Source organism: Paenibacillus filicis, assembly GCF_038070315.1.
Classification (GTDB): Bacteria; Bacillota; Bacilli; order Paenibacillales; family NBRC-103111; genus Paenibacillus_G; species Paenibacillus_G filicis.
In genome coordinates this window covers 1-42,828 of sequence record NZ_JBBPCC010000037.1, presented here as the reverse complement: position 1 = coordinate 42,828, position 42,828 = coordinate 1, and the positions used below count along the sequence as shown (strand labels likewise).

Sequence of the window (42,828 nt, the reverse complement as noted above, 5' to 3'; positions counted from 1 at the left end):
GCACGGATATCTCTTTTGGTCCAAAACTTTTCGGTCATCTTGGTTTCCTCCGAATCGAGTTTTCTATGATGTCAGTATGCCCAACTTTTCTCGATTTCAAAGGTTCCACGTTCTATTTTACAGACCCTTTCACTATTCATAAAGAGCAATAGATCTATAACCCGACTACTTCCTTTTCATAGAAATAAAAAGGTTTTGATTTATCAGGATAAACCAGTTCACCTCTCTTCACATAACCAAGTCGGGTGAACAGGGCCTGTGCTTTGTGGTTCAGGGAGTAGGTATCGATTCGCATCCATCGGATGCCTTGAGCGAAGGCGACACTTTCTGCAAAGTGAATCAGTTCCTTAGCTAGCCCGCCTTGACGAGCGTAAGGACTGACGGCAAGCCGATGGAATGTCGCAGCAGGTGCATCCGGTTCTGACCAAGGAATACCAAGGTATGAAGGCGCGAGCTTTTGGTCTATGGTGATACAAGCTATGACACCTTGTTCCGCTTCTTTTACATACAGCGATTGATGCTCCATATCTTGTTCAAAGTGAAGAATTGTGGGGTAAGAAGCATTCCATTGGTCGCTTCCTTCTTCATGCATAACCTCAACGGTCTGTGCAATCATGTCTTGTATGACAATCAAGTCTCCTGTAACGGCTTTGCGGATCATCATAAAACTCCTCCTGCTTATTGCTATATATTTCAGTATACTGTTGTTTTTTCAGAAAGAAAATACTTGTCTGGATGTGTTTGATTCATGATCAATGCGGTCTTCAAAGCCATTGGATATAGTAAACCGCAACAACAGCCATGACAAGGATCGTAATTCCTCGTCCCCCAACCTAGGCCTTTACTCCTGTTCAGTTCTCGTTCAGAACCTGATGCTATGATCAGGAACGATGATAGAACCGTTAGGAGAGAGAGGTTACCGGGCAATGAGGCTTCGTAGAAAGTCTAAAGGAATCAACAGAGTCTCCATCCTGCTGATGTGGGCCCTGCTGCTGCAGATGGTGCTCCAGCCGCTTGCCTTGCATGGCTTTGCGGCTGCGCCGACGTTTACCTTCACGAAATCCGCCAGCAAGGCGGCGGTAGCGGTCGGTGAGACGTTCACGTACAATCTGCAGTTTGCCGTCGCCAGCGCAACGGCGGTCGGTGTGGAGAGCATTAAGATCACGGATATGGTGCCTTCGCAGTTCGTGATTCTGGAGAATGAGGACAGCGACTGGGATATCATCCAGGGCCAGAAGCTGATCCGCGAGGTGACGAATCCGAACCTGCTGAAGGCAGGCAGCTCGTTATCGTTCTCGATTAAGGTGAAGGCGGATCACACCTGGGTGAACCAGCCGGTCAGCACGACCAACACGGCGACGGTCGAAGTGACCGATTCGGAAGGTCATACAACGACGACTAACGCGCCGGCGGTCGTCACGATCAATGCCGATCCGGATGCTCCGCCGACGAACCCGGGCGGCGGGGGTGACGGAGGCACGGTGATCGAGGCCACCTATGACAAGTGGGAGGCTTACAAGACGCAGTCTCTGAGCGACAGCTCGGTACCGATCACGGGTGGTCCGGTTACGTATAAGGTTGGCATCAAGCGTACCTTTGCCGGCAATACGGCCCATGGCACGCTGAACGTACCGTTTTTCTATGATAATTTGCCGGTAGGGGTCTCTCCGAGCTGGGTCACCTTCACGAAGGGCTCTGCGCAGAACGTGAGCCTAGATGCGGGGAACCACCGAATCGTCTGGGAGAACGTGTTAATCCCGCAAGGGCAGTCTTTCGAGGCGGAGGTCAAGATCACGTACCCGGACGGCTACGGCCATACGTTTACGACGGCTGCTCCGCAGAGCTTCACGAACACGGTCACGATCGATACCTATTCGGTGGATGGCGGCCAGGGCACAGTGCCGAAGATTACGGATTCGGTCGTTACGCTGCTGGGGCCTCCTGTATCCGGCGACCCGGGATTGAAGAAAGACCGGCAGTACGCATACCGATTCCCAGGTCAGAAGCAGCAATTTACCATCGGCGGTGTGGACAACAAGCGGACCTCGTCCAATCCGAAGGTGAACAGCCCGCTGTACGACCTGGTTCTGACGGACCCGCTACCGACCGGAATGAATTACGAATCGATTCAGATGCCTTCGCTGGCATGGAAAGAATTCTGGTACGAGTTAAACAGTAGCGGCACCTTGGTCAAATACACAGGGAATGCAACCGCAGGCAGCACGATCAAGATCGGACAAGCTGGCAGCGGATTGAGCGCAGCGCGGGATCTTATTCTGGGCAGCGGTCAGTATGTGACGAAGCTGCAGTGGAAGTATGACACGCTTCCGGTAGGCAAGAGCATTGACGGCATCGTCGTATCGGGTACCGTAAGAGAAACGCTGAATGGAACCGGCACTCCTCTCCTTCATGGGGATACGGTGACGAACAACGTTTATCTGGATTACAAGGCTTTGCAGGAAACATCGCCTGGCACATGGACCCAGGAGTCTCAGCCTCAGAAGGCAGCATCGGCCAGCTTCCGCATCAATAACGAGAAGCCATGGCTGATTGCGGAGAAATCTGTGTCGGGCAGCTATCGTCCTCTGGATGCGGTGCCGTTCGTTTTAACGGTCAAAAATGACATCAAGGCGACCGGACCTTACGTGAATCCGGTGCTGTATGATCTGCTGCCGCAGAGGTTCAATTACTTTGTAGCGGCGAACAAAACGCTTGCAGACTCCTTCGATCTGGTGAATGCGCCGAACGGCACAAATCGACCGAAGATCGAGATCGTCACGACTAACTTTAACGGCACAGGTAGAACACTTGTAAAATGGTCATGGGATGCCGCCAATCCGGCCAGCTTCGCGCCGAACACGAGCTTCCAGATCAAGTATAAGGGCGAGGTGCAGGCGGGAACGCCTAAGAGTACGGACGGGCCCGTATACACCAATGATTTGTACATCACCACGGCCGACCCGGCGGCGCAGTTCTGGCATAACGGCGATCAGGTGCATCATGACCCGAACACGTTCGTCGAATGGAAGACGCATAATAACCCGATCAAGGATACGGCATACGGATTCGATCCGACACCGGGCGTGGATGAATATTTCGTGCATGCATCGGCCGTCGTGCCGGTGAAGAAGGCGACAGTCGTTCAATCCACCAAGTGGAATCGTGGGGACTTGGCTCCGATCAAGATCGACGAGCAGGACGGTAGCTTCACAGGGGCTCCAGCCGTGTCCGACCAGCCGTTCGATACGAGCGATCAGCCGCAGTATACGGAATTTCCTTATTACAGCGTGACGTATGAAGGCGGCACGGCGGATTACAAGCTGGTCATCCGCAATAGCGGGAATACCAAGCTGGGGAAAATTAGCGTGCTGGACATTCTTCCTCATGTAGGGGATAAGGCGGTAAGAACAGATTGGGGAGCAGGGTCTGATTATGAGCTGAGAGGCTCGCAGTGGCGGCCGAACTTGGCGGAGGTGCTGGGTTCAGGTGCCCATAGCTACTCTTACACGACGACGGAAACCGGCGCCAAGACGGTGACGTTCAATCTCGAAACGTACTACAGCAAGTCCGTGGACCAGACCCAGACGGTCCGGTTCGATCAATTGGATAACGGCAGCACGGTCAAGCCGGGATGGATCTCTCAGAGGCATTTCAATAGCGATGATCTGACCGACATCCACTCCTTGTATTTCGAGATTACGAATATCAATGGAGGAACGGGACTGGCGGCAGGCGAGTACATCGTGCTGGATTGGAAAATGGACGCTCCGGTTGGCGCTCCGACCGATGCGATTGCCTGGAATTCCTTCGCCATTCAGGCGACGGAGGTTGGAACGAACGGTAACGACGAAGGCAGCAAGATGCTCCCGACCGCGCCGAATAAGGTGGGCTTTATCATCGACCCGGCTAGGACGAACGTGCCGCTCGGGGAGATCGGGGACTTCGTCTGGTTCGATAGCGACCGCGACGGTACGCAGAACGAGGAATATCCGAACGACAACGGACAGAAGGCAGGCATCAATGGCATTACGGTCAATCTGTACCGAGCTGGCGACACAGCCCCTTACCGCTCGAGTAAAACAGGTTATGATGTGAATGGTAATCCCGGATACTATTTGTTTCAGGGACTGGATGCAGGCGATTATTATGTAGAGTTTGTATTGCCGGCGCATTATGAGCCGACAGTTGCCAATGCGCTGGGTGCAGACCCAACCCATGTCCAGAATAAGGATTCGAACTATGTGGTGAAGGGCACTTCTGTAGGCGGGTATACGCCTTACCGTACGGACAAGATTACCTTGCCTGTGGCAGGTAAGAACCGTACCATCGATCTCGGTCTGGTCGAGGGAGGAGCCGGAGCCGGGTATCCGAAGGCGACGGTGAGCAAGAAGCTCGAGAGTGTGGAGCAAGGCAGTGCAGTCGCTGCTCCGACGCAGGATTATGTCGTAACAGGCAACAAGGTGCGTTACAGCATAAGCTTCACCAACAACTCATCGGTGATCTTGCATAATATCAGGTTGACGGATGAGCTGGACCGCGGTCAGTCGGGCTTTGCTTTTACGAAGCTAACTTACGACGGTCTGGATATCCCGCTTAACGGCAACAGCCATAGCCGGCCGGATATCATCACCGGACTCGACAATTCAGGTACGAAACCGTCGGTTATAGTCAAAAGTCTGGAGCCCGGCAAGACGATCCGGCTCGCCGGCGAATATATGGTAACCGGTGCGGATATCGATCTGACCGACCTGAAGAACAAGGCGACCGTGTACTACAATGAATCGCCTGAACCATGGACGGACGAGGCGAAGATCCCGACGGCCGGACTCGATGTCAAGAAAAAGAGCAGTGCACTGTCGGTGTGGCAAGCTGGTACTTGGATCGACTATATCGTGACGATTACCAACACGGGAAGCCGCGATCTGCACAATCTGGTGATCACGGACTCCAAAGTAACGGGACTGGCTCCAATTGCACTGCTGAAGTCCGGGGAATCCAAGGAAATCACGTATACGTATCAGGTGAAGGCTGCAGATCTAAGTAGCTCCAGGCTGATCAATACGGTAACGGTGAAGCCGGACGAGACGCCTGTCGGCACGACCTCGCATGAGTTGCCGGTCATTACGGCTCCGCGAGGCTCCATCGGAGACTACGTATGGCTGGACCGCAATGAGGATGGCGTTCAGGATGCAGGAGAGACGGGCATCAACGGCATTACCGTCAAGCTGTACGACTCTCTAACCGGCTCGTCGCTGGCACAGACGGTAACGCGAGACAAGGATGGCAAGCCCGGCTACTACCTGTTCCAGGGATTGCCGGCTGGAACGTACTACGTGCAATTTGTCATCCCCGCCGATTATAGCGTGACGAAGACGAATGCGACGGGCGAAGCGCAGGATTCCAATAAGACCGATGCTTCTGGCTTCACCGAAGCGATCGTGATTGGACCGTCCAAGTGGGACGATCTTACGATTGATCTGGGTCTGGTGCCTCGTGGAGAAATCGGCAATTACGTCTGGCTGGACCACAACCGGGACGGCATTCAGAATGACGGGGATTCCCGCGGTGTGAACGGCGTTGAAGTTCGGCTGTACAAAGACAGCACCTCCGGCACTCCGGTGGCGGTCACGACTACGGCCAATGACGCTCAGGGCCGTCCGGGCTACTACCTCTTCGACGATCTGCTCGCAGGGGACTACTATGTGCAATTTGTCATCCCGGCCGATTATACGAAGACTCGCGAAGCGCAAGGTACGGACAAGGGCCTTGATTCGAATGTGACGGATATCGATGGCTTTACCGGCAAAATCTCGATCGGCGAGACGGCCGGCTGGGTCGATCATAGCATCGATCTGGGCTTGGTAGCGAAGGGAGCCATCGGCAACTACGTATGGCTGGATGCGAACGGCAACGGAGCGCAGGACGAAGCGGCTGCTCTGGGCAGAAACGGCGTCACGGTGAAGCTGTATGACAAGGATAAGCAGTTGATCACGCAAACCGTAACGGCCAATGACAGCGCTGGCCGTCCAGGTTATTACCTGTTCGATCAGTTGCTAGGCGGTGACTACTACGTCCAGTTCATACTTCCGGGAGGCTACATCGCTACCCGCGAGGAAGCGCCTGGCGTGCCACGAGATCTGGATTCCAATAAACGGATCGGCGGCTACACCGAGAAGATTACGATCGGCGATGCTACCGTATGGGAAGATCTGACCATCGATCTCGGGCTGGTCGAAGAGCCTTCCAGCGGTGGACCTTCCGGTCCTGTGAACCCTGGGACGCCTGTCACTCCGGAGAAGCCTGCCACCCCGGATAAGCCTGTGACTCCAGGTAAGCCAGAAACACCAGGCAATCCAGGAACTCCTGGTTCACCTGGAACGCCTGTAACTCCGGGGACACCTGAGCCTCCGGCGAAGCCGGGGCCTGTCCAGGAGATCGTGACCGATGAAGGCACGCCGACAGGTGGAGCCGTCAAGGTACCGCCAGGTGGCAAGCCGTCGGTAGGCCAACCGCCGGGGCATGGACAAGTCACGATCGACGAGGATGGCAAATGGGTGTATACGCCTGAGCCGGGATATACCGGCAAGGACGAATTCAGCATTGTCGTTACGGATGAGAACGGCAACGAAGAAGAAGTATTCTTCGACATCGATGTCGAGAAAATTCCTTTGGACGGCTTAGGGAAAGAAGCGGGTCAAGGACAACTGCCTGATGTAGCGGCGTTGCCTAAGACCGGGGAAGACAGTCATCTGCTGCTGCAGCTGACAGGTCTTGGTTTGTTTATGCTGGGAGCGGCGCTGAGGAAACGGCGCTCCTCCAAGCGGGTATAGGAGAACACAGGGCTGTCGGTACAACGGCAGCCTTGGCTTTCTCTGAACAAACGAAAGCGTAAGGAGCCGAATGATGAAGGGATTGGCTTATGTACTGATGGTTGCGGGGATTGTTGTCGTCCTGCTGCCCAAGGCGATGGAATGGCATGCTGATTACCTGGAAAGACAGCTGCTGAAGTCCACGGAGCAAAGCTTTGCGGCAGCAGGTGGCAAGTCTGCATACACAGACGCCGATTCGGACAGACGGACGGTTGAGGAATATGCGCGCCTGTCAGGCTTGTTCAGCCAAGGGACGGAGGATGAAACCAATCTCTCCGAGTTGCATACGCCTGAAGCGGGCGTGCAGCCCTCAGAGGCTTCGGATACCGTATCGAATACAGCATCTCTGACTGCCGAGACGGCCATTGCTGTGCTGTCAATCGAGAAGATCAAGCTGAGGCTTCCCGTGCTGGAAGGAGCTACACAGGACAACATGAAGTTCGCTGCGGCTCATATGAAGGAGACCTCGCCGCTTGGCGAGCCAGGCAATGCGGCGATCGCCGCCCACCGGGTCCGTACCAAGGGACGTCTGTTCAACCGGCTCGACGAGCTGAAGATCGGCGATGAAATCATCGTGGAGACGAAGGACCGCAAGCTGACCTATACCGTATACAAGACGCTGATTGTGAAGCCTACGGATACGTCGGTACTGAGGAGAAGCGACAAGGAAAGTGTGCTTACACTGATTACCTGCGAGCCGATTGTCGATCCTACACACCGGCTTATTGTGCAGGCTAGACGAAGCTAATACGAAGGGCCTGGGGAAATAGGTATTTTTCACTAAGATTGGGCTTGTATTTTACGGAAAATATGATACTCTCAAATTAAGCAATACACGATAAACGGCAAACCTGTCGAAAGATAGGGACGCAAAGCTAAAGGGCCTACCCTCCGTTAGGAGCACGGCAGCCAGTTACCGAATGGATTGTTTTTTTGTATTCATAGAGCTTAGCACCGATAAATGGCAAACCTGCCCGAAAGGCAGGGACGCAAAGCTAAAGGGCCTACCCTTCGTGAGAAGTATGGCAGCCAGCTACCGAAGGGAGTTATATGTATGCGTAAGTGGACGGCATTGTTCATTGCTGTATGTATGTTTGTGCTCTACCTGCCGGCCGCAGCACTAGCCGCCAAGCCGGATTCGAGCTCGTGGCTGGATCTGAAGAACCTGAATCAGGGTGTCATTGGGATTGCCTATGAATCGGGAACCAAAGCGACAAAGCTGATGGTCACCAAAGACGGAGTGAACTACACGTACAACCTGGCTGCTGCAGGGAAGGAAGAGTTTTTCCCGCTTCAGTTGGGTAACGGGGCGTACACACTCTCCATTCTAGAGCGGGTAACAGACAACCGCTACAAATCGGTATACAACGATTCGGTAGACCTTCAAGTGAAGGATGCAGCTGGCGTGTACCTGAACTCTATTCAAAATATCAATTATAATGAAGCGGAAGCTGTGGTTGAAAAAGCCCGTGAGCTGACTCAGAATAAGAAGACCGATCAAGAAAAGGTAAAGGCCATCTACGATTATATCGTGAACACGGTCACCTACGATTTCAATCTCGCTGCTAATGTACAGACCGGTTACATCCCCGACCTTGACAGCGTGCTGACTTCAGGCAAAGGTATCTGTTACGATTACGCTTCCTTGTTCGCAGCCATGAATCGCAGCGTGGGCGTGCCGACTAAGCTGCTGATGGGATCGTCGGAGCATGTGAAGGAATATCATGCGTGGAATGAAGTGTACCTGGACGGGAAGTGGCAGACGGTCGATACGACTGTGGATGCAGGGACCGGCAGCCAAACGCTCGTGAAAAACGCAGCCGAGTATAAGGCGGCTAAGGTGTATTAGCCTCTCTTGCTGTTCGTTATAATGAACGAAAGTCCAGGCCCAGTGCTCTTGTTGAGCATTGGGCTTTTTTCCGGCTGATGCACAGTCTGATAGATATGGAGGAAATGGCGGTAGAAGCAGCGAAAGTAAGTAAAGTATCTTCATTCAGAGAAGCGGAATCAGGAGGGAGTTAACAGCATGGAACCTATCCGCACAGGAATTGGCGCGACGAATGAGCACGCGCTTCGGGTGATTGACAGCTACCGGCATTGGACCGGCCGCAGGCTGGTGGAGGAGGGAGAAGCAGGAACCGCAGCAGACCGCTTATTCCAGGCTCCGCTCTACATCCTGTCCCATGGCATGGAAGAAGATCCGGTATTGAACTTCGGCAGCAGGCTGGCCTTGGAGTTGTGGGAGATGGACTGGCAGACGTTCATCCGGATGCCCTCCCGGCTGACGGCAGAGCCCATGGAGCGGGATGCCCGGGAGGCGTTCATGCGCGCGGTGAGGGAGCAGGGCTTCGTTAGCGACTACACCGGCGTACGCATATCCGGCAGTGGTCGTCGCTTTATGATCGCCGAGGCAACGGTTTGGAACGTCTTGGATGAAGCAGGCATCCGCTGCGGCCAGGCTGCCATGTTCTCCCGCTATCTGGATCTCGGATAAACACGTTACCGTCATACAAAAAAAGCGCACGGTCCAGCTTCCTCACGGTCGCTGGATCATGCGCTTTTTCTCTCAGAAGAGATCTTGCTTAGCTTTTCGGCTTGCTGACCGGGACGCCCTTACTGAAATACTCCTCCAGCGTCACGCCTTGCTTGACGATGTCCTTGGCCAGGTCTACGCCGACATAACGCAGATGCCAGGGCTCATACTGGTAACCGGTAATGTCTTCTTTGCCCTTGAGGTAACGGATGATGAACCCGTATTCGTGGGCATGCTCAGCCAGCCACTTGGCTTCCTTCGTTGCACCGAAGCAGTCTTGCGCCGGACATTTGCCGTTCGCGCCGGCCACATCGATGGCAAGTCCGGTTTCATGCTCGCTTTGACCGGGCTTGGCACTGAACTTATTGGCTTCTTGCTCACCATGCTGCTTGACATAGCTATTGTATAAGGTGGTTTGAGTCGCATTGGAACGGAAAGCCGATACCCCGGCGAGCGGGAGTTTATCATCCTTGGCAGCCTTGAAAAGCTTCTCCAGTGCTGCCGCCGCTTCTTTGCGCATCTTGCGCTTTTCTATTTTTTCCTTGAACGTAAAGGGCACATCGGGATCAACGAGATCATCAGGCTTATAGTTATCTGGCAGCTTGTTGGATTTATTGACGATCACCGCGATATCTGCAGGCTTGGCGATGACTTGAACCGATCCGTCTTTGGGCTTGTCTGCGCCTTCTGAAGCGGGCTTGCGGGTTGTATCGCCTGGCTTGGCTGCAGAGTCCCCAGATTTTTTACCCGGGTCTGCTGTTCCGCCGGAGTTCGCAGAAGGCTTGGACGTATTAGTAGCTCCGAGATTAACGGTTCCCCCTCCGGAAGCAGGCTGCTGAGGAGGAGAATCCGTTGTCTTGGTATTTGAATCTGCCTGCTTCTGGCCAGAGTCTGTATTGCTGCTTGGTGTCTCACTCTGAGATGCAGGGGGCGCTGCAGAGTCCACGGGGGTCTTGGAGGTGCAGGCGGTTGCCAAGACCAACGCGCAGGCGAGCACGGCAAGGCTCAGCGGGGCTTTGTATGAATTCCACATGAAGTTTGTTCCTTTCTGCTATAGAAAATATAACTGCACCCTAATAGACGCTCCCCAGCTTCCTAAAGTTCCAAGTTTGGTTCAGAAACCTTTTATACGAGATAGGCGGCCTGTTCCCTTGCTCGCTGATATAAGATTATTCCAGTTTAAAGCCGCGGGCTTCCAGAAAGGTTTTCACATGGGCCCGGACCGGCTTCTGATACTTATCGGCAATTCCACGCGACCAGGTCGTTACCGTTTGTCCTTGGGTACGCTCGAGGTAATATTGGTGGATAGTACGATCATATTCATCGATGCCTTGCTGCATCGTTGTTTCCTCATACGCATTCCAGTGAAGAATGCCGGCCTGAGGCAGACGAGGGCGGTAGGAAGGCTCCTGGTCCGGCGTGCCGATGCACATGCCGAAGACCGGGTAGACGAGCTGCGGGAGCTTCAGGAGCTGGCTCACCTCTTCCGGATTATTGCGGATGGCTCCAATATAGCAGATGCCGAGACCGAGCGATTCGGCGGCAACGGCAGCATTTTGCGCGGCCAGCGCGGCATCGATGGTAGCGACGAGAAAGCTCTCGGTGTTGGTATGGAAAGTGTCTTGATGACGCTTGGAGGCTTCCTCTATCCGGTGAAGGTCGGCGCAGAACACGATGAACAAACCGCTATCCGCGACATAAGCCTGATTGCCGGCCAGTCTGGCCAATTCGCGCTTGGTAGCCTCATCGCTGATGGCGATCAAGCTGTAGGCCTGGACGTTGCTGGAGGTAGAGGCCATCTGAGCGGAGCCAACGATGGCCTGGATCTGCTCTGGAGTGAGCGGGACCGGCTGGAACTTGCGGATAGAGCGGTGACGTTGAAGCAATTCAATGACGGCGTTCATAGACATATCTAACCTCCAGTAAGTAGTGGCTATTTTCTTAATAGTAACTGAGTTTCTATTCCCGAGTCAATTACACGGAATTTTATCTGGCAGACACTCGTAGGAGAGGGGTCTCTGTCAGCGATGCGCCGTTTTTTTACCCGGACTGCGGAAGGCTGAGGACGGTTCACTGGGCGTCAACGTCCGCCAGGAGTATAATGAGGTCAATGCCAAGTAACGCGAGAAGGGAATGAGGACACTGAACAACCACAAGCTGAAGCTAGGCATCCTGGACCAATCCGCATTGATGCCCGGCGATACACCGACCGATGCGTTCCGCCGCACGATTGAGCTGGCCAAGCTGGGTGAGCGCTGGGGCTATTCGCGCTTCTGGGTGTCGGAGCATCATGATACGCCTCGCCTCGCCGGCTCGTCGCCTGAGGTGCTGCTGGGAGCGCTGGGCGCACATACGTCCCGCATCCGCATCGGCTCTGCCGGAGTGCTGCTGCCGCATTACAGTCCATTCAAGATTGCAGAGAATTTCCGCGTGCTCGAGGCGCTGTACCCTGGCCGTATCGATCTCGGTATCGGCCGGGCGCCGGGCGGGATGCCGATCGCCTCGCAGGCGCTGCGCTACGGGCGGACCAAGCCTAGCGATGAGCAGCTTCCCGATGTGCTGCGCGATCTGGGTGGGTTCCTGGCGGACAGCCTGGAGCCCGGACACCGGTTCGAGGGCGTAAGAGCCGCTCCGTTCGTGGAGACGAAGCCGGATATCTGGCTGCTCGGCTCCAGCTCCTTCAGCGCCGAGCGGGCCTCGGAGCTGGGTGCGGCCTTCTCGTTCGCCCACTTCATCAATGGAGATGGCGGTCATGAAGCGGTGAAGGGCTACTTCGACAGCTACCGTCCCGGACCGCTCGGCAGTGAACCGCGTGCGAATGTCTGCGTGATTGCGATCTGTGCCGATACGGATGAGGAAGCCGAAAGGCTCGCTCTTCCGGTGGAATTGGCGCTTCTGCTGCTGGAACAGGGGCAATTTCAGCGGCCTTTCCCTACGTATGAGGAAGCGCTGGCTTATCCGTATACGGAGTGGGACCGGATGCGTATTCAGGTAAACCGCAGCCGGATGCTGGTCGGCGGACCGGTGTCGATCCGCGAGCAGATGCTGAATTTCGCCGGTGATTATGGCGTGGAGGAACTGATCGTGGTCACCTTTGGGGCAGACCCGGCAGCTAGGCTTCGCTCGTACGAGCTGCTGGCCCAGACTTTCGAGCTGGCTTAGTCGGGGCTATTGCTGGGGAGGCATGGCAGTTCCAGCGCGCTAGCCGTTTGTCACAATTCAAATAAGCCTTCCATGCCTTTGCAAGCATGAGGCTGGAAGGCTTATTTGTTATGGTAAGCGCCTCGCACCTCGGCCGTCTACCTCTTGTATTCGGTACATATACATGTAGGGACAGCGGGCCGGTGTACGTAAGCCGGACATTGGCATAAGGAGGAGGAAGTTTGAAGGGAAGTGCAGAGATTTCGGTGTGGGAGGAGCATTTGTTCTGGCTGGAGGTGCTGCAGGATCACGCCGTATTCGTCAGGGATCATCTCCCGGCGGGTCAGGCTTGGTTCGTCGGGGAGGCCGAGCGGTATGTGCAGGCCTTTGCTGCTCTGATCGGGGAGCTGGGACGGCTTGACCCCTCAGCTGGAGTCAGGGACGAGCAGATGACAGCATTTGCGAGGCAGGCTTGGCCAGTTGCTTACGGTTATTTTCGGTTTGAAGGCGACGTCCAGCGCAGACGGGTGGAGAACGAGCTGATGATTTCCCTCTCCCCGACTTATTTCAACGGGACGTTGAATGAAAACGAAGAATATTTGCGTCTGTTGTCCGCCTACGGCAAAGGCGAGGACCCGGCGCCGCTGCCGCTGTGGTCGCTGCTCGATCTGTGGCTGGAGGATCAGCTAGGCCATGTGGTCCTGTTGCGCAATGTGCTGGACCCTATCGAGGTGGGGATCATGTTCAAGACTGATCAATTTATCGAGCAGTTCCGGGGCTTTATTCTGCAAAATCACCATATCCGCGGGTATCTGCGCTTTGCGCCGCCAGGCATTCCCCGCCAGAGGAAGCTTGCCGCCGATGTAGGGCATGCGACCCTGGAGATGAATGCCTTCGTACTGCGGGTGATCGATTTATATAAGGCTACGGAAGTGATGAACCGCACCACGCTCCGCTTCCTCCAGCATCATGTGCCGGAAACCTGCTATTTCGTCCGCAAGCTAAGCAGGTATGACCCGTCGCTGGCCCAGGCGGCTGCCACTTGCTCGCTCCGGCGCCTTCCTCCCTACGGGGACGTGTGACGCTGGGTACGAAGCTGAATCGACTTGTCCAGATATTCGGGCTCGATACCGGGATGGCCGGCGTTAATGCGCGGGATGGCCATCGGATCGCTGTTCCGTGTAGCGATGCCGCTAACGATGGTGAACGCGTAGCGGAACCCGGCTTCCTGGATATAAGCCTGCGCGGTGGCGTCATAGATGCCATAGGGATAAGCATAGGTTTGCGCGGCCTTGGGATCGTGATACAGCTCCTGCAGCTTGTTCGCGCAGGAATTGCTGTCCTGACGGATGCGGGCTGCGTATTCCTCGTCGTTCTCCAATGTGCCGGCTGCAGTCGGCAGGCGGCCGGTCAGGGCACTTTCGTGCCCGACTTTATAGTGAAGCGCGTTGGTATGACACTGCACGTTGAACATGCCGGGACGGTAGGCGAGCATCTCGCCGATCTGCTCCGGCTTGAGTGCCGGAATGTCCGGGCGGTCCGGATCGTTCAGATCGTTGGTGATGGCGAAGTTAACCGCAGGGATATCCAATTCCTTCAGAATCGGGAAGGCGTCGGTGTAGAAGCTGCGGTAGCCGTCGTCGAATGTCACGAGCACCGCTTTGTCCGGCACGCTGGCTCCCTCGTAATAATGAATCAAATCTCCCATCGTGATGAAATGATAGCCTTTGGCTTTCAAATACGATAGCTGCCTGCGGAACAGATCCGTGCTGACGGTAGCCGCGCTTTCCGCTTCGTCCGATACGTGGTGATACATCAGCACCGCGATCTGATCGCGATACGTCTCCTGAGCATGGGAAGGCCATAGCTGTAAAGTGCTTGCGAGGATCAAGCCGACAAGCAGGCTGAAGATGAGCGGTCGGGTCATGGTAAGGTCTCCTTTGCGCCAGGTTGGCGCCTATAGTCAGTTATACCGATTCCACGGGATGATTTCAAGCCAAGTCTATTCATCTTGCTCTGCGTCATGTTAGAATATGGAAAAATATAAAAAGGAATTAAAAAGGCAGAGGAGACGCCACGATGATTGGACAACGAATCGGGAAAGGCAAGACGGCGGAAGTATTCGAATGGCTGCAGGAGGAGGCGGGCAGCACAGAGCGTGTTATCAAGCTGTTCTTCCCCTCCATGGAGCATATGCGTGATGGGGAATGGGAGATCAGTCAATGGATAGAAGGGCAGGGATTGCCTGTCCCTCGGACCTATGGGCGTGAAGAGGTGTCTGGACGGAGCGGCATTATCTATGAACGCATTAACGGTCCGACGCTGACGGAGGCGGTAGCTTCCCGGCTATGGAACCCTGGTGCCGCCGGGTCATTGCTGGCTTCACTTCATGAGCTGGTGCATAGGGTAACGGCTGCTGCAGAGGAATCGGCTTCCTCTCAGGCCTCGACAGCTCTGTCCCTTCCGCGGCAGAAGGAGATGCTGGAGCGGTATATTCGCCACACCCCGTTGCTAGAGGCTGCCTGGAGGCAGCGGGTGCTGGAGCGGCTGGCATCACTGCCGGCAGGTGATCGTCTGTGCCACGGGGATCTGCACTCGGATAATGTGATCATCTCGCTGCGCGGACCTATCATCCTGGACTGGATGACCTCGGTATCCGGACATCCTGCCTGTGACGCGGCACGCACCTGGATGGTGCTGCAGGACGCTTCCCTTCCGCCCGGTATACCAGCTGAGCTGGTTCCCTGGATCGAGCAGTTCCGGGAAGACATGGCCGCAGCCTACAAAGAGGCATATACAAGGGGAACTGGGGTCACCGAGGAGGAAATCCGGGATTGGCTTCCTGTCGTGGCGGCCGCCCGGCTGGTCGAGAATGTAGACCAGGAGGAGCAGTCCAGGCTGCTGGAGCGTGTTCGCGCAGGTCTGGCTTGATCGGCCGGCAGGCCGCATTTTCGATTCGGGACACGATTGGACACGGGACGAACGATAGACGAACAATAAACAAACGACATACGAACAATAAACAAACGACATACGAAGACCCTCTCGCTCAGCATAGGCTGGCGAAGAGGGTCTTTTGTCTGTCGATAACAACTTTCCTACTAATCGCGGATCTCGACGATAATCTCGATCTCGACTGGCGTATGGAACGGCAGATCGCTTGTTCCGATAGCGGAGCGCGCGTGACGCCCGTTTTCTCCGAATACATCCACCAGCAGGTTGGATGCGCCGTTCATAACATACGGCTGATCGCCGAAGCCAGGAGCGCTGTTCACGAAGCCGAGCAGCTTGACAATTTTGACGACGCGGTCCAGGTCACCGAGGTAGCCCTTCAGTACAGCCAGGCAGTTGATGATAACCTGACGAGCCGCTTCTTGACCTTGCTCGATGGTCAGGTCGCTGCCGACCTTGCCTTCATAGATTAGCACGCCATTAGCATCGCGCGCATCCTGGCCGGACAGATAAAGCAGATTGCCTGTACGGTTAGCCGGAATATAAGTGAAACGCGGCTCCGGGGATGGGGGAAGGACGATTCCGAGTTCTTCCAGACGTTTTTCGATGATAGCCATTGTAATATAACCTCCGATAAATGAAATGTAGTTGTGGGTGATGCAGACCTACGCTTAGTGGTGATGGCAGCAGGTTGTGGCGCGGATCAGACTGCCCTCACGAGCATGAGTATGCGCAGTGTCGCTGAGCGTTTCTTTCCCCGCGACCCAGACGTGGGAGATGCCTTCCGGATATTGGCGCGGCTCCTCGAAGGTCGCCTTGTCCTCGATCGTATTCGGGTCAAAGACGGTAATGTCTGCGATATAGCCGGGAACGAGCAGTCCCCGCTTGCCCAGCTTGAAGCGCTGGACCGGGAAGGACGTGACCTTGCGGACGGCTTGCTCCAGCGAGAGTACGCGCTGCTCGCGCACATAGCGGGCGAAGACGCGCGGGAACGTACCGTACAGCCGCGGGTGAGGCTTACCGGTCTCGCAGGTCAGGCTGTCTGAGGCGATCAGCGACTTCTCGTAGCCGACGACTTGCCGGACATCCTCATCAGACATGTGGAAGTAGACGATCGAGATGCGGCCGTCCTCCTCAAGCAGCAGGTCCATCATGCAATCCACAGGATGCTGTCCGCGCAGCTCGGCGATCTCGGCGATCGAGCGGCCTTCCAGGTGACGATTGGTCTCGGTATGCATCGCCGCGACAATGACGCTCTGCCAGCCGGTGGAGCAGACGAGGTTGTCCCAGGTTGTTTGCTCCTGGCCGAGCTCTTCCTTGATCCGCTTGCGCTGGGACGGGTCCCGGAATAGAGCAAGCGTCCCCTCGATACCGCCCTCCAGCGTCCACGGAGGAAGAACCGTGGTTAGGGTGGTGGACCCAGCGTGATACGGATAAACGTCGCAGGTGACATCCATGCCGCGGGCACGCGCATCCTCGATCAGCTCGATCGCTTCCAACACCTTGCCCCAGTTCGCTTTCCCCGCAGCCTTCAGATGGCTGATGTGCAGCGAAATGCCGGCTTGCTCGGCGATCCAGATCACTTCCTTGACCGAAGGAATGAGGTTATTGCCCTCGCCCCGGATGTGGGTGGAGAGCAGGCCGTTGTACTTGGGCAGCACAGAGCAGAGATCGGCGATCTCATCGCGGGCTGTATAGCTGCCCGGCGCATACAGCAGGCCGATCGACAAGCCGATGGCCCCAGCGCGCATGCCTTCGTCCAGGATCTGCTTCATCTTCTCCCGCTCAGCTGGGGTCGCCGGACGGTTCTCGAAGCCCATCACGGAGATGCGGAGGGCGCCATGCGCCACATAGGTGGCCAGGTTTTCGGAAGGTCCGCTGGCTGCGAGCTTCTCCATATACTGCTCGACGGTCTCCCAAGGCCATTCCCACTCTGTACGGCCGAGAACCGGCTGCACGTAGCTCTTGAGCATCTCGGCGCGGTCCTTCACATAAGGGGCCGGAGCGAGCCCGCAGTTGCCCACGACCTCGGTCGTGACGCCCTGGCGCAGCTTGATCTCGCTATGCGGATGATCGAAGATCATCAGGTCAGAGTGGCAGTGGCCGTCGATAAATCCGGGTGCGATGACTTTGCCATGCACATTGACGATTTTAGCCGCTTCTTGATCGATGCGACCTACGGCGGCGATCCGCCCGTCCTTGACACCTACATCGCCGAAAAACCAAGGATTTCCGGTTCCGTCCACAACGCGGCCGTTTTGAATAATGAGATCCAGCATCTGAATAGCCCTCCCGAGGCAATCTAGTGTGTCGGTGCAGATTCGGTAAGTGATGCTCTAGTAACGCCTTCCCGTGCGGGGGAAGCGGTAGAATTGCGTCAACGCAGCCCCGGGTTCAACGGAGCGCTGATAACACGGGACCGATGCCGGACAACTGGCAGGTAGCCCGTTGTCCCGGTGAAGTCAAAGGCTACTCCAGCTTGCCACGGCCGAGCACGGTCTCGGCTTCATACTTCCCATTCCGCAGGAAGTACACCTGATTATGCAAATTCACCGTGCTGCATATATGATTGGGTATAATATGAAGCACATCGCCTACGGCAAGCGTCGAGGCTTGCGCCTCGGGACCGAGCCGCAGCATGCCGTGCTCCTCGGATAGCCGCTCGAGCACCGCGTCCGGCAGCTCTATGACATGGCCGAAGCCGCGCAGCTGCAGCGGATCGGTATTCGGCTGCACGTCGGTAGCGAAGGTTTTACTGCCGCCGTCCACGACGACCAGATCGGCGGTAGGCCGGCTGACGACGGTAACGCGTACGGCTCCTGCACAGTCTGTCAGCGCGCAGACACCGAGCCGGGCCTGCATTCGGTCCTGGAATACATAGGTGCCGGGCCGTACCTCGGTCACGCCAGGCACCGTAGCAGCGTAAGCGGCCGTCGGTGTGGAGCCTACACTGACATCATCGATGGCGAGACCCGCGTCACGCAGACGCTGAGCGAGCTCCGCCATCAAGCGTCCTTCTTCTTCTCCAGCAGCCTGCAGGTCCAGCGTCGCCTTACCGTTCATCAGCGCGCCGCGGAATGTATAGATGCCTGTGAGCTGCAAGCCGGATAGGCTGCCGATGAAGCGGCCGAGCTCCAGCGCTTCCTCGTAGAGGACGCCTGTACGCCGCAGGCCGGTATCGATTTCTAGCCGGACTTCCAGCGTTCGGCCTGCCGAGGTGGCAGCTTCGGCCAGACGCAGTGCGCCCTCCCGGCTGTCCACGCCGACGATGAGCCGGATCCGGGAAGCAAGCTCCAGCGCACGCGCGATTTTATCAGGCGTGACCAGCGGATAGGCGATGAAGATATCCGGGACGCCATGCGCAGCCATCACCTCAGCCTCGGATACTTTGGCTACCGTAATGCCCACGGCGCCAGCCTCAATCTGCCGCAGAGCAATCCAAGGCATTTTGTGAGTTTTGGCGTGGGGGCGCAGCCGGACTCCCGTCTTGCGGATGGTCTCGGCCATAGACGCAATGTTGCTTTCCATCACAGCGGTATCGATCACTACGCTGGGGGTGGGGAGAAATTGACTCATGCTTCCTACTTCCTTCCGCTCCAAATCTTGAACCCGTCCAAGCAGCAGAACCGGTCTCTCGGCCCGTGCAGCTTGTCTCAGGATTAACCTATACAGTTGCTTCTCTTTACATGCCGACCGCATTTTATTGCAAGTTATAGGGGAAAACGCATATTGCGATTTTAAAAGGGTTACGAGAAAATGGTATCACATTCTGAAAGTAAATCAAACAAAAAGTTTGATTGAATGAAAAATAGTGTGATCTTAAATCGGCAAATATGCTACTATGAGAGCATTCCCTGAAAAGGTTTTTGAGAGTAAAGAAAGTCCGGCTTCATTAAAGCCTATATTCGTCCCACCCATATCTACGACCCAGGGAGGCGTTCCATGAGACGCTGGCTTGATAAATCATTGAAGCGCAAGCTGTCCCTTCTGCTGCTTGTCGCCGTCGTGCTGCCGCTGCTCGCCACGGGAGTCGTGTCGTACCGGATCGCGCTATCGCTGACGGAGGAGAAAGAGAAGCAGTCCGGGATGAACACGCTCCGCCAAGTGGCGGACAAGCTGGATTTTATGATCCGCGACGTGGAGAATATGTCGGTGTTTATTATCGGACAGCGGGATATCCAGCAGTATCTGGATAACGAACAAGCGGATATTTCGCTGTTCACACAGAATATCGGTTTTTTGACGAATCTGGTTTTTTCCAAGAAATATATATCCAACATCTCGGTCACCTCGACGAACGATTACCCGCCTCTGTCGAACACGACGCTGCTGCATTCCGGATTGTCCGAGCAGATCGCGGGCAAGGAAGATTACATGCGCAACAATATCAAGTGGTGGACCTCGCTGTATGAAAATCAGACGACGTCCGACGGGCTCAAGCGGGTGGTGTCCCTCGTTCGTCCGATCCGCAATACAAGCAAGTTCCAGACGGTCGGCGCCCTGTCGATCAGTCTGGACGAGGCGGAGATCCGCAAAATTCTGGACGCTGCCGGCTGGGAGAAGAAAGGCTTCGTCCTGCTCGTTGACCAGGAGGGACATATTGTGTCTGGCGAATCGCCGGAATGGCTAAACCGGCCGTTGTCCGCACGTCTGCCGAATCTGGGCGAGCTGGACGGCAAGGACGGAGTCTTCCCCTATAGCGACGGGGAAAAGGAAAATAACACTGTGCTGTACCACACGCTGTCGAGCTTGAACTGGAAGCTGGTCGGCGTCATTCCGACTCAGGTCTACACGGCGCAGAACCAGTACGTCCTAACCGTCACGGCTTATGCGATCGGGATCGCGCTGCTGTTCGCCATTGCACTTGTGCTTTCGTTCATTCAGTGGGTGACGCGTCCGCTGACTGGGCTCGCCAGCACGATGAAGGACATCAATCCTGACGAGCCGATCCCGACCTATGCGGTGAAGAGCACGGATGAGGTCGGCCTGCTGGTGCACAGCTACAATAAGCTCAGCGACCGTATACAGCGGCTCAAGGAGCAGGTGCAGATGAATGAGGCTAAGAAGAAGGAAGCCGATATTATGGCGCTTCAGGCGCAGATCAACCCGCACTTCCTGTACAACACCTTGTCGTCGATTCACTGGATCGCCCTGATGAACAAGGACAAGAAAAGTGCGGAGATGGTCGGAGCGCTCAGCGATTTTCTGCGCTTCAGCCTGAACAAGGGCGAGGAATTTTGTCCGGTGCAGCAGGAGGTTGCCCATGCACAGAATTATACGTATATCATGTCCATCCGCTTTCAAGACAAGTTCGATACGGCGTTCTACGTCGACCAGGAGCTGAATGCGCTGCCGATGCTGAAGCTGCTGCTCCAGCCCTTGATCGAGAATAGCATCATGCACGGCCTGCAGAAGAAGAAGGGCAAGGGCCAGCTCTATGTGCATGGGGAGCGGCACGGCGGGGTGATGACGTTCGTCGTCGAGGACACGGGCATCGGCATGGACGAGGACAAGCTGCGTGAAATCCGTAGAGGGCTCGGAGGAAGCCTGGGCCAGCCGGAGCCGGGACGGTCGGGCTATGGGCTGCGCAATGTGCATCAGCGTCTGCAGCTTCATTACGGCCTGGACACCGGCCTGCGCATCGAGAGCCAGGCTGGAGAGGGCACGCGGATTTCGTTTACGATACCGATATTGGAGGATTCCCCATGAGGCTGATGATCATTGACGATGAAGTCATTATCCGCACTGGTTTATGTACGGTGATCGATTGGAAGGAGCTGGGCCTTACGCTGCTGCCTCCTGCCGAGTCGGCGGAGGAGGCGATGGAGCGTATTCCCCAGGAGAAGCCGCATATCGTTCTGACGGATATCCGGATGCCGGGTATGGACGGGATCGAGCTGGCGAAGGAAATCAAGAAAATGCTGCCGGATACGGAGATCGTGATCCTGACCGGCTATGATGATTTTGCCTACGCCCAGCAGGCGCTTCGCGAAGGCGTCACCGATTACCTGCTGAAGACAAGCGGCCCGGAGGAAATTATCAAGGCGGCGATGAAAGCCAAGCAGAACCTCATGTCCAAGTGGGAGGCGCTTCGCCAGGAGCAGGTGCAGAGTGCGGCACTGCGCAGTCAGCAGCTTGAGAAGCTGCTGCTGGGCCGTCAGGAGGATGAGGCCAGTCTGCAGCCTGTGCTGCGCTGGATGGAGGATACCGAGGTGCTGGCCGGAGAGCGGGCAGGAGAAGTGGCGAAGCTGCATGTGCTGATCGTGCAAGCCTCCGGCTGGGGCGAAGGACGGTTCGCCCGTCTGCTGCTGGGCGCCGCCCAGAACATGCTGGATGAGCTGCTGCCGTGTGTGTCGCTGCTGAGGTCGGATAAGCTGGTGCTTGTCACGCCCGGCGGATCAGGCTTTGCCTGGCGCAGCCGATTGGAGAAGTCGCTCCAGCGGCTGCGCGATACGCTCAAGTGCACCGTATTCGGGGCGCTGGGCGGAGCTGTCGCGTCACCGCATGAGCTGCACCGCTCCTATCGGGAGGCGGAGGAGGTATTCGCCTATCGGCTGCTGCTCGGTGAGCAGGGGCTGTTCGATGCTGAGGACACGAGACGCCGCAGCGGCGGACGGACGGTCTGCTCCCAGAAGGAAGAAAGCGAGCTGGCTGCGATCCTGATGAGCAATAACCCGACGCAGCTGCGCCACTTTACCAACCAGATCGTGCGGGAACAGATGGAGGATGAGGCGGCTACGCCTGCTTCGCTGCTCGCATTCCTGCAGTCCGTCGTCATTGCCGGACACCGCTGGCTGGAGCGTGCCAAGGGAAGCGGACAGGCAGGAGGCCAGCCTCCAGCGACGGTGTATGCGCTTGACTCGGACCCTCGGCCGGAGGATGAACTGTTCAAGCTGCTGGCGGCGCTCATGACAACCTTCCATGAGACGATGAGCGATTCCCGCTATTCCTACGTCCAGCGGGCCGTAGCTTATATAAGGGAGCGTCTGGACCACAATCTATCGCTGCAGGAAGTCGCCCGCTTCGTGCACCTCAATCCGAACCATTTCAGCGAGGTGTTCAAGAAGGAAACCGGGCAGAGCTACATCGAGTTCGTGACCCAGGAGCGTATCCGCAAGGCGGCCAGCATCCTCCAGACCACCCAGCTTAAGGTCAGTGAAGTGGCGGGAATGGTCGGTTACGAGGATTTCAAATATTTTAGCCAGCAGTTCAAACGTCATACCGGATTGACTCCGTCGGAGTACCGGCAGTCTAACATGACTGAATAATTTCAACCCCAAGGCTGAATTCTGTCCCGTTGGAAAACGCCCCGGATTCCTGTAAGCTGAGGCTGCAGCTTCGCAAATTGAGATATAAACAGGGCAAATAAGCGTATTATCAACGTCTGGATGGTTGTGATACGATTCAACTTGGAGGAGGGATTCATCTATGAGTACATTGAAAATTGCTGTGATTGGTGCGGGTTCCATATCGTCCGCCCATTTGAACTCGTATGCGAAAAATCCTGACGTTGAACTGGTTGCCATCTGCGACCTGGTCGAAGAACGCGCGCGACGCGCGGCTGATCAATACGGTGCGCGCAAGGTATACACCGATTACCGTGAATTATTGGCTGACTCGGAGATCGAAGCCGTTAGCATCTGTACGTGGAACAACACCCATGTCGAGATCAGCATCGCAGCGCTGGACGCGGGCAAGCATGTGCTGGTAGAGAAGCCGATGAGTACCGATATCGGCAAAGCTCTGGAGCTGCAGGAAGCGGTCAAGCGCTCCGGCAAGAAGCTGCAGGTCGGCTTCGTCCGCCGTTACAGCGGCAGCGCGAAGGTGCTCAAGCAGTTCATCGACGCAGGAGATCTGGGCGATATTTACTATGCAAAGGCTTCCATCCTCAGACGTCTCGGCAATCCGGGCGGCTGGTTCTCGGACCGCGACCGTTCCGGCGGCGGACCACTGATGGACATCGGCGTTCATATCATCGACCTGTGCTGGTACATGATGGGCCGTCCGAAAGTCAAGTCGGTATCCGGCAATACGTACCACAAGCTGGGCAATCGCTCGAACATCCAGAATCTGAGCTTTTACCAGGCGGCTGATTACGACGCCTCCAAGAATACAGTCGAGGATCTGGCGAATGCTCTGATCCGCTTCGAGAATGGCGCTTCGCTGTTCGTCGACGTGAGCTTTACCCTGCATCAGAAAAATACGGTTTCGTCCGTGAACATCTACGGCGACAAGGGCGGCGCCGAAATCGAGCCTGATTTCGTCATCGCGACCGAGAAGCATAATACGATTCTGAATATCCAGCCGCAGATCGACTATACCGGCTTCCACTTTGAAGAAGGCTTCCAGAACGAAATCAACCACTTCGTGAACTGCTGTCTCGGACGGGCCGAGCTAATCAGTCCGGTCGAGGATGGCCTCGAGATTACGAAGATTCTGTGCGGCATTTACGAGTCGAGCGTGAAGGGCGAGGAAGTTCATTTCTAACAAGCGTTTATCTAAAGCAGGACGATGAGCTCTTATCCCGTCTCACCTTGAAGCAGGGGAACGGCTTTATTTTAAATATTCCAGTGGAGGATTGAACGCATGAAACTCACGAATAAAATCGGTGTGATCGTGGACAGCTTCCAAATCGGTGTTCGCGAAGGCTTGAAGAAAGCGAAGGAAGTAGGCGCGGACGGCGTTCAGATCTACGCAGTCAGCGGAGAGATGGACCCGGCTAATCTGTCGGCAGATGCCCGCAAAGAATTGCGCGCGTATATTGCAGACCTTGGTCTGGAAATTTCGGCGCTGTGCGGCGACCTGGGCGGCCATGGCTTCCAGGATAAGCTGGCGAACCCTGAGAAAGTGGAGAAGTCCAAGCGCATTCTCGATCTGGCGCTGGACCTCGGCACGAATATCGTGACGACCCACATCGGCATCGTGCCGGACGACCGCAGCGGCGAGGTGTATCATTCCCTGCAGACAGCCTGCGAGGAGCTGGGGCAGTATGCCAAGAGCGTTGGCGCATACTTCGCCATCGAGACTGGCCCCGAGCGCGCTGCGCATCTGAAGAGTTTCCTGGACACGCTCAGCACCAACGGCGTCTCCGTCAACTTTGACCCGGCCAACATGGTGATGGTGACCGGCGACGATCCGGTCGAAGGCGTGTGCATCCTTAAGGACTACATCGTCCACACCCATGTGAAGGACGGCATACGCTACCGTGAGGTCGACCCTCGCGAAGTCTACGGCGCCCTCGGCTTCGAGCCGATGGACCACGGCAAGATCGCCCAGATGGTGACCTCCGGCGAGATTTTCAAGGAAGTCCCGCTCGGCGAAGGGAAAGTCGCGTTCGACGCGTACTTCGCCGCGCTGCAGGAGATCGGCTACACCGGCTACCTGACGATCGAACGCGAAGTCGGCCAGCAGCCTGAGGTAGATATCCGCAAGGCGGTTGAATTTATTAAGCGGTATAAGTAGAGAGAGCAAGCTGCATGAAACAGCGTCAGGGCGAAAGAGAGCCCTGACGCTGTTGTTGTATTTGATTAACTACTCCGCAAACCGGTCCGCGACCGAACTCGCCCCAAAGCTCTCGGGCTTGATGCGCGTCTCGTAGCCGACGGAGGTGACCCAGCCGCAGATTTCCTGGATGAGGGCTTTGGTCTCTCCTTGTTGTCCGATATCGATATGAATTTCAAGCGGCCATTCTGCGAGCAGGTCGTCCATGCCCTTGCGGTTCAGCAGGTCGACCAGCTCCAGACTGAGCTCGGTTTCTTTGTAGATGCGGGTGCGAAGGTCGAATAACGGACGGCTGCTTTTTTTACGGTAAAAGAAACGGGCGCCTCGGCCGATACGGTGGATGATTAATGCGGTAACGAGCGTAGTGGTGCGACGGGTGGTGTGAGAATCGGTGCCGATGACGATCTTGTAGGCGGAAGCCGGATCAGCGCGGACGTAGTCGTGCAGATCCTGAACCATAGCTTCCAACGTGACATGACCTTTACTGGGGCTTACGAACATGAGTGAATCCACTCCTTCCGGCAGATGATAAGCCACACCATCTATTTTACTCCAAAAGAAGTAAAAATAGTGTAAAGCTGCAGATTTTACTTCGACTCAGCCGGAAAAAGCAAAGGACCAGACGGGGAAGTGCACCGATTGGTCCTTGATCTACGGGTAAGCAGCCTGCGAGGCAGCTATCCGGTCCTCATACAAGCCTCCGCCTCTACAACGTGCGCCGTCGCATTGGTTTCAGCTTGCGCAACCAGAGCTCGGGCTCCGGGTCAATCACGCTATGCGTGAGAGCCTTCACCTGCGGGTGGGATAGCAGCAGCGTCAGCGTAATGGCTGTAACAATCACCAGCCCGATCAGCAGGAGATCATTGTTGGTCAACTGGTATAAGCCCGCGGCCGCCAGCAGCTTCAGGCATAAGCCGTGCAGCAGAAAGACATAAAGCGTGCGTCCACCCATCTCGGCCCATTTGCCTTCTCTTACAGGCTGCAGCATTAGGAAAGCGGTGGCGGTGACCGCCTGCACCCCATAAAGCCCGAGACGGTAGACAGCCGCATACCACTCCGTATGCTGGAGGCTGCTGTACGTGCGCGCCGACATCAGCCAATCGAGCGGCAGGCTTAGGATGCCTGAGCCGGTCAGCGCGCAAGCCGCTGCAAGCATCGCGGCCGCGAGCAGTCTGACGCTGTGCCGGCTTCTCACTTGAAGCAGCAGATCAGGGCGAATGTAATAGCCAGCCAGGAAGAAAGGAAAGAACACCAGCGTGCGACTGAAGCTCAGCCAGATCCCGTCTACCGGCAGATAGCCTGCCGCGAGACCGAGCAAAAGCGCCGCGGCCAGCGGATGCTTCAGGCGGGAGAATAGCAGAAGCAGCACCTTCCAGCACAGGTGACTGAAGAGGAACCAGAGCATCCAGTAGGGAGCCCAGAAGGAATAAATGACACCCTCTGTCCGGAAGAAGGCATAGTCTAATGTGGAGTATATACTTTGGAATAGCACGTACTGGCAGACGATTTTCAGCAGCACAGCTCCGACTCTTGGATGCTGCGGGAAGCCTTTGGAGAAATAGCCCGTGACCAGTACGAACACAGGCATATGGAACATAAAGATCGCGGTGACGATGGCCTGGGCTTCCGTGTGGGTCGTGAACAATGGAACCAGCATGTTCCCAATCACGACGAGTACAATGAGAGAAAAACGGGTATTAAGAAAATAAGTGTCGGCTTTCGTCAACTGCTCGTTCATCGCGAATCCCAGCTTTCTTGGATGTCTGTACACGGTCAGTATACGCCACGCTTCGGAGCCTGCGAAGTGATTATTTTCACAAAGTAGATATTCAAATAATTCTGAAAAATAAAGTGCAATATATAGCGCTTTCATCATATAATAGAAAGACGAAGCATCCATCCCATCGTCCGTTTTCTTCGTGGGCCGCAAGGTTGATCCGCATTCACCTGGATAGCTTTAATGGAGAAAAAACGCAGGAAAGAGGAGGCATGAAACCATGGAAGGAAGATTATCTGTCGGTTTGTTTTTTGGAGTCATGCTAAGCATTCCCCTTTGGCTAGCCATGATTGGTTGGATGCGGTTGGTGGAGTCGGCTTTCGATTATTTGAATCGGCTGCAATTGCTTTAACTTTCAATTTAAGCTCTTGGAGAGCGTTTACAATGGCCCTGCCCCGATATCGGGCGACCAGCGATAGAATGACCGGAGGACTGCGGTTCCTGGGCTGCTCATAGCGGCTGGGATCGCAGTTTTTTCACTTTTCTCCCGTTTCTTGCCAGAAGGAAGAGTTTCATTTTGGCTGGATAGCTTGTACAATAAAAGGAAGACATCACACAGGCGTCCGGCACTACGGCAATTCGCCCAAGGGAGGACTGGCATGCGCGCATGGAGAAAACAACCGCAGACGAGTTGGGCACGAACGGGTGGCCGTATGGGCTGGATTTGTCTGGCGCTGCTGCTAGTTCTGCCCGCGAACGCTGCTGAAGCAGGAGTCATCGACCGTATTAAGGATATATATAGCCTGCCGGAACAAGTCGGTCAGCTGCAGAATCAATATGAGGATGCCGTACAGCAGCTCGAGCAAAGCCGGCGGCAGATGGAAGACGCGTTGGCCCGGTCCGAGGAAGCGGCCAGACGATTCCAGGACACGCAAAACAAGCTGCTCCGTGAGAACGAAGAGCTGAGAGGGCGCAATGAGCAGCTGGAGCATGCGCTCGGCCAGTTGGAGGATGCCCGCCAGGCCCAGATGGTGCGTAACCGGCAGATTGCCTGGACGGCGCTGACAGCCGGAGCGCTGGCGCTGCTGTATTTCGCCTTGACCCGCCTATTTCGCTTCGTATTATGGCGGAGGGGGCGCCGTGGCGTACCCGGAGGGCCCGAATGAACGCCCGGGTCGAGGGCTCCGCTGCTGACGGTCAAGCGGCTGCCATCACGCTGGAGCAGGGGGAAGCCGCCCATGTGCTGCATCCGCAGCGAATTATTGCCTTTGAGGGACCGTCCCAGGGGCGGGAGGACCGGCTGCTGAATCTGTCCGGTATATACCGGAAGAAGCGCTGGATCGAATCGCGAATCACGGGGCCTGCGACCTTTATACTTGGAGTACCGGCAGGCTTCCAATTCAAGGCGGTTGAGCTGCCTGTACATAGCGATCTGCTGTTCGATATCCGGCACGTCTTGCTGTATGACGGGCAGATGAAGCTGGAGAGCCGCTTCCAGCGGGTGAAGCAGGCGCTCGTCACCCAGGATTGGGTGAGAATGAGATTTTCCGGAGGCGGCTTGCTCGGTCTCGTCTCCACTGGGACGCTCTGCGAGCTGAACCTGCATCCAGAGCGCCCGGTGTATGTGGATACGGGCTGTCTGGTCGCCTTCCCGGAACGCGCCGAGATGCGGCTCGCCGTCTACGGCAATCCGCTCGCCAGCCAGCAGATGAATTACCATTGGGAAATGAAAGGCACCGGCAAGGTTCTGATTCAGCCGGCTGCCAGGGACCGCAACTTCGAAGCGGGTTTGCGACAGGATACCCTGCTTCGCCGCGTGCTGAGGGAAGCGCTGCCGTTCGGCGGCGTCTTCATCAAGTGAAATCGAGGTGAACGAATGGAACACCTGCATGAAACCTATAGCCTGCCGCTGGTTGCCTTATCCTTACTCGTTGCTTTCGTTGCTTCGTATGCGTCATTAGCACTGGCCGAACGTGTTTGGTCCTTTCAGGGCCGAGGCAGGGCATCCTGGATTGTACTGGGGGCTGTGACCCTGGGGATGGGCATCTGGTCCACGCATTTGATCGGGATGCTCGCCTTCCAGCTCCCGGTTTCCGTTCACTATGATCCTCTCTATATGGCCTTATCCTTATTATTTGCTGTGGGGGCATCCGGAGCGGCGATGACCGTCACCGCAGGAAAGGCCCCGTCCGGCGCGAAGTTTCTGGGCGGGGGCGCGCTGATCGGCTCGGCGATCGCCGGAATGCACTATGTCGGGATGGCTGGGATGCGGACAGCAGCGCAGCTATCCTATACCCCTTATCTCGTCGTGCTGTCGGTGGCTATCGCATGCGGCTTATCGTTCGCGGTATTGTACGCCTCCGCCCGATACCGGCGATCAGGGCGTCAGGCGACACCCTCCAAGCGGCTGGCCGGAGCGCTGGCACTCGGGGCGGCGATCGCGGGCATGCATTATACGGGCATGCTGGCTGCCCACTTCTCGTTCGCCGGCGAGCTGAACCAGACGGAGCTGATCCCCGGCAGGGATGAGATGCGGCTGGCCAGCTGGATCGGAGCAGCAGCTCTGCTCAGTATGCTATTGATTGCGCTTACCCAGTATCTGGACCGCAGACTTGCCCTGCGCATGGCGGAATGGAACAAGCAGCGGTATGACTCCATCTTCGAGCATAACCCCGATATGGTCTGCCTGTTCGATCCGAATGGACGGCTGCTGCGGACGAACCCTGCAGCCGAGCGCATCACCGGCTATGACTCAGGCAGCTATGCGGGAAGGTCATTCTCACAGTTCGTCAACCGCCGCGAAAGCTACAAAATACGCAGCTGCTTCGCTAAGGTGCTGCAGGGCTCTCCACAGACGGTGGAGTTCTCCATTAGGCACAGAGCCGGGCATGAGATCATTCTCAGCACGACGATTGTACCGATGATAGCCGATGGCAAAATTGTCGATATATATACGATATCCAAAGACATTACCGAACAGAAGAAGGCTGAGAAGCAGCTCGTTCAGGCCAAGCTCGAAGCGGAGCGGGCTGCCCGTATGAAAAGCGAGTTTCTGGCGATTATGAGCCACGAGATCCGCACTCCGCTCAATGGCGTGATCGGCATGAGCGAGCTGCTGCTGGAAACGCCGCTCACGGAGGAACAGCGGGAGTACGTCGCCATCATGGTGAAAAGCGGCCGGGGGCTGACCCAGGTCATCAATGAGGTACTGGACTTCTCCAAGCTGGAGCATGACAAGGTCAGCCTGCATCAGGACCCGTTCAGTCTTCAGCGGACGATGGAGGATACGCTGCAGCTGTTCCGGCCGGAGATCCGGCAGCGCAGCCTGGAAATCCACTGGCTGCTCGACCCGGCGGTGCCGGAGCTGCTGCTCGGGGATGAGGGACGTATTCGCCAGATTCTGATTAATCTGATCAGCAATGCAGTTAAATTTACCGAGGAGGGGACCGTGGACATCCGGATTCGGCAAAAGCACCGGGAAGGGGAGCGGCTGCAGCTGGAATGTACGGTTCGCGATACCGGTACCGGAATTCCCGATTCGTATATCCCTCATTTGTTTCAGCCGTTTCACCAGCATGATTCCTCCGCGCGCAAGCATGGGGGCACGGGACTCGGGCTCGCCATCTGCAAGCGTCTCGTTGAGCTGATGGAGGGGCAGATTCAGGTAGAATCCGTACAGGGAAAGGGGACCAAGTTTACGTTCACGATTGTTGTTCGGACTTCTGGAGACCGCTTGGCGGTATCCGTATAAGAGCCGGATTATAAGGGGGCTGACCGTGGCCGAGAAAAAGCTGCGGGAGCACAAGTTAGCCGGGAGGATCTGCCAGGATGGATACGATCACACATACTTTATTCGGATTGGCTCTGTATGGGGCCGTTAATAAAGAAAGACTTAGCCGCAAGGAGAAGCAGGCGCTGTTTTTTACAGCTGTAGCCGGCTCGCAGATTCCGGATATCGACGTCATCTCGTCGTGGTGGGATACGGCAGGCCGCTATCAGATGTGGCATCGCGGGCTGACGCACTCTATATTCCTCGTGCCCGTGTGGGGAGCGCTGATCGCGCTCATCGTCCGCTGGATATGGGGAACCAAGGGCTGGCTGTTTGCCGGATTAGGGACGCTCGCGGTGTTCATTCATGATACGAGCGATCTGTTCAACGCCTGGGGGACCGGGTATCTGGAGCCATTCTCGACCGTCCGGATTACGTACGGCACGGTGCCGATCGTGGACCTGACCTTCTGGGTCATTATGCTGGCAGGATGGCTGTGGGCCCGCAGCCGGAAGAAACGGTACGGCGATGGACGGCGGAGCTACCGGATTTACCGTGTGGTCTGGCTGCTGATGGTTCTGCATGTCGCGGTCCAGTCGGCTCAGGGCTATGCGCTGTACAAGCAGGCTTCCGGGGAATATGAGCAGGTTGCACTGTCGGCTGATTTCATCCCGGGAGTGTTCACCGTCATCGGCAAGTCGGGCGAGCAGGTTGAACTGAAGAAAGGCTCGCTCTGGACGGGGCTTCAGCCGGTCGAGCGTCTGACATCGCAGGACGGTGCGGACCTGGATCGCCTGTTCACGAATAATCCTGCAGCCAAAACTCTGTACGAATGGTCTCCATTCGTAGTCATTGTCGATGACGAGAAGCAGCTCGGCTTATATGATCCGAGGTTTTACCGCAATGGTCAATCGTTTTTATTTGAATCCATCGAGAAGCAGTAAGCAGGCGGTTTTCAAACCAGCCTCCATGATGCCGTCAACAACCAAACGCCTTCTGCCCGTCAGCGCAAGCTTGGGAGCGGAAGGCGTTTTTCTGTACAGCTGATATGCGAACGGCATGGCTTAAGGCGAATAAAAGTTCTGCGTGTAGTACACATTCATCTTGCCGCCGAAGGCCACGCCTACGCCCAGCCGGCTTGTACCGCCGAGCAGGTTGGAGCGGTGTCCCGATGAGTTCATCCAGCCGTGATGCGAGAAGATCGCGCTGGATTGTCCGGCAGCAATATTCTCGGCAGCCGCACTGAAGGTGATGCCGTCCTGCTTCATTCGGTCGAACGGACTTTGTCCGGCTTTGTTCTTATGGTCGAAGTAACCCTGCTTGGCCATGTCTCCGCTATGCTTGCGGGCGGTGGAGCTGATGTCCTCGGCCCAGGTGAAGGGATCGAAGCCGAGCTTGACCCGTGAAGCATTAGCCAGATCGAACGATTGGAGCTCATAGGCCTTTCTCAATGCATCGCTTCCTTTGGGGTACATTGAAGCCATCGCTTGCTCCGCCGCTCCGCCGATCACCTGGAGGCCGGTAACGACATCGCTGCGGTGCAGGTCATAGAAGAAGGTCACATAAGCCCCGGCGATCTCGTAAGTGCCGTATTCGCCTTTGCCGTAATTCAGCATGTACCGGGTGTTGTCCTTCACGATGTATGCCAACGGCTTGCCGTATTGGCGCTCCACGGTGCTCTTGTCGACTCCGTCCTGAACGCCTCTGTCCGTATGCCAGTTATCGGAGGGGGAGTAGAGTGCGACGACACGGTCCCCGTCGATGCCGATCTGGGCGTAATTGGCGTAATTCTGATTATAAATGTACCACGTGAAGCCGTACTCTGACGGGTCCTGTCGGTCAGGCTGCCCGAGCTTGGCCGTGACTTGCGCGGCGGAATCATCCAGTGCGATGCCGCGAACGGAAACCGCGGTGATCCGCACGGGCTCTCCAGCGGGCGGTGCCCCGGCCGGGCTGTGGCCGGTACCCGCATTCGATAAAGCGGTTGAAGGTGCGGCTGCTTGAAGCTGGGACACCTTGGATGTCATATTCATCAAAAACTGCACGGCTTCCGCTCGTGACAGAGGATCGGCTGCACGGTAGCCCTCGACCGTTGCGGCCGTTTTGCCTTGCGATAACCCATTCTTCAGCAAGTAGCTGATGGAATCGCTCAAGCTAAGGGAACCTTTTTGCGTGGAAGCGATCAGCCTCGCGACAGCACCCCGGTTATAGGAGTCGGCGTCATAGGTGCGCTGAAGCGTCCATCCATTGGCGCCGGCTATGTCGTAATAAGGCTGGTACCATGGTGTTCCGCTCGGAACGGAGCTTGTCTTGATCGGATAGGCGCGCAGCAGCATGGCAAGAAATTCAGGCTCAGACACCTTACGGTCGGGACGGAAGGTGTTGTCTTCATATCCGTCAACGATATGCTGCTTGACCGCCCACTCGATGGCGGCCGATCCCCAGTGACGGGCCGTATCGGGGAAGGCAGGTGCGGCAGGAATAGCGGAGGAGGACAACGGAAGGGTGAGGGATAAGGCGAGCCAAGAAGCCATTCCGAATGCCATCCGGCGAAACTTCACAATGATAACCTCCTTCATGGACATGGAAGCGGGACTTGGTTGAATTTGGGTCTACTTGAGTCTATTACTATATTCGTCTTCCTTCTACTATATGAGGGTACGGGTGTGCTTGTCTATGCCAATCTTGCAGGGGCTCGAGCCGCTTCGGACAGGGGGCACTTAGGGAAGGAACAGGAAAAAACCCGGCGTCATCTGACACCGAGCTTTCCGTAAGGCTTTGGAGCTGTCATTAGCTGCGTCCGGAGTTCGTATCGCAGGCTTCTGCATCACGGGGCACCGTGTCTTCAGCCAGCTTGGCGCCATACTGGTCCAGTCTAGACGGGCTGCTGGCCGGTCCGTTCTTCTTCGGCTTGCTGTTTCTTCCTGACATGCTTGATCACCTCCAGATGTAGGTTGTCTCGAAGAGGCATGATTTATAACGAGAGCGCTGTATATGTGATAAGTTTCACATACTGTAGGGCGGCAACAAGGTAAGATGAAGCTGTGAAGCCCCTTGCCGGAGAGAGAAGAATAGGCGACAATAAGGGGCGGCAGCCGGAAAGCAGCCGGCAACTGTTCCTGAATGCTTGGAAGCGAAGGGTTGAAGATTAACGAATAGAAAGCGGGATGGTAGGCATGTTCACGGATTCGGTAGAGGTACTCGTGCAGACCGCTATGAAGAAAAAAGAGCTGCTCCAGCGCAGCCTGCTGCGTTATCTGTTGTCTGCCGGGCTGGCTGGCGCATACGTCGGACTGGGGATCGTGCTGATCTTCTCAGTCGGAGCTCCGCTATACGCGATCAAATCCCCGGTGACCTCGATGGTAATGGGGGTCTCCTTCGGAGTGGCCCTGACTCTGGTTATCTTCGCAGGTGCGGAGCTGTTCACCGGCAATAATATGTATTACACGGTCAGTACGCTTTCACGCGCGACGACCTGGAAAGATACGCTTCGCAACTGGTTCTGGTGCTATGCGGGCAATCTGCTGGGTGCGCTTGTTCTGGTCGGGCTCATTGTTGGAGCCGGGATCTTCGCCGGGATTGGGCCGGAGCATCTGTTGTTTGCTACCGCGGCCAAGAAGATGTCGCTGCCGTACAGCCAGCTTTTCTTCCGAGGCATTCTCTGTAACTGGTTCGTATGCTTGGCGATCTGGACATCGCTGAGAGCCAAGAGCGAGACGGCCAAGCTGATCCTGATCTGGTGGATGCTCTACGGGTTCATCGCTTCGGGATACGAGCATAGTGTTGCCAACATGACGGTACTCAGTCTGGCGCTTGCGCTGCCTCATCCCGAGACAATCAGCATGGCTGGCTGGTTTCACAATATGATACCGGTGACGTTAGGTAATATCGTGGGAGGCGCTCTGTTCGTAGGCGCCGTGTACTGGTGGATATCCCCGGTCAGACGGAGGCAGACGGAGGCCGGATTACAGGGAGCTTCAGCGACGATGCCGAGGCCCGAGCAAGGGGCTGAAGCTGGCACTGGGGCAGGCACGGAGGCTGCTGCAGCCAAGTCTTAGCGAACAGGGTAAGAGCCGATGGATTCTCAGGGAAACGGATCTGCAATGCGTAAGAATGAGCGAATTAGGGTAAATAAGAAGGAGAACCCATTCGACGAACAAAGGAGCGATCCCTAATGAGCCAGCATATCCAAGCTTATTTCCACAATGAAAGCGACGCCGAGCATGTCCGTAGCCTGCTGCAAACCTACCCGATCGAACAGATTGAGGTTGGCGCCATCGAGGAAGCTCCAGACCACAGTCTGCTGCTCTTTCCGCTCGGTGCCGCTGTAGGCTCCAGCAATGCGGCAATCGGCGCGGCAGGTGCTTCCTATCCGAGCGGAAGCACAGGAGGAACGGCTGCTGCGTTCGTCGGCTTGAACGAAGCGGAGCGGATCAGCCATGACGCGAATAACGATGGCGTGGATGACCGTGAGCACCACTATGCGCTGAGTGCGCACGTCAAGGAAGGCGATTACCGGGAAGTGGTTGACCTGATCCGGAGCAACGGAGGCGCGGTACTCCGAGAGGATGATACCGTATAACGCCCGCAAGGCGAGCATGGAAGGTCCCAGATCAAACCGTTCCGGCCGGAACGGTTCTTTTTTTGGTTCAGATCGCAGTCCGGCGGGTATATCGGGTATACTGATAGTAGTGGCTCCGGCTGACAGGCCGGATTAAGAGGAGGTATATACATATGGGAAAACGTACATTAGAACGAGGCGGCTGGAGCATGTCCTATACGGAGCAGGGTTCAGGACATCCGCTGGTGCTGCTGCATGGATTTTGCGGCAGCGGAGCTTACTGGGATCAGGTCGTACCGCTATTGGACGCACATTTCCGCGTGATTGTACCGGACTTGCGTGGACATGGAACATCGGGTTCGCCGGACGAGTCCTACTCGATGGAAAAGCTGGCAGGAGATATCGAGGCACTGATCGATGAGCTGGGTACGGAGAAGGCGATTGTACTCGGGCATTCACTCGGTGGGTATGTAACACTGGCGCTGGCAGAGCGTCATGCAGATAAGCTTCGTGCTTTCGGACTTATTCATTCCACTGCGTTTCCCGATGACGAGAAGGGAAAGGAAGGCCGGCTGAAGGCTAAGCAAACGATTCGCGAGCAGGGCCTGCCGGTATTTATTGAAGGGCTTGTACCCAAGCTGTTTGCGCCGGCTCATCTGGAATCGATGCCGGAAGCTGTTCGTAAAGCCAAGGAAATCGGATTCCGCACAAGTCCGGAAGGAGCCGTACATACGCTGGATGCGATGAGGGAGCGTCCTGACCGGAATGCCGTGCTTCGTGATACGGAGCTGCCGCTTCTGCTGGTGGCGGGGGAGAACGATCAGATTATTGCGGCTGAACGGACCTTTGTCGTGCAGGGCGATCATGTGACCCAAAGGCTCATCGCTGAGACCGGTCATATGAGTATGGAGGAAGCGCCCAAGGAGCTGGGCAAAGTCATCCTAGACTGGGTAGCGTCTTTTTCCTAAGACTATCTTTCTCAAATTTACATGAATAAAAGCACGGGCGGGCATCCGTTCCGTGCTTTTATGTGTCTTTTGTGTTAGATTATCTAACACAAACATGCGTAAAACCGGATTTTTTCTACCCTCTGGCTGAAGGATATCCCCTACTACGTATGAAGCGATCTCTTTATACTAAAGATGTAGTCAAGAAGAGGAGGGTTTAACGATGAAAAAGAGAATCACGGCAAGCCTTGCATCCGTATTGGCATTATCCACACTGGTAGCTTGTAGCCAGGCGCCAGCGGGTGGCGGCGAAGTGAAAAGCGGCGGAGAGAAAAAAGAAGCGCCGGCAGAAAAAGTAAAGCTTTCCGTCTGGCATAACTTCTCCGGCGATGACCTGCGGGCCAAGGCGGTACGCGCTCAGATCGAGAAATTCCAAAAGGATCACCCTGATATTGAGCTCGATGCCCAAGCGATTCCTCCGGACGGCTATCGTCAGCGTGTGAAGACCGTTGCGGCAGCCAATGAGATGCCGGATGTATTCTTCGCGCATGCCGGTACCGGAATTAAAGAATATTTCGACGGCGGCCTCCTCCAGCCGATTACTCCATTGGTTAACAAGCATCCTGAGTGGAAAAACAATTTCATGGAGGGTGCGCTCGAAGCGTTATCCTTCAATAATGAAGTATATGCGGTGCCGATCAATGCTTCGGTTACGTCGCTGTTCTTCTATAATAAATCTTTGTTTGAAAAGCACGGCGTCGCTGTTCCGAAAACCTGGGACGAGTTGATGGCCGCTATCAAAACATTCAAGGAAAAAGGCGTGACTCCGATCTCGCTTGGGAACAAGGCAGCCTGGCTGGCACAATCCAGTATTCTTAGCTCTCTGGCCGACCGCGTAACGGGCACGGACTGGTTCTTGAAAGCCGCGAAGCAGGATGGCGCCAAGTTCACCGATCCGGAATTCGTGCAGGCGCTGACTTACTTCAAGGGATTGGCTGATGCAGGTGCTTTCCAACAGGGCTTCAACAGTTTGGATAACACCCAGATGGAGCAGTACTTCATCCAAGGGAAGGCCGCTATGATGATTGACGGCGCATGGGCACTTACGAACATGGCCGCTACAGGCACGAAAGAACAGCTCGATCAGGTTGAAGTGACGGTGCTTCCGTCCGTTCCAGGCGGCAAAGGCGATCCGAACAGTCTCTCCGGCGGTGCTGGAGGCGGTCTGGCAATCAGCAAGAAGCTGAGCGGGAAGAAGCTGGAGGCTGCGTATGAACTGATCTACACAGTTAGCGGTCCGGAAGGCATGAAGGCTGTTGCCGAGAGCAACTCGGTCGTCAACTACAAAGTGGATGTCGATCCGACAAAGGTCACGTCGCTGTTCCTCAAGGCTTATAACTTGACCAAGCAAGTGAAATTCACACCGGTGTATGATGCTTACTTGAGCTCGCAGGGTGCCGAAGCGATCAACAATGGTCTGCAGGAGCTGCTGCTGGGCGGCAAGCCTGAGGATATCGCCAAAAAGCTTCAGGATGCCCAAGCCAAATCATTAGGCAAGTAACTCATTAGGCAGTAACGATCACATGTATATAAGTGGTGAATGATAGGTGTTGATAGGGGAACGGCTTCGGATGGGAAACCGTTCCCCGGCATCTTCATGCAAGTATACAAGAACAACTGCAAGCCAGCATATTTCAGCATAAAGGAAAACGGGGGGTTAGCTATGGCTGCTGCGAATCGGGTACGGGGATTTATTTTCATTGGCCTGCTTCCTGCCTTATTGATTTACACGGTATTCGTCATTGTTCCGATTTTCTGGTCGGCCTTCTACGGGTTCTTCGATTGGAAAGGCATCGGAGCCATGAAGTACATCGGGTTTACCAATTACATCGAGGTTCTGCAGGATCCTGTCTTCTGGCGGGCCTTCAAGAACAATCTGATCATTGTCGCGGCTTCGATCTTCGGACAGGTTCCGATCGCACTTGTACTGTCGCTGGTACTCTGGAAGAGCTCGTTCTTCCACAGGTTTATCCGTTCGGCTGTATTCATGCCGATGGTGCTGGCTTCCGTTGTTATCGGGATCATCTGGGGATATATTTACAATCCGCAGATCGGGATTTTGAATTATATTCTGGAGCATCTGGGCCTTTCCTCGTGGATTCGTGATTGGCTGGGCGATCCGAAGGTCAACATGTATTCGGTCAGCGTACCGATCATTTGGGCCAACATCGGTCCTTACTTGATTCTGTTCATCGCAGCTATTCAGAATATTTCTTCTGAGGTTGAAGATGCAGCCAAGATCGATGGAGCCGTTGGATTCCGCAGACTGTATCTGATCGTCGTGCCGATGATCTGGGATACGATCAAGGTGGCCATCGTACTCTGTATATCGGGAAGCCTCAAGGCCTTCGATTTGATCTACGTGATGACGCATGGAGGACCGGCGCAATCGACAGAGCTTCTGGCTACTTATATGTACAATAGCACCTTTAACGTATTCCGCTATGGCTACGGTTCATCCGTGTCCACTCTGATCATTATTATCAGCATGATTTTGGTAGTCGGCAGCCAGATCCTCATGAAGCGCAAGCAAGACTAACCGGCTATCAATTAGAAGAAGGAGGGACCGGAAATGGAAGCTATCCCCGCTAACGGCAATACGGCCGCAGGTGCAAAATCAGGAGGAAAAGCGCTCAAGCAGGTCAAGTCCTGGCTTGGTAACGGCTTCTTGACCGTGTACGCGCTGCTCACGTTATACCCGCTTATCTGGCTGTTCATCAGCTCATTCAAGTCCAATCAGGATTTTTACGGCAAGCCCTTCTCATTGCCTACCGTCTGGCAGATTGAGAACTATATCAAGGCATGGAAAGTGGCCGGTATCGGCACGGCGCTCACCAACTCGGTTATCGTCACATTCAGCTCGATGGCGCTTACGCTGCTGCTGGGTACACTGGCAGCCTATGTACTTTCTCGGCTGCAATTCAGGCTGAAGGGTATCATTATGGGATTATTCGTGCTCGGCATGCTGATTCCGATTCATAGTACACTTGTTCCGCTGTTCATTATGATGAAGTCGATGGGGATTCTGGATTCGTATGCGGCCTTAATCTTGCCCTATACGGCGTTCGAGCTGCCGGTTGCGATCTTTGTGGTTGCTGCCTACCTGACCTCGGTGCCCAAGGAAGTTGAGGAAGCTGCGATGATCGACGGTAACGGGTACTGGGGGATTTTCTTCCGCGTCATTTTGCCGCTGTCCGTTCCCGCAATGGCAACGGTATCGATTCTCGCCTTCTTACGGTTTTGGAATGACTTTGCGTTTGCGCTCGTCTTTATCAATAAGCAGGCCCTGAAGACACTCCCGCTCAGCCTATCCATCTTCTCAGACGGGTTCGGTACGGACTACAGTCTGACGATGGCAGCGATGGCGATTGCCGTAATTCCGACGATCGTGATCTACCTGATTTTCCAGGAGCAAATTATGAAAGGCATGGTGGCTGGCGCGGTCAAAGGATAATGCCTGCCGTTACCTTTCTACAGCAAGTTGGCCATGACTATTACGGATGCGGCGCCGGTCAGTCACAGCGCGTATTCGCCGCTATAGAGGAATCCATGGGGATGGATGATAGAGGAGGACCGCTTCGGCGGTCTGTTTTTGTTGGGCGGACATGCTGATTACAGCATAGATTTCGCGTATAATGAAGGTATAAGCATGAACATGACGGTCAGTCTCAGGTTGTCGTGTAACCCTGGACTGTGAGGAAGGAAGTGGCTGGATATGGCGATCAACGAGCAGACGAGGCTAGCTACAGCCGGACATCCGGTTGTGTTGTACGATGGCGTATGCGGCTTCTGTCAGCGGGCGGTTCAGTTTATTTTGCCGCGGGACCGGAAGGGGAGCTTTCGCTTTGCGGCGCTCCAGTCGGAGATTGGGCAATCGCTGCTCCAGGAGTACGGCCTGGGCAACGCTTCGCCTGATACGTTCGTGCTGATTGATCGCGGACACGCTTATACCCGTTCCACGGCAGGTCTTAGGGTTCTGCGGGAATTAGGCGGCGCGTGGAGCTGGCTGTTCGCTGCGATTATCGTGCCCAGGCCGATCCGCGATTATGTCTATGGGGTGATTGCGCGCAACCGGTACCGGCTGTTCGGCAAAGCCGATGCCTGCTTGCTGCCGGGGCCGGATGTCCGAGCACGGTTTTTGGACCGGGCGTAGCAAGGGGGCCTATAGCAAGCCCGCCCAGGAGTGCTCGCAGAGAGCAGCTGCCTGGGCGGGCTTTTCGTTTTATGAGATGGGCCGGGGATATCTGTCCGGCTTTTTTTGCGTTGTGGCCGGCAGTTACTCAGGGCTGGTTGCCCGGACTCTGCACAACAGAAAGGTGAGTCCCCAGCCCACCGCGAGCAGCGGGAAGGTATAATAGAAGTGAGGCATCGCCCATAGCAGCGGAACCGCTAGCAGCGCGACGCTAGCAGCATGGACACGCCTGACGACGTAAGCTGCGGAGGTTGCTCTGAGCTGCGGCGGGAGCGGGTAAATAAAGGACCAGTCAGAATGGCGGTAGGCCTTGGCCAATTCTTTCAATTGCAAAGCGAGCAGAGCTGTGAATACGAGGAAGACGATTGGCGGCACGGCCATTCCGCGCGTCAGCGCTACGAGGACAAAGCCAATGCCCGTTAAGCGAAGTCCGATGCCGAAGGTCTCCGAGCGAAGCCACACATAAGCGTACAGAAAACGATACGTATCCGTGGAACGGAAGCGAAAGCCGCCGAGCCTCTCCATCATCATCCGCGGCGCGTGCACCGATCTCGGGCGTCCCTGCAGATCGCTCACATCGACAAATTGATTCAATAGCCGCAGAATATTACGTTTATGGCGGTGCTCCGTGTCAATGAGACGCAGCCATTGAAGCGATTGTTTTCCGGCCGATAGCCGGGTTATGAGCACGTACAGCAGCAGGATCACGGCGACCGTGAGAGTTCCTACCCACGGCTGCAATGTCAGCAGACTGTAAGTCAGTCCAGCCGCCATCAGCCAGCGGACAAGCGACCAGAGCATCCGGGCCGGTCGGGAGATTAATGCCAGCTCCATCCAACGCGCTTGCAGCAAAACTCGCTTGATTACAATCAGGACAAGCAGCGCGTGTAGAAAGCCCGGCTTCGCCCCCGCTGAGAAAGCGTAGGCTGGCCACACTGCCAGCCAGACGACGAGAAGAGCCGATGTTTGCCATAGGAAGGCGCGATTGACCGCTTTGTTCATATACCCCCGCACCAGCTCAGACTCTAGTGGTATCAAGAATACGAGATCCGGTCCTCTCAGATAAGTACGAATCGAATTGAGCGCAAGGATGGGGATCAGAATAAGGGTAATGATCTCCCGAAAGGGGAAGTTTGGCGGTGCCAACGTAAGCAGCTTCCCGTATAAGTAAGCCATCGCCAGCATGCCGAGCAAGATCAGCAGCGAGACTGTCTGCAGTGCGTAGCCGATGTATGGCCTGATCTCCGCGAGAAAGGCGCGTTCGCGCTGGTTCCACAGCCGCTCAGGGACAAACTTCAGCGATTCCGGCTTGCTCATTTTCCACTCACATCCCGGGTCACTAGACTGCAGAAGACGTCATCCAGCGGGGCTTGCGGCATGTCGGCCTGATTCCGCAGCGCTTCCAAATCCCCGTATGCGGTCAGGCGGCCTTGATGAAGCACCACATAGCGGTCGCCATAGCGCTCGATCGTGGATAGAATGTGGGAGCTGATCAGGATAGCGGCGCCTTCTTCCTTGACCTTGGCCATCAGCTCTAGCAGGGAACGGATGCCGAGCGGGTCCAGCCCAAGAAACGGCTCATCGATAATATATAGGGCAGGCTTGACTAGGAAGGCGCTCATAATCATGACCTTCTGCTTCATTCCCTTGGACAGGTGAGCGGAAAGACGGTTATGGAAGGGCGCCATCTGAAAGTCCTCGAGCAGCCTGGCTGCGCGTTCTTCATATGAAGCTTGATCCATGCCGTAGGCCATAGCAGCCATTTCCAGATGCTCCCTAACCGTCAACTCCTCATAGAGCAGGGGCGTCTCCGGGACATAAGCATAGGTACGGCGGTAAGCCGTGGGATCGTCACCCAGCCTCCTTCCTCCAAGCCGGACGGATCCGGAATGCGGCTCCATCAGCCCGAGAATATGCTTGATGGTTGTACTTTTCCCTGCTCCGTTCAATCCGATGAGGCCGACCATCTCGCCGGCATTCACAGTGAAGCCGATATCATGCAGCACAGGTCGTTGCTTGCTGTACCCGCCTGTGAGATGATCGACATGCAGTAAAGCTTCCATATATGGCTCACCCCTTTTCATGAAATATTTTACAACGTTTGTCCCTAAAATGAAAACGAACCGTGAAGAGCATACTACTTATAATTGTATGTATTGGGAAAAATATAGGGTTGCATACTTTGGACGAGCATGTTATATTGATTCCCGGCCCAAGAAAGCGGCCGAAAAAAAGATTGAAATTACTACTTGCATCTTGGGTAGTAAGTGTGGTAAATTAGCTTTCGTTGTCCGATTCGATGATGTAAATCTTCTGCGCCAAACGGGTTCGTCCCATGGATATGGAATGAAAACATTAAAGAAAAAGATGCTTGCAATTCGAAAGTGAATGTGGTAAAGTAATCCTCGCTGTCACAAACGGCTGACGAAATAACGGTCGTCATGATGGACAAGCGATATAAAGTAATTGCCCTTTGAAAACTGAACAACGAGTGAGTGTTAAATAGAGAATGAAAATTCTCGCTAGCATTACTTTTGAGCAAGTCGAACAAACCTTGTAGTCATTTCGACCTTCGGATCGAAAAGA

36 protein-coding genes and 2 riboswitches are annotated in these 42,828 nt (G+C 55.5%); of the genes, 23 read left to right on the top strand and 13 right to left on the bottom strand.

Translation table 11 applies throughout. The annotated features are described in order from the left end of the window. Positions 1–154 precede the first annotated feature (154 nt). Entirely contained in the window at positions 155–664 is a 510-nt protein-coding gene (locus WMW72_RS33915; protein WP_341420014.1) for a GNAT family N-acetyltransferase, read from the bottom strand. A gap of 262 nt (positions 665–926) precedes the next feature. Here WMW72_RS33915 and WMW72_RS33910 point away from each other — a divergent pair, with 262 nt between their 5' ends. The 4 genes from WMW72_RS33910 to WMW72_RS33895 all read left to right on the top strand — a co-directional run bounded on the left by WMW72_RS33910 (position 927) and on the right by WMW72_RS33895 (position 9,363). Then, complete coding sequence (locus WMW72_RS33910) at positions 927–6,830, top strand: SdrD B-like domain-containing protein (protein ID WP_341420013.1); 5,904 nt, start codon at positions 927–929, stop codon at positions 6,828–6,830. A gap of 70 nt (positions 6,831–6,900) precedes the next feature. Further along, positions 6,901–7,617, top strand: coding sequence for a class D sortase (locus WMW72_RS33905; protein ID WP_341420012.1), 717 nt, complete (start codon positions 6,901–6,903; stop codon positions 7,615–7,617). An 86-nt stretch (positions 7,618–7,703) separates the two neighbouring features. Then, a riboswitch (cyclic di-GMP riboswitch) is annotated at positions 7,704–7,790 on the top strand. 32 nt (positions 7,791–7,822) lie between these two features. Beyond that, positions 7,823–7,910, top strand: a riboswitch (cyclic di-GMP riboswitch). Between the two features lie 13 nt (positions 7,911–7,923). Then, complete coding sequence (locus tag WMW72_RS33900; protein ID WP_341420011.1) at positions 7,924–8,718, top strand: transglutaminase-like domain-containing protein; 795 nt, start codon at positions 7,924–7,926, stop codon at positions 8,716–8,718. Between the two features lie 177 nt (positions 8,719–8,895). Then, positions 8,896–9,363 carry an MEKHLA domain-containing protein gene (locus WMW72_RS33895; protein WP_341420010.1) on the top strand — a complete coding sequence of 156 codons (468 nt, stop codon included), beginning with the start codon at positions 8,896–8,898 and terminating at the stop codon, positions 9,361–9,363. Between the two features lie 88 nt (positions 9,364–9,451). On the opposite strand, the gene WMW72_RS33890 is transcribed toward WMW72_RS33895, so the two are convergent. Together WMW72_RS33890 and nfsA are read right to left on the bottom strand one after the other, a co-directional pair. Continuing rightward, complete coding sequence (locus WMW72_RS33890; RefSeq protein ID WP_341420009.1) at positions 9,452–10,435, bottom strand: D-alanyl-D-alanine carboxypeptidase family protein; 984 nt, start codon at positions 10,433–10,435, stop codon at positions 9,452–9,454. Positions 10,436–10,571: 136 nt separating this feature from the next. Next, complete coding sequence (nfsA, locus tag WMW72_RS33885; protein WP_341420016.1) at positions 10,572–11,306, bottom strand: oxygen-insensitive NADPH nitroreductase; 735 nt, start codon at positions 11,304–11,306, stop codon at positions 10,572–10,574. A 229-nt stretch (positions 11,307–11,535) separates the two neighbouring features. Between nfsA and WMW72_RS33880 the strand changes: the two genes are divergently transcribed. Next, positions 11,536–12,564, top strand: a complete 1,029-nt coding sequence (locus WMW72_RS33880; protein ID WP_341420008.1) for an LLM class flavin-dependent oxidoreductase — start codon at positions 11,536–11,538, stop codon at positions 12,562–12,564. A gap of 221 nt (positions 12,565–12,785) precedes the next feature. Next, a complete protein-coding gene (locus tag WMW72_RS33875) occupies positions 12,786–13,625 on the top strand; it encodes a DUF2935 domain-containing protein (RefSeq protein WP_341420007.1) in 840 nt (279 codons plus the stop codon). On the opposite strand, the gene WMW72_RS33870 is transcribed toward WMW72_RS33875, so the two are convergent. After that, positions 13,610–14,470, bottom strand: a complete 861-nt coding sequence (locus WMW72_RS33870; protein WP_341420006.1) for a polysaccharide deacetylase family protein — start codon at positions 14,468–14,470, stop codon at positions 13,610–13,612. The two genes, WMW72_RS33875 and WMW72_RS33870, sit on opposite strands and share 16 nt — an antisense overlap. Positions 14,471–14,622: 152 nt before the next feature. Between WMW72_RS33870 and WMW72_RS33865 the strand changes: the two genes are divergently transcribed. Further along, positions 14,623–15,474 (top strand): phosphotransferase family protein, encoded by an 852-nt coding sequence (locus tag WMW72_RS33865; RefSeq protein ID WP_341420005.1) that lies wholly within the window; start codon positions 14,623–14,625, stop codon positions 15,472–15,474. Between the two features lie 170 nt (positions 15,475–15,644). On the opposite strand, the gene WMW72_RS33860 is transcribed toward WMW72_RS33865, so the two are convergent. The 3 genes from WMW72_RS33860 to WMW72_RS33850 all read right to left on the bottom strand — a co-directional run bounded on the left by WMW72_RS33860 (position 15,645) and on the right by WMW72_RS33850 (position 19,071). Beyond that, positions 15,645–16,112, bottom strand: a complete 468-nt coding sequence (locus WMW72_RS33860; protein ID WP_341420004.1) for a RidA family protein — start codon at positions 16,110–16,112, stop codon at positions 15,645–15,647. Positions 16,113–16,166: 54 nt separating this feature from the next. Continuing rightward, positions 16,167–17,774: an N-acyl-D-amino-acid deacylase family protein gene (locus WMW72_RS33855; protein WP_341420003.1), complete on the bottom strand. Its 1,608-nt coding sequence runs from the start codon at positions 17,772–17,774 to the stop codon at positions 16,167–16,169. Positions 17,775–17,964: 190 nt separating this feature from the next. After that, positions 17,965–19,071, bottom strand: a complete 1,107-nt coding sequence (locus WMW72_RS33850) for an alanine racemase (protein WP_341420002.1) — start codon at positions 19,069–19,071, stop codon at positions 17,965–17,967. Between the two features lie 366 nt (positions 19,072–19,437). Here WMW72_RS33850 and WMW72_RS33845 point away from each other — a divergent pair, with 366 nt between their 5' ends. From WMW72_RS33845 to WMW72_RS33830, 4 genes are all read left to right on the top strand, one after another. Beyond that, entirely contained in the window at positions 19,438–21,204 is a 1,767-nt protein-coding gene (locus WMW72_RS33845) for a sensor histidine kinase (protein WP_341420001.1), read from the top strand. Then, positions 21,201–22,763: a response regulator gene (locus WMW72_RS33840; protein ID WP_341420000.1), complete on the top strand. Its 1,563-nt coding sequence runs from the start codon at positions 21,201–21,203 to the stop codon at positions 22,761–22,763. Before WMW72_RS33845 ends, WMW72_RS33840 begins: the two co-directional genes overlap by 4 nt. A gap of 160 nt (positions 22,764–22,923) precedes the next feature. Further along, a complete protein-coding gene (locus tag WMW72_RS33835) occupies positions 22,924–23,982 on the top strand; it encodes a Gfo/Idh/MocA family protein (protein ID WP_341419999.1) in 1,059 nt (352 codons plus the stop codon). A gap of 99 nt (positions 23,983–24,081) precedes the next feature. Beyond that, positions 24,082–24,957, top strand: coding sequence for a sugar phosphate isomerase/epimerase family protein (locus WMW72_RS33830; protein ID WP_341419998.1), 876 nt, complete (start codon positions 24,082–24,084; stop codon positions 24,955–24,957). A gap of 69 nt (positions 24,958–25,026) precedes the next feature. Here the strand turns inward: WMW72_RS33830 and WMW72_RS33825 are convergent, their stop codons facing one another. Beyond that, a complete protein-coding gene (locus WMW72_RS33825) occupies positions 25,027–25,497 on the bottom strand; it encodes a ribonuclease H-like YkuK family protein (protein ID WP_341419997.1) in 471 nt (156 codons plus the stop codon). A 205-nt stretch (positions 25,498–25,702) separates the two neighbouring features. Then, positions 25,703–26,734 (bottom strand): acyltransferase family protein, encoded by a 1,032-nt coding sequence (locus WMW72_RS33820; RefSeq protein WP_341419996.1) that lies wholly within the window; start codon positions 26,732–26,734, stop codon positions 25,703–25,705. A 259-nt stretch (positions 26,735–26,993) separates the two neighbouring features. On the opposite strand from WMW72_RS33820, the gene WMW72_RS33815 reads away from it, so the two are divergent. The 5 genes from WMW72_RS33815 to WMW72_RS33795 all read left to right on the top strand — a co-directional run bounded on the left by WMW72_RS33815 (position 26,994) and on the right by WMW72_RS33795 (position 31,426). Next, the gene (locus tag WMW72_RS33815; protein ID WP_341419995.1) at positions 26,994–27,125 is read left to right on the top strand and encodes a hypothetical protein; all 132 of its coding nucleotides are present in this window, start codon (positions 26,994–26,996) and stop codon (positions 27,123–27,125) included. Positions 27,126–27,372: 247 nt separating this feature from the next. Next, on the top strand, positions 27,373–27,879 hold the full coding sequence (locus tag WMW72_RS33810; RefSeq protein WP_341419994.1) for a hypothetical protein: 507 nt from the start codon (positions 27,373–27,375) through the stop codon (positions 27,877–27,879). Beyond that, the gene (locus WMW72_RS33805) at positions 27,876–28,574 is read left to right on the top strand and encodes an AIM24 family protein (protein ID WP_341419993.1); all 699 of its coding nucleotides are present in this window, start codon (positions 27,876–27,878) and stop codon (positions 28,572–28,574) included. The genes WMW72_RS33810 and WMW72_RS33805 overlap by 4 nt, the downstream gene beginning before the upstream one ends. 15 nt (positions 28,575–28,589) lie before the next feature. Beyond that, positions 28,590–30,464 (top strand): MHYT domain-containing protein, encoded by a 1,875-nt coding sequence (locus tag WMW72_RS33800; protein ID WP_341419992.1) that lies wholly within the window; start codon positions 28,590–28,592, stop codon positions 30,462–30,464. Positions 30,465–30,541: 77 nt separating this feature from the next. Next, complete coding sequence (locus tag WMW72_RS33795) at positions 30,542–31,426, top strand: metal-dependent hydrolase (protein ID WP_341419991.1); 885 nt, start codon at positions 30,542–30,544, stop codon at positions 31,424–31,426. Between the two features lie 120 nt (positions 31,427–31,546). Here WMW72_RS33795 and WMW72_RS33790 read toward each other — a convergent pair whose 3' ends face one another. Both WMW72_RS33790 and WMW72_RS33785 read right to left on the bottom strand, forming a co-directional pair. Then, complete coding sequence (locus tag WMW72_RS33790; protein ID WP_341419990.1) at positions 31,547–33,043, bottom strand: CAP-associated domain-containing protein; 1,497 nt, start codon at positions 33,041–33,043, stop codon at positions 31,547–31,549. 229 nt (positions 33,044–33,272) lie between these two features. Continuing rightward, entirely contained in the window at positions 33,273–33,413 is a 141-nt protein-coding gene (locus tag WMW72_RS33785) for a hypothetical protein (RefSeq protein ID WP_341419989.1), read from the bottom strand. Positions 33,414–33,658: 245 nt separating this feature from the next. Between WMW72_RS33785 and WMW72_RS33780 the strand changes: the two genes are divergently transcribed. From WMW72_RS33780 to WMW72_RS33750, 7 genes are all read left to right on the top strand, one after another. Further along, positions 33,659–34,540 (top strand): formate/nitrite transporter family protein, encoded by an 882-nt coding sequence (locus WMW72_RS33780; RefSeq protein ID WP_341420015.1) that lies wholly within the window; start codon positions 33,659–33,661, stop codon positions 34,538–34,540. A gap of 116 nt (positions 34,541–34,656) precedes the next feature. Further along, positions 34,657–35,064 (top strand): hypothetical protein, encoded by a 408-nt coding sequence (locus WMW72_RS33775; protein ID WP_341419988.1) that lies wholly within the window; start codon positions 34,657–34,659, stop codon positions 35,062–35,064. Positions 35,065–35,216: 152 nt separating this feature from the next. Beyond that, positions 35,217–36,011, top strand: coding sequence for an alpha/beta fold hydrolase (locus tag WMW72_RS33770; RefSeq protein WP_341419987.1), 795 nt, complete (start codon positions 35,217–35,219; stop codon positions 36,009–36,011). 202 nt (positions 36,012–36,213) lie between these two features. Beyond that, positions 36,214–37,551, top strand: coding sequence for an extracellular solute-binding protein (locus WMW72_RS33765; protein ID WP_341419986.1), 1,338 nt, complete (start codon positions 36,214–36,216; stop codon positions 37,549–37,551). Positions 37,552–37,713: 162 nt separating this feature from the next. Further along, positions 37,714–38,589 (top strand): carbohydrate ABC transporter permease, encoded by an 876-nt coding sequence (locus WMW72_RS33760; protein ID WP_341419985.1) that lies wholly within the window; start codon positions 37,714–37,716, stop codon positions 38,587–38,589. 33 nt (positions 38,590–38,622) lie between these two features. Beyond that, positions 38,623–39,504 carry a carbohydrate ABC transporter permease gene (locus WMW72_RS33755; RefSeq protein WP_341419984.1) on the top strand — a complete coding sequence of 294 codons (882 nt, stop codon included), beginning with the start codon at positions 38,623–38,625 and terminating at the stop codon, positions 39,502–39,504. A 261-nt stretch (positions 39,505–39,765) separates the two neighbouring features. Next, the gene (locus WMW72_RS33750) at positions 39,766–40,203 is read left to right on the top strand and encodes a thiol-disulfide oxidoreductase DCC family protein (protein ID WP_341419983.1); all 438 of its coding nucleotides are present in this window, start codon (positions 39,766–39,768) and stop codon (positions 40,201–40,203) included. 123 nt (positions 40,204–40,326) lie between these two features. Here the strand turns inward: WMW72_RS33750 and WMW72_RS33745 are convergent, their stop codons facing one another. Both WMW72_RS33745 and WMW72_RS33740 read right to left on the bottom strand, forming a co-directional pair. After that, positions 40,327–41,559 carry an ABC transporter permease gene (locus WMW72_RS33745; protein WP_341419982.1) on the bottom strand — a complete coding sequence of 411 codons (1,233 nt, stop codon included), beginning with the start codon at positions 41,557–41,559 and terminating at the stop codon, positions 40,327–40,329. Further along, entirely contained in the window at positions 41,556–42,305 is a 750-nt protein-coding gene (locus WMW72_RS33740) for an ABC transporter ATP-binding protein (RefSeq protein WP_341419981.1), read from the bottom strand. The genes WMW72_RS33745 and WMW72_RS33740 overlap by 4 nt, the downstream gene beginning before the upstream one ends. Positions 42,306–42,828: the final 523 nt, after the last annotated feature.

Coding starts and splice junctions, on each gene's coding strand:
- WMW72_RS33915 (WP_341420014.1), bottom strand. CDS start 664: ATGATGATCCGCAAAGCCGTTACAGGAGACTTGATTGTCATACAAGAC.
- WMW72_RS33910 (WP_341420013.1), top strand. CDS start 927: ATGAGGCTTCGTAGAAAGTCTAAAGGAATCAACAGAGTCTCCATCCTG.
- WMW72_RS33905 (WP_341420012.1), top strand. CDS start 6,901: ATGATGAAGGGATTGGCTTATGTACTGATGGTTGCGGGGATTGTTGTC.
- WMW72_RS33900 (WP_341420011.1), top strand. CDS start 7,924: ATGCGTAAGTGGACGGCATTGTTCATTGCTGTATGTATGTTTGTGCTC.
- WMW72_RS33895 (WP_341420010.1), top strand. CDS start 8,896: ATGGAACCTATCCGCACAGGAATTGGCGCGACGAATGAGCACGCGCTT.
- WMW72_RS33890 (WP_341420009.1), bottom strand. CDS start 10,435: ATGTGGAATTCATACAAAGCCCCGCTGAGCCTTGCCGTGCTCGCCTGC.
- nfsA (WP_341420016.1), bottom strand. CDS start 11,306: ATGAACGCCGTCATTGAATTGCTTCAACGTCACCGCTCTATCCGCAAG.
- WMW72_RS33880 (WP_341420008.1), top strand. CDS start 11,536: ATGAGGACACTGAACAACCACAAGCTGAAGCTAGGCATCCTGGACCAA.
- WMW72_RS33870 (WP_341420006.1), bottom strand. CDS start 14,470: ATGACCCGACCGCTCATCTTCAGCCTGCTTGTCGGCTTGATCCTCGCA.
- WMW72_RS33865 (WP_341420005.1), top strand. CDS start 14,623: ATGATTGGACAACGAATCGGGAAAGGCAAGACGGCGGAAGTATTCGAA.
- WMW72_RS33860 (WP_341420004.1), bottom strand. CDS start 16,112: ATGGCTATCATCGAAAAACGTCTGGAAGAACTCGGAATCGTCCTTCCC.
- WMW72_RS33855 (WP_341420003.1), bottom strand. CDS start 17,774: ATGCTGGATCTCATTATTCAAAACGGCCGCGTTGTGGACGGAACCGGA.
- WMW72_RS33850 (WP_341420002.1), bottom strand. CDS start 19,071: ATGAGTCAATTTCTCCCCACCCCCAGCGTAGTGATCGATACCGCTGTG.
- WMW72_RS33845 (WP_341420001.1), top strand. CDS start 19,438: ATGAGACGCTGGCTTGATAAATCATTGAAGCGCAAGCTGTCCCTTCTG.
- WMW72_RS33840 (WP_341420000.1), top strand. CDS start 21,201: ATGAGGCTGATGATCATTGACGATGAAGTCATTATCCGCACTGGTTTA.
- WMW72_RS33835 (WP_341419999.1), top strand. CDS start 22,924: ATGAGTACATTGAAAATTGCTGTGATTGGTGCGGGTTCCATATCGTCC.
- WMW72_RS33830 (WP_341419998.1), top strand. CDS start 24,082: ATGAAACTCACGAATAAAATCGGTGTGATCGTGGACAGCTTCCAAATC.
- WMW72_RS33825 (WP_341419997.1), bottom strand. CDS start 25,497: ATGTTCGTAAGCCCCAGTAAAGGTCATGTCACGTTGGAAGCTATGGTT.
- WMW72_RS33820 (WP_341419996.1), bottom strand. CDS start 26,734: ATGAACGAGCAGTTGACGAAAGCCGACACTTATTTTCTTAATACCCGT.
- WMW72_RS33815 (WP_341419995.1), top strand. CDS start 26,994: ATGGAAGGAAGATTATCTGTCGGTTTGTTTTTTGGAGTCATGCTAAGC.
- WMW72_RS33810 (WP_341419994.1), top strand. CDS start 27,373: ATGCGCGCATGGAGAAAACAACCGCAGACGAGTTGGGCACGAACGGGT.
- WMW72_RS33805 (WP_341419993.1), top strand. CDS start 27,876: ATGAACGCCCGGGTCGAGGGCTCCGCTGCTGACGGTCAAGCGGCTGCC.
- WMW72_RS33800 (WP_341419992.1), top strand. CDS start 28,590: ATGGAACACCTGCATGAAACCTATAGCCTGCCGCTGGTTGCCTTATCC.
- WMW72_RS33795 (WP_341419991.1), top strand. CDS start 30,542: ATGGATACGATCACACATACTTTATTCGGATTGGCTCTGTATGGGGCC.
- WMW72_RS33785 (WP_341419989.1), bottom strand. CDS start 33,413: ATGTCAGGAAGAAACAGCAAGCCGAAGAAGAACGGACCGGCCAGCAGC.
- WMW72_RS33780 (WP_341420015.1), top strand. CDS start 33,659: ATGTTCACGGATTCGGTAGAGGTACTCGTGCAGACCGCTATGAAGAAA.
- WMW72_RS33775 (WP_341419988.1), top strand. CDS start 34,657: ATGAGCCAGCATATCCAAGCTTATTTCCACAATGAAAGCGACGCCGAG.
- WMW72_RS33770 (WP_341419987.1), top strand. CDS start 35,217: ATGGGAAAACGTACATTAGAACGAGGCGGCTGGAGCATGTCCTATACG.
- WMW72_RS33765 (WP_341419986.1), top strand. CDS start 36,214: ATGAAAAAGAGAATCACGGCAAGCCTTGCATCCGTATTGGCATTATCC.
- WMW72_RS33760 (WP_341419985.1), top strand. CDS start 37,714: ATGGCTGCTGCGAATCGGGTACGGGGATTTATTTTCATTGGCCTGCTT.
- WMW72_RS33755 (WP_341419984.1), top strand. CDS start 38,623: ATGGAAGCTATCCCCGCTAACGGCAATACGGCCGCAGGTGCAAAATCA.
- WMW72_RS33750 (WP_341419983.1), top strand. CDS start 39,766: ATGGCGATCAACGAGCAGACGAGGCTAGCTACAGCCGGACATCCGGTT.
- WMW72_RS33745 (WP_341419982.1), bottom strand. CDS start 41,559: ATGAGCAAGCCGGAATCGCTGAAGTTTGTCCCTGAGCGGCTGTGGAAC.
- WMW72_RS33740 (WP_341419981.1), bottom strand. CDS start 42,305: ATGGAAGCTTTACTGCATGTCGATCATCTCACAGGCGGGTACAGCAAG.